Source organism: Streptomyces sp. NPDC005202 (assembly GCF_040608235.1).
Taxonomy (GTDB): Bacteria; Actinomycetota; Actinomycetes; order Streptomycetales; family Streptomycetaceae; genus Streptomyces.
In genome coordinates this window covers 57672-115342 of the sequence record NZ_JBEXHW010000001.1, presented here as the reverse complement: position 1 = coordinate 115342, position 57671 = coordinate 57672, and the positions used below count along the sequence as shown (strand labels likewise).

The 57671-nt window shown below is 71.9% G+C and carries 46 protein-coding genes and 5 pseudogenes (2 of these 51 cut by a window edge); 17 read left to right on the top strand and 34 right to left on the bottom strand.

Annotated features, from left to right (window positions below):
* The 3 genes in view from ABZV31_RS00490 to ABZV31_RS00480 are tightly spaced (each overlapping or abutting the next) and all read left to right on the top strand, a layout consistent with a single transcriptional unit that may run on beyond the window.
* Positions 1–255, top strand: partial view of a dipeptide/oligopeptide/nickel ABC transporter permease/ATP-binding protein gene (locus tag ABZV31_RS00490; protein ID WP_355886136.1) — the 3' end only. 1725 nt of this gene lie to the left of the window's left edge; the window shows 255 of its 1980 coding nt (coding positions 1726–1980); its start codon lies off the left edge, out of view; the stop codon is at positions 253–255.
* Positions 252–1298, top strand: coding sequence for an ABC transporter ATP-binding protein (locus ABZV31_RS00485; protein WP_355886134.1), 1047 nt, complete (start codon positions 252–254; stop codon positions 1296–1298). The genes ABZV31_RS00490 and ABZV31_RS00485 overlap by 4 nt, the downstream gene beginning before the upstream one ends.
* A complete protein-coding gene (locus tag ABZV31_RS00480) occupies positions 1295–2230 on the top strand; it encodes a dihydrodipicolinate synthase family protein (protein WP_355886131.1) in 936 nt (311 codons plus the stop codon). The genes ABZV31_RS00485 and ABZV31_RS00480 overlap by 4 nt, the downstream gene beginning before the upstream one ends.
* Here ABZV31_RS00480 and ABZV31_RS00475 read toward each other — a convergent pair.
* From ABZV31_RS00475 to leuA, 3 genes are all read right to left on the bottom strand, one after another.
* On the bottom strand, positions 2148–3470 hold the full coding sequence (locus ABZV31_RS00475) for a sialidase family protein (RefSeq protein WP_355887519.1): 1323 nt from the start codon (positions 3468–3470) through the stop codon (positions 2148–2150). The genes ABZV31_RS00480 and ABZV31_RS00475 overlap by 83 nt on opposite strands.
* Positions 3471–3658: 188 nt before the next feature.
* Complete coding sequence (locus tag ABZV31_RS00470) at positions 3659–4354, bottom strand: TerB family tellurite resistance protein (protein WP_355886128.1); 696 nt, start codon at positions 4352–4354, stop codon at positions 3659–3661.
* 185 nt (positions 4355–4539) lie between these two features.
* Entirely contained in the window at positions 4540–6261 is a 1722-nt protein-coding gene (leuA, locus tag ABZV31_RS00465; RefSeq protein ID WP_355886126.1) for a 2-isopropylmalate synthase, read from the bottom strand.
* 358 nt (positions 6262–6619) lie between these two features.
* Between leuA and ABZV31_RS00460 the strand changes: the two genes are divergently transcribed.
* The 4 genes from ABZV31_RS00460 to ABZV31_RS00445 all read left to right on the top strand — a co-directional run bounded on the left by ABZV31_RS00460 (position 6620) and on the right by ABZV31_RS00445 (position 10663).
* Entirely contained in the window at positions 6620–7690 is a 1071-nt protein-coding gene (locus tag ABZV31_RS00460) for a M4 family metallopeptidase (protein WP_355886123.1), read from the top strand.
* Positions 7691–7711: 21 nt separating this feature from the next.
* Positions 7712–7978: a protealysin inhibitor emfourin gene (locus ABZV31_RS00455; RefSeq protein ID WP_355886121.1), complete on the top strand. Its 267-nt coding sequence runs from the start codon at positions 7712–7714 to the stop codon at positions 7976–7978.
* An 89-nt stretch (positions 7979–8067) separates the two neighbouring features.
* Entirely contained in the window at positions 8068–9372 is a 1305-nt protein-coding gene (locus ABZV31_RS00450; RefSeq protein WP_355886119.1) for a GH1 family beta-glucosidase, read from the top strand.
* A gap of 199 nt (positions 9373–9571) precedes the next feature.
* Positions 9572–10663 (top strand): hypothetical protein, encoded by a 1092-nt coding sequence (locus tag ABZV31_RS00445; RefSeq protein ID WP_355886117.1) that lies wholly within the window; start codon positions 9572–9574, stop codon positions 10661–10663.
* Here ABZV31_RS00445 and era read toward each other — a convergent pair.
* The gene (gene era, locus ABZV31_RS00440; protein ID WP_355886116.1) at positions 10545–11498 is read right to left on the bottom strand and encodes a GTPase Era; all 954 of its coding nucleotides are present in this window, start codon (positions 11496–11498) and stop codon (positions 10545–10547) included. The two genes, ABZV31_RS00445 and era, sit on opposite strands and share 119 nt — an antisense overlap.
* A gap of 173 nt (positions 11499–11671) precedes the next feature.
* Between era and ABZV31_RS00435 the strand changes: the two genes are divergently transcribed.
* Both ABZV31_RS00435 and ABZV31_RS00430 read left to right on the top strand, forming a co-directional pair.
* On the top strand, positions 11672–12985 hold the full coding sequence (locus tag ABZV31_RS00435) for an ammonium transporter (protein ID WP_355886113.1): 1314 nt from the start codon (positions 11672–11674) through the stop codon (positions 12983–12985).
* Complete coding sequence (locus ABZV31_RS00430) at positions 12982–13320, top strand: P-II family nitrogen regulator (protein ID WP_355886110.1); 339 nt, start codon at positions 12982–12984, stop codon at positions 13318–13320. Before ABZV31_RS00435 ends, ABZV31_RS00430 begins: the two co-directional genes overlap by 4 nt.
* Positions 13321–13379: 59 nt before the next feature.
* On the opposite strand, the gene ABZV31_RS00425 is transcribed toward ABZV31_RS00430, so the two are convergent.
* The 3 genes from ABZV31_RS00425 to ABZV31_RS00415 form a co-directional block, all read right to left on the bottom strand.
* Positions 13380–13856 (bottom strand): hypothetical protein, encoded by a 477-nt coding sequence (locus ABZV31_RS00425; RefSeq protein WP_355886107.1) that lies wholly within the window; start codon positions 13854–13856, stop codon positions 13380–13382.
* Between the two features lie 205 nt (positions 13857–14061).
* The gene (locus ABZV31_RS00420; RefSeq protein ID WP_355886105.1) at positions 14062–14415 is read right to left on the bottom strand and encodes a cytidine deaminase; all 354 of its coding nucleotides are present in this window, start codon (positions 14413–14415) and stop codon (positions 14062–14064) included.
* On the bottom strand, positions 14393–14716 hold the full coding sequence (locus ABZV31_RS00415) for a hypothetical protein (RefSeq protein ID WP_355887517.1): 324 nt from the start codon (positions 14714–14716) through the stop codon (positions 14393–14395). Before ABZV31_RS00415 ends, ABZV31_RS00420 begins: the two co-directional genes overlap by 23 nt.
* Before the next feature lie 71 nt (positions 14717–14787).
* Between ABZV31_RS00415 and ABZV31_RS00410 the strand changes: the two are divergent.
* Positions 14788–15233 (top strand): annotated as a pseudogene (locus ABZV31_RS00410) (MFS transporter); the annotation flags it as partial.
* On the opposite strand, the gene ABZV31_RS00405 reads toward ABZV31_RS00410, so the two are convergent.
* The 8 genes and pseudogenes from ABZV31_RS00405 to ABZV31_RS00370 all read right to left on the bottom strand — a co-directional run bounded on the left by ABZV31_RS00405 (position 15195) and on the right by ABZV31_RS00370 (position 24512).
* Positions 15195–15554 carry an MmcQ/YjbR family DNA-binding protein gene (locus ABZV31_RS00405; protein WP_355886103.1) on the bottom strand — a complete coding sequence of 120 codons (360 nt, stop codon included), beginning with the start codon at positions 15552–15554 and terminating at the stop codon, positions 15195–15197. The pseudogene ABZV31_RS00410 and the gene ABZV31_RS00405 sit on opposite strands and share 39 nt — an antisense overlap.
* Positions 15551–16861: a hemolysin family protein gene (locus tag ABZV31_RS00400; protein WP_355886100.1), complete on the bottom strand. Its 1311-nt coding sequence runs from the start codon at positions 16859–16861 to the stop codon at positions 15551–15553. The genes ABZV31_RS00405 and ABZV31_RS00400 overlap by 4 nt, the downstream gene beginning before the upstream one ends.
* Complete coding sequence (gene ybeY / locus ABZV31_RS00395) at positions 16858–17355, bottom strand: rRNA maturation RNase YbeY (protein WP_103838288.1); 498 nt, start codon at positions 17353–17355, stop codon at positions 16858–16860. Before ybeY ends, ABZV31_RS00400 begins: the two co-directional genes overlap by 4 nt.
* A 15-nt stretch (positions 17356–17370) precedes the next feature.
* Positions 17371–18441 (bottom strand): PhoH family protein, encoded by a 1071-nt coding sequence (locus ABZV31_RS00390; RefSeq protein WP_355886098.1) that lies wholly within the window; start codon positions 18439–18441, stop codon positions 17371–17373.
* Positions 18442–18655: 214 nt separating this feature from the next.
* Complete coding sequence (locus ABZV31_RS00385; RefSeq protein WP_355886095.1) at positions 18656–20758, bottom strand: glycoside hydrolase family 31 protein; 2103 nt, start codon at positions 20756–20758, stop codon at positions 18656–18658.
* Positions 20759–21049: 291 nt separating this feature from the next.
* On the bottom strand, positions 21050–22150 hold the full coding sequence (locus tag ABZV31_RS00380; RefSeq protein ID WP_355887514.1) for a PfkB family carbohydrate kinase: 1101 nt from the start codon (positions 22148–22150) through the stop codon (positions 21050–21052).
* Between the two features lie 180 nt (positions 22151–22330).
* Positions 22331–23620, bottom strand: coding sequence for a glucarate dehydratase family protein (locus tag ABZV31_RS00375; protein ID WP_355886093.1), 1290 nt, complete (start codon positions 23618–23620; stop codon positions 22331–22333).
* Positions 23617–24512: pseudogene (locus ABZV31_RS00370) on the bottom strand (5-dehydro-4-deoxyglucarate dehydratase). The gene ABZV31_RS00375 and the pseudogene ABZV31_RS00370 overlap by 4 nt, the downstream one beginning before the upstream one ends.
* A gap of 154 nt (positions 24513–24666) precedes the next feature.
* Between ABZV31_RS00370 and ABZV31_RS00365 the strand changes: the two are divergent.
* Together ABZV31_RS00365 and ABZV31_RS00360 are read left to right on the top strand one after the other, a co-directional pair.
* A pseudogene (locus ABZV31_RS00365) lies at positions 24667–25448 on the top strand (IclR family transcriptional regulator).
* Between the two features lie 178 nt (positions 25449–25626).
* A complete protein-coding gene (locus ABZV31_RS00360) occupies positions 25627–26940 on the top strand; it encodes an MFS transporter (RefSeq protein WP_355886090.1) in 1314 nt (437 codons plus the stop codon).
* A gap of 181 nt (positions 26941–27121) precedes the next feature.
* Here the strand turns inward: ABZV31_RS00360 and ABZV31_RS00355 are convergent, their stop codons facing one another.
* The 10 genes from ABZV31_RS00355 to hrcA all read right to left on the bottom strand — a co-directional run bounded on the left by ABZV31_RS00355 (position 27122) and on the right by hrcA (position 38483).
* Complete coding sequence (locus tag ABZV31_RS00355) at positions 27122–28120, bottom strand: adenosine deaminase (protein ID WP_355886087.1); 999 nt, start codon at positions 28118–28120, stop codon at positions 27122–27124.
* A 43-nt stretch (positions 28121–28163) separates the two neighbouring features.
* Positions 28164–29096, bottom strand: a complete 933-nt coding sequence (locus ABZV31_RS00350) for a ribonuclease Z (RefSeq protein ID WP_355886084.1) — start codon at positions 29094–29096, stop codon at positions 28164–28166.
* Positions 29097–29102: 6 nt separating this feature from the next.
* Positions 29103–29456, bottom strand: a complete 354-nt coding sequence (locus ABZV31_RS00345; RefSeq protein WP_355886081.1) for a histidine triad nucleotide-binding protein — start codon at positions 29454–29456, stop codon at positions 29103–29105.
* A gap of 169 nt (positions 29457–29625) precedes the next feature.
* Positions 29626–32871, bottom strand: coding sequence for a S41 family peptidase (locus tag ABZV31_RS00340; RefSeq protein WP_355886078.1), 3246 nt, complete (start codon positions 32869–32871; stop codon positions 29626–29628).
* An 81-nt stretch (positions 32872–32952) separates the two neighbouring features.
* Entirely contained in the window at positions 32953–33528 is a 576-nt protein-coding gene (locus ABZV31_RS00335; protein WP_355886076.1) for a hypothetical protein, read from the bottom strand.
* A 489-nt stretch (positions 33529–34017) separates the two neighbouring features.
* Positions 34018–34410 (bottom strand): VOC family protein, encoded by a 393-nt coding sequence (locus ABZV31_RS00330; RefSeq protein WP_355886073.1) that lies wholly within the window; start codon positions 34408–34410, stop codon positions 34018–34020.
* Between the two features lie 15 nt (positions 34411–34425).
* On the bottom strand, positions 34426–35166 hold the full coding sequence (locus ABZV31_RS00325) for a 16S rRNA (uracil(1498)-N(3))-methyltransferase (RefSeq protein WP_355886070.1): 741 nt from the start codon (positions 35164–35166) through the stop codon (positions 34426–34428).
* A complete protein-coding gene (locus tag ABZV31_RS00320; RefSeq protein ID WP_355886068.1) occupies positions 35163–36251 on the bottom strand; it encodes a nitronate monooxygenase in 1089 nt (362 codons plus the stop codon). Before ABZV31_RS00320 ends, ABZV31_RS00325 begins: the two co-directional genes overlap by 4 nt.
* Positions 36252–36329: 78 nt before the next feature.
* Positions 36330–37466, bottom strand: a complete 1137-nt coding sequence (gene dnaJ / locus ABZV31_RS00315) for a molecular chaperone DnaJ (RefSeq protein WP_355886065.1) — start codon at positions 37464–37466, stop codon at positions 36330–36332.
* Positions 37467–38483 (bottom strand): heat-inducible transcriptional repressor HrcA, encoded by a 1017-nt coding sequence (gene hrcA / locus ABZV31_RS00310; RefSeq protein WP_355886063.1) that lies wholly within the window; start codon positions 38481–38483, stop codon positions 37467–37469.
* 169 nt (positions 38484–38652) lie between these two features.
* Here hrcA and ABZV31_RS00305 point away from each other — a divergent pair, with 169 nt between their 5' ends.
* Together ABZV31_RS00305 and ABZV31_RS00300 are read left to right on the top strand one after the other, a co-directional pair.
* Positions 38653–39378, top strand: coding sequence for an MBL fold metallo-hydrolase (locus tag ABZV31_RS00305; protein ID WP_355886060.1), 726 nt, complete (start codon positions 38653–38655; stop codon positions 39376–39378).
* Positions 39379–39410: 32 nt separating this feature from the next.
* Positions 39411–40214, top strand: coding sequence for a DUF3097 domain-containing protein (locus ABZV31_RS00300; RefSeq protein WP_355886058.1), 804 nt, complete (start codon positions 39411–39413; stop codon positions 40212–40214).
* A gap of 1 nt (position 40215) precedes the next feature.
* Here the strand turns inward: ABZV31_RS00300 and hemW are convergent, their stop codons facing one another.
* Together hemW and ABZV31_RS00290 are read right to left on the bottom strand one after the other, a co-directional pair.
* Positions 40216–41448, bottom strand: coding sequence for a radical SAM family heme chaperone HemW (hemW, locus tag ABZV31_RS00295; RefSeq protein WP_355886056.1), 1233 nt, complete (start codon positions 41446–41448; stop codon positions 40216–40218).
* Between the two features lie 59 nt (positions 41449–41507).
* Positions 41508–43439 (bottom strand): ATP-binding SpoIIE family protein phosphatase, encoded by a 1932-nt coding sequence (locus ABZV31_RS00290; protein WP_355886053.1) that lies wholly within the window; start codon positions 43437–43439, stop codon positions 41508–41510.
* 190 nt (positions 43440–43629) lie between these two features.
* Between ABZV31_RS00290 and ABZV31_RS00285 the strand changes: the two are divergent.
* A pseudogene (locus tag ABZV31_RS00285) lies at positions 43630–46411 on the top strand (response regulator).
* 12 nt (positions 46412–46423) lie between these two features.
* Positions 46424–46919: pseudogene (locus ABZV31_RS00280) on the top strand (response regulator); the annotation flags it as partial.
* Between the two features lie 143 nt (positions 46920–47062).
* On the opposite strand, the gene ABZV31_RS00275 reads toward ABZV31_RS00280, so the two are convergent.
* Complete coding sequence (locus ABZV31_RS00275; protein ID WP_355886050.1) at positions 47063–48937, bottom strand: AMP-dependent synthetase/ligase; 1875 nt, start codon at positions 48935–48937, stop codon at positions 47063–47065.
* 261 nt (positions 48938–49198) lie between these two features.
* Complete coding sequence (gene lepA / locus ABZV31_RS00270) at positions 49199–51073, bottom strand: translation elongation factor 4 (protein WP_355886047.1); 1875 nt, start codon at positions 51071–51073, stop codon at positions 49199–49201.
* A 258-nt stretch (positions 51074–51331) separates the two neighbouring features.
* Here lepA and rpsT point away from each other — a divergent pair, with 258 nt between their 5' ends.
* Positions 51332–51598, top strand: a complete 267-nt coding sequence (gene rpsT, locus ABZV31_RS00265; protein ID WP_355886044.1) for a 30S ribosomal protein S20 — start codon at positions 51332–51334, stop codon at positions 51596–51598.
* A 362-nt stretch (positions 51599–51960) separates the two neighbouring features.
* Here rpsT and holA read toward each other — a convergent pair whose 3' ends face one another.
* The 5 genes from holA to ABZV31_RS00240 all read right to left on the bottom strand — a co-directional run.
* Complete coding sequence (gene holA / locus ABZV31_RS00260; RefSeq protein WP_355886042.1) at positions 51961–52950, bottom strand: DNA polymerase III subunit delta; 990 nt, start codon at positions 52948–52950, stop codon at positions 51961–51963.
* Positions 52951–53145: 195 nt separating this feature from the next.
* A complete protein-coding gene (locus tag ABZV31_RS00255; protein WP_355887512.1) occupies positions 53146–53391 on the bottom strand; it encodes a hypothetical protein in 246 nt (81 codons plus the stop codon).
* Positions 53392–53424: 33 nt separating this feature from the next.
* Positions 53425–54264: an arylamine N-acetyltransferase gene (locus ABZV31_RS00250; protein WP_355886040.1), complete on the bottom strand. Its 840-nt coding sequence runs from the start codon at positions 54262–54264 to the stop codon at positions 53425–53427.
* 4 nt (positions 54265–54268) lie between these two features.
* Positions 54269–56788 (bottom strand): ComEC/Rec2 family competence protein, encoded by a 2520-nt coding sequence (locus ABZV31_RS00245; protein WP_355887509.1) that lies wholly within the window; start codon positions 56786–56788, stop codon positions 54269–54271.
* A 95-nt stretch (positions 56789–56883) separates the two neighbouring features.
* Positions 56884–57671, bottom strand: partial view of a ComEA family DNA-binding protein gene (locus ABZV31_RS00240; protein WP_355886037.1) — the 3' portion only. 421 nt of this gene lie beyond the right edge of the window; the window shows 788 of its 1209 coding nt (coding positions 422–1209); its start codon lies off the right edge, out of view; its stop codon occupies positions 56884–56886.

Genomic DNA, 57671 nt, shown 5'->3' with positions numbered 1-57671 from the left:
CACCACTACACGCGCGGGCTGCTCGGCAGCGTGCTGTCGCTCGAGTCGGCGGCCGCCCGGATGACGCAGATCAAGGGGGTCGTGCCCTCGCCCGCGGACTTCCCGGCCGGGTGCCGGTTCGCCGACCGGTGTCCGCTGGCGAGCGAGATCTGCCGGAGCACCGCCCCCGCCCTGCTGGGCAGCCGTACGCACACGGCCGCCTGCCACCACCCGGCCGTCGACCTGGTGACCACGGAGAGCGAGGCCGTCAAGTGACCGTACCCGTCTCAGCCGCCGGCGCGAGTCCGCTCGTCGAGCTGTCCGGCGCGCACGTCGTCCACAGGGCCCGCAGCGGCGGCCTGTTCACCCGGGACAGGGTGTACGCCCTGACCGGTGCCGACCTCGCCGTGGCGCCGGGCGAGACCGTGGGTGTGGTCGGCGAATCGGGCTGCGGCAAATCGACGCTGGCGAAGGTGCTGGTGGGCGTGCAGAGACCGACCTTCGGCACGGTGCTCTTCAAGGGCCGCGACCTGTGGGCGATACCGGCCGCCGAACGCCGGGCGGCCGTCGGCCGCAGCACCGGCATGATCTTTCAGGACCCGTCGACGGCCCTGAACCGGCGGCTCACCGTCCGGCAGATCCTGCGCGACCCCCTCGACGTGCACAGGAGCGGTACACCCGCCCAACGGGAGGACCGGGTACGCGAGTTGATGACCCTCGTCGGCCTGCCCCGGGCCCTCGCCGACGGCCTGCCCGGCCAGCTCTCCGGCGGCCAGCGGCAGCGGGTCGCCATCGCCCGCGCCCTGGCCCTCGACCCCGACCTGGTGGTCGCCGACGAGCCGACGAGCGCCCTGGACGTGTCCGTACGGGCCCAGATCCTCAATCTCCTGCTGGACCTGAAGGAGCGCCTGGGCCTGGCCCTGGTCTTCGTCTCGCACGACATCCAGACAGTACGGCGGATGAGCGACCGCGTGATCACCATGTACCTGGGCCGGATCGTCGAGGAGGCGCCGGCCGACCGGATCACCGACCGCGCCCGGCACCCGTACACCCGCGCCCTGTTCTCCGCCACCCCGGGCCTGCTGGACCCGATCGACCCCATTCCGCTGGTCGGGCCGGTGCCCTCGGCGACGCGGCCGCCGAGCGGGTGCCCGTTCCGGACGCGCTGCTGGAAAGCGGACGACGTCTGCGCTTCGGTTGTACCCGACTTCTCGGCCGCGTCGACCCCGGGACACCTCTACCGGTGCCACCATCCTGTGGAGGAGGACCTGTCGACCCGCGACCTCGTACGCCAGAGCCGTCCAAGGGAGCCTTCATGACCTTCCCCGCCCCGCTGACCGGTGTCGTCCCGCCCGTCTGCACCCCCCTGACGCCGGAACGCGAGCTGGACGTTCCCTCGCTCCTCAGGCTCGTCGACCACTTGGTGGAGGGCGGCGTGCACGGCCTGTTCGTGCTCGGCTCGACGTCGGAGGCCGCATACCTGACGGACCGGCAGCGCAGGCTCGTCGTGGAGACGGTGGTCGCCCACCTGGGCGGTCAGCTTCCCGTGCTGGCCGGGGCGATCGACATGACGACGCCCCGCGTCCTCGACCACGTCGCCTCCGTCACGTCGGCGGGCGCGCAGGCGGTCGTCGTCACCGCCCCCTTCTACACCCGCACCCACCCGGCGGAGATCGCCCGCCACTACCGCCAAGTCGCCGCCGCCTGCCCGGTCCCGGTGCTCGCCTACGACATCCCCGTCTCCGTGCACAGCAAGCTCCCCGCCGGCCTGGTCCTGGAACTCGCCGCCGACAGGGTACTGGCCGGGCTGAAGGACTCCAGCGGAGACCTGGGCGGCTTCCGGGAGGTCGTCACCGGGGCCCGGACCCGCCCCGACACCACCGGCTTCAGCGTGCTCACCGGCTCCGAGCTGGTCGTCGACGCCGCCCTCGCGCTGGGCGCCGACGGAGCGGTGCCCGGCCTGGCCAACGTCGACCCGCACGGCTACGTCCGCCTCTACCGCCTGTGCCGGGCGGGCGACTGGGACGGCGCCCGGGCCGAACAGGAACGCCTGTGCGCCCTGTTCGGCATGGTGGGCGTCGGCGACCCCGCACGGATGGGGGGCAGCTCCTCGGCGCTGGGCGCGTTCAAGGCGGCGCTGCACCTGCGGGGCGTCATCGACTGCCCGGTCACGGCGGAGCCGCAGGTCCCGCTGTCGCCGGAGGAGGTGGAGCGGGTGGGGAAGTTCCTGGCCGGGGCCGGGCTGCTCTAGAGGGTCGCGTCCAGAGGTCGCCTCTGGAGGTCACGCCCAGAGGTCGCGTCCAGAGCTCGTCCGCCGGCAGCCGCCGGAACCCGATCGTCTCGTACGGTCCCCTCACCCCGGTCTCGTAGAGGATGCCGACGGTGTGGTGGTTCACCGGTACGAGGTCGGAGTAGGCGGCCGGCTGCTGGGACAGCGTGAGCGCCCTGTCGAAGGTCTGCCCGCCGTCCGTGCTGCGCCAGACCGCCATGGCCCTGCGGGCGGTGGGCACGGACGGCGCGGAGAACAGCAGTGGGGCGCCGGGGCCGCGCAGTTGCAGGACGCTTCCCTCGACCACCGGCACGTCGTTCAGGGTGGGCTGCACCGCGTAGGGGCGGTCGAGGGTCTCGCCGCCGTCGCCGGAGTAGCTGTCGAGGCGGTTGCCGGGGCTGGTGCCGTTCTGGTCGCGGGAGCCGACGTAGAGACGGCCGTCGGGGAGCTGGGCGGCGGTGGACTCGTTGGCGTTGTCCACGCCGTCGTAGGTGTCGTCGACGTAGCCGAGGTGCCAGATACGGCCGCCGTCGTCGCTGTAGATCGCATGGGCGCCGTAGTAACTGGCCTCCTGGCCGGTGTCGGAGGACCCGGCGGGCGGGGCGGCCGAGTGGTCGGCCGGGACGACCAGCCGGCCCGCGTGCGGGCCCCGGGTGAGCGCGACGGCGTGCCCGGGCCCGGTGGCGTACCACCGCCAGTCCTCCGGCTTCACCTCGTCGGTGATGTCGCGCGGCGCCGTGAAGTGACGCCCGTCGTCCCGGCTGCGCTGCACGAACACCCGCCGGCTCTGCCCGGGCGTGACCTCGCCGCGCATGATCTGCGCCTCGGTCACCCCGCCGCCGTTGTAGGAGGTCACCAGCACGACCGCGCCGCTGCGCGGATCGACCACGGGCGCCGGGTTGCCCCGGGTGTCCCCGTCGCCCGCGGCGGCGACCTCGAGCGGGCCCCAGGTGCAGCCGCCGTCGGTGGACCGCCTGAGGACGACGTCGATGTGCCCGGTGTCCCCAGCACCGTCGTGCCGCCCCTCGGCGAAGGCGAGCACGGTGCCCCTGCGGGTGGTGATCGCGGCGGGGATGCGGTACGTGTCGTAGCCGCCCTCGCCCGAGACGTACGGGACGGAGGAGGTGCAGCCCGGCCCGGCGGAAGCGGAGGCGGGGGTCGTGGTGACGGTGAGCGGGGTGAGGAGCACCGCGGCGACGAGGAGGATGCGGTTCGGACTCAGGGGGTCATTCCTCTCCCTCGAAGGGTGGGCGGGCCGGTTTGGTCCCACGGTCCCCGCTGTCACCGGTGTCGATTCGTACGCCGCGGTGACGGGTGCGGTCGTGACGGCGGCGCGCCGACGGGCACCGCGGACGCGTCGGCGGTCAAGACGGCGTCGCGCCGCCACCGGCAGTCGGGTCACGCCGACGGTCACGACGGCGTCCGTGCCGCCGCCAGCAACCGGGTCACGTCGTCCGTGCAGATGGTCAGGGCCGCCCCGACCGTGGTGAGGGCGTCGCGCTCGGCGGGGGTGTAGGGGCCGTCGGCCAGGGCGATGCGGGCGGCCTGGAGGAGGATCGATTCGCGGCCGACGGGGGCGAGGTGCGGGGCCAGCGGGTCGAGGGCCTCGTGGAGCTCTATGGCCAGGCCCGTGCTGCACGGCTGGTCGTAGACCCGCCCGGTGTCCGCGGCCAGCGCCTCGACCAGGGCGGCCAGCTGCTCCTCGGTGCAGTCGTCGAAGCCGGCCGCGCGGACCGTGGCCGCGGCGGTCTCCAGGGACGTACGGGAGCAGGTGCCGCCCGCCGCCAGTACCGCCAGGGCGACGGTGTGCACGGCGTCGCGGAGCATCGCGGAGAAGCGGGTGGTGGTCGGGTGGTCGAGGACGTCGGTGCCGAAGTGGTGGCGGCAGGCGGCGCACTCGACGACCGGCCCGGTCACCCCGCGCGGCAGCAGCGGCACGCCGAGGACGGTGAAGCGCCGGCGGCCGCTGAGGCGCTGGTAGTTGCGGTCGCCGCCGCAGCCGGGGCAGAAGAACTCGCCGTCGCCGACGGCCGTCCACGCGGTCCGGGTGCCCAGTATGCGCGCACGTCGGGCAGCACGGCCGTTTCGTCCCCGTCCAGGCAGCACGTCGCACCTCCGTAACCGCCGCGGCACCATCGCCGCGCTGGCGTGATGTTAGCCACATCGGTGAGGCGTCGTCAGTACCCCGGACGAGACCTTTCCGTGACCTGCGCGGGCTCTTGGCCGGTATACGACGGGGTCCCGCCCGCCGGAAGTCGGCGGACGGGACCCGAAACGGCCGGTCAGAGGGGTCAGCGAGCCGCCCGGTTGACCGCCGAGACGACCGCCTTCAGCGATGCACGTGTCGTGTTCGCATCGATACCGATCCCCCACAGGACCTTGTCCTCGATGGCACATTCGATGTAGGAGGCGGCCTGCGCGGAGGCACCCTCGCTCATCGTGTGCTCCTGGTAGTCCAGCAGGCGTACGTCGATGCCGATGGAGTGCAGGGCGTCGAAGAAGGCCGAGATCGGACCGTTGCCGGAGCCGGTCAGGACGGTGTCCTCGCCGTCGACCGTGGCCTCGACGGTGAGGGTGTCCACGCCGTCGGTGTCGGTGGTCGACTGGCCCGTCTTCACCTGGATGCGGCCCCAGGGGTTGTCGGGGTTCGGCAGGTACTCGTCCTGGAAGACCTCCCAGATGTCCTTCGGCGTGACCTCGCCGCCCTCGGCGTCCGTCTTCGCCTGGATGATCTTCGAGAACTCGATCTGCATCCGGCGCGGCAGCTCCAGCTTGTGCTCGTTCTTCAGGACGTACGCGACACCGCCCTTGCCGGACTGCGAGTTGACGCGGATGACGGCCTCGTAGGACCGGCCGACGTCCTTGGGGTCGATCGGCAGGTACGGCACCGCCCACTCGAGGTCGTCGACCGTGACGCCCTTGGCCTTGGCGTCGGCCTCCATGGCGTCGAAGCCCTTCTTGATGGCGTCCTGATGGGAGCCGGAGAAGGACGTGTAGACCAGGTCGCCCACGTACGGGTGGCGCGGGTGGACCTCCATCTGGTTGCAGTACTCCCACGTACGACGGATCTCGTCGATGTCGGAGAAGTCGATCTGCGGGTCGACGCCCTGGGAGAACAGGTTCATGCCCAGGGTGACCAGGTCGACGTTTCCGGTGCGCTCGCCCTGGCCGAACAGGCAGCCCTCGACGCGGTCGGCGCCGGCCATCAGCGCCAGTTCGGCGGCGGCGACGGCCGTACCGCGGTCGTTGTGCGGGTGGGCGGACAGGCAGACGAACTCGCGCCGCGACAGGTTGCGGTGCATCCACTCGAAGCGGTCGGCGTGCGTGGACGGGGTCGAACGCTCCACCGTGGCGGGCAGGTTGAGGATGATTTCGCGGTCCGGGCCGGGCTGCCAGACGTCCATCACCGACTCGCAGACCTCCAGCGCGAAGTCCAGCTCGGTGTCGGTGAAGATCTCGGGGCTGTACTGGTAGCCGAACTCGGTCTCCGGGCCCAGCAGCTTCTCGGCGTACTCCATCACCAGGCGGGTGCCGTCGACGGCGATCTGCTTGATGTCGTCCTTGGAGCCGCGGAAGACCACCCGGCGGAAGACCGGGGCGGTGGCGTTGTACAGGTGGACGGTGGCGCGCTTGGCGCCCTTGAGGGACTCCACCGTCCGCTCGATCAGGTCCTCGCGGGCCTGCGTCAGGACGGAGATCGTCACGTCGTCCGGGATCGCGCCCTCTTCCTCGATGATCGAGCGCACGAAGTCGTAGTCGGTCTGACCGGAGGCCGGGAAGCCGACCTCGATCTCCTTGTAGCCCATCCTGACCAGCAGGTCGAACATCGCGCGCTTGCGGGCGGGCGACATCGGGTCGATCAGGGCCTGGTTGCCGTCCCGCAGGTCGGTGGAGAGCCAGCGGGGGGCGACGGTGATCCGGTTGTTCGGCCAGGTGCGGTCCGGGATGTCGACCTGCTCGTACTGGCCGTACTTGTGGATGGGCATGGAACTGGGCTGCTGGCGGTTCGCCATGATTGCGTGGGCTCCTCGTAAAGTCCGCGGGTCCGCGGGTCCGGAAGGACGGCCGACGGCGCAACGCCAAACTCCGCGGGGAGGGGGTCGGCCTCGACTACAGGCCCTCGCCGCGGCAGCTAAGGAGAAGCAGCCCGAAACGCATGATGCTCCGCAGCCTAGCCGAGCCGCGCCGGATGTGCGGGCCCGTTCCAGTATGCGAAACCAGAGGGACAAACAGGACAAAAAGTGCTGCATATCACGCCGCACTCCCCTCCGTATCACTTCCCCACGGAACAATGGTCCCCTTGCCCCGATATTTCACCAATCATGGTTGCGGGTAGTGACAGTGGCATAACTCAGTGCAAGGGTGCCGGGCATGACCACCAACGGGGGCTTCAAGCCCGTTTTCTGCACGATCGTGCCGCCCCACGTCCTCGACCGCCTCGCGCGGCAGGACGACCCCGCGCTCGCCGGTCCCGCTCGCCGCACCCTGGAGCGCGACGCCTACGAGCGCACCCACCGCCGCCTGACCACGGTCATCGGTGCCCCGAGCGTCGCCCCGCCCGCGGCCGCCGAGCCCGGGAAGCCGCACCGCACCATCAACGACGTCCGGCACGGCACGGACCTGCCCGGCAAGAAGGTCCGCGGCGAGGGCGACAAGGAGAGCAAGGACGCCACGGTCAACCGCGCCTACGACGGCCTCGGCGCCACCTTCGAGCTGTACCTGAAGGCGTACGAGCGCGACTCGATCGACGGCAGCGGTCTGCCGCTGGACGCCAGCGTCCACTACGACGAGCAGTACAACAACGCCTTCTGGAACGGCGAGCAGATGGTGTTCGGCGACGGCGACGGCGAGATCTTCCTCGACTTCACCATCCCGATCGACGTCATCGGCCACGAGCTGACCCACGGCGTCACCCAGTACACCGCCAACCTGACCTACTTCGGTCAGTCCGGCGCCCTCAACGAGTCGGTCTCCGACGTCTTCGGCTCGCTGATCAAGCAGTACACGCTCGGCCAGACCGCCGCCGAGGCCGACTGGCTGATCGGCGCCGGGCTGCTCGCCCCGCGCGTGACCGGCAAGGCGCTGCGCTCGATGAAGGAGCCGGGCACGGCGTACGACGACGACGTCCTCGGCAAGGACCCGCAGCCGGCGACGATGGACGACTACGTCCGCACCGGCCGTGACAACGGCGGTGTACACATCAACTCCGGCATCCCCAACCACGCCTTCTACCTGGCCGCCACCGCCCTCGGCGGACACGCCTGGGAACGGGCCGGGCAGGTCTGGTACGACGTTCTGACGAGCGGCCGCCTGAAGCAGGACGCGCTGTTCGCGGACTTCGCCACGCTCACCGTCTCCGCGGCGCGGTCGCGATACGGCGACGGCGAGGAGCTGGAGGCCGTGCGGAAGGCCTGGGAGCGGGTCGGGGTGCGCACGCTGTAGTTCCGTACTAGACAGGGACCCATGCGTATTCAGGTGAGGCGCACAGGCGGTTTCGCGGGCATCGAGCGCCGTGCCGAGGTGGACACCTCGGGGCGGCCCGACGCGCACGAGTGGCAGGCCCTGGCCGAGAAGGCGCTGGCCGCCGGCCAGGGCACGCCGCCGATCGGGGTTCCGGACGGCTTCAGCTACGAGATCACGGTGGACGGGAAGACCGTGTACGCAGCGGATCCCCGGCTCACCGAGGAGCAGCGGAAGCTGATCTCGAAGGTGCTGAAGGAGGGGGCGTGAGCCGTCCCCGTGGCTCGCCCGGAGCGGGGTAACCACCAGTTCCCGCCCGGGCGTTGACTTCTGTTACCGGCGGTACGGATGATCCGCGCATGGCGACGAACCCGATACCTCAGTTCCCGGCCGGCTTCCTGTGGGGCGTGTCGACCTCGGCCCATCAGATCGAGGGGGCGGCTCACGAGCGCGCGGCGTCCGTGTGGGACGCGTTCACGGCCGAGCCGGGACGGGTGAAGGACGGCTCGACCGCGGCGGTGGCCTGCGACCACTACCACCGCTACCGCGAGGACGTGGCGCTTCTGGCCGACCTGGGCGTGGACGCGTACCGCTTCTCGATCTCCTGGCCGCGGGTGAACTCCCCCGGCGGCCTCGACTTCTACGACCGTCTGGTGGACGAGCTGTGCGCGGCGGGCGTACGGCCGGTTCCGACGCTGTTCCACTGGGATCTGCCGGTGGAGCTGGACTGGCTGGACCGGGACACGGCGTCGCGTTTCGCCGAGTACGTGTCGGTGACCGTCGGCCGCCTCGGCGACCGCGTGACCAAGTGGATCACCCTCAACGAGCCTGCGGAACACACCCTGTTGGGCCATGCGCTGGGCGTGCATGCGCCCGGAAAGCAGCTGTTGTTCGACGCGCTGCCGGTCGCCCACCACCAGCTGCTGGCGCACGGTCTGGCGGTGCGGGCGCTGCGCGCGGCCGGCGCCACGGACATCGGGATCGCCAACTCGCACGGTCCGACGTGGCCGGCGTCCCGCGAACCGGCCGACGTGGAGGCTGCGAAGTTCTACGACGTCCTGTTGAACCGCCTGTTCGCGGAGCCACTGATCCTCGGCCAGTACCCCGAAGGAATCGGCGGGTTGATGCCGGGGGACGTCGAGTCCGACCTGAAAATCATTGCCGAGCCGATCGACTGGTACGGCATCAACTACTACGCCCCGGCCCGGGTGGGGGCCCCGCAGGGCACGGAGACCGAGTTCGGCGGCATCACGATGCCCGCGGAACTCCCCTTCTCCGTACGGGAGATCGAGGGCCGCCCCCTCACCGACTTCGGCTGGCCCGTGGTGCCGGAGGGGCTGACGGAGCTGCTCACCGGCTTCCGGAAGCGGTACGGCGACCGGCTCCCGCCCGTCGTCATCACCGAGAACGGCTGCTCCTACGAAGGCCTCGACGACCAGGACCGGATCGCCTACCTCGACGGCCACATCCGGGCGCTGCACCGTGCGATGGAGGCAGGCGTGGACGTGCGCGGCTACTTCGTGTGGTCGCTGCTGGACAACTTCGAGTGGGCCGAAGGGTACGCGCGCCGGTTCGGGCTGGTGCACGTAGACCGCACGACGCTGGAGAGGACACCCAAGGCGTCGTACCGCTGGTTCCGGGATGTCCTGCGGGCCCGGAGATGACGACGGCCGTTGGGCCGGATCCGCGGAGTCGAGTGACGACAAAGCTCCGGTGCCGCGGCCGGTCCACACGGTGGAGTACTGCGGCCGGTGGCCGAGCTCCCGCCGGATGCGGTCCGTGGAGACAAGACCGCCAACTGCACCACGGATTCCACGAGTTGAGAGAAGATGATCCGCGGACGCGGCACGAGTGGGGGAGGGCATGATGCGCGACGGCCGGGGGCTGGTACTGGTGTGCGCCTGCTATCTGCTGATCGTCTACATCACCAACCGGGGCCTGATCGCCGCCCCGCGCTACCGCCTGCTCCAGGCGCGTCTGCGCGACTGCCGGGCCATAGCCGGGATCGTGGCCGCGGGCTGCGCCGACAAGTCCCCGGAGCAGGCGGTCGTCACCGCGGTCACGACCCGGCTGGAGGACCTGGAGCGCGGCGGCACCGTGGTCTGGCGGCTGACGTCCCACTTCGGAGTGATCGTCATCCCGCTGTCGAAACTCGCCGCCGCCTGGCGGGTCCTGCACGCCGCGGAACGCCGGCTCCTCGGCGTCGAGCCCCCGACGGAGGTCCTCGCCCAGCGGCAGTCGCTCCTGCTCCGGCTCGCCGCCTCCTCCGACCCCGGTGACGCCGAGCTGGCCGCGAAGCTCGGCGCGGAGTCCGCGGCCGATCCGGACACGCGCGAGGGCCGGGCCCTGCTGCTCGCCGCGGCCCAGCGCGTCCACGACCTCGAGGACAGCGCGTCGGAACGCGACTACGAGCAGCAGCGCATCGCGCTGTGGCTGGCGCTGATCGGCCTCGGTTCGATCCTGCTGATCGGCGCGGTGCTGGACCACCGGCAGACGATGCTCCTCGGCGCGCTGGGCGGCTTCCTGTCCCCGGTCATCGGGGTGTTGCGCTCGCAGCGGCCGTCGTCCTGGGGCGTGCTGGTGCTCGCGCCGGTCGGCGGTGCGCTCGCCGCCGTCGGCGGCCTGCTGCTGGTCCGCATGCTCGCCGATCCTGAACCTCCTCGGGCAGGTGTTCCTGGAGAACTCCTGGGGCGCCCCGGAACGCCCGATCGCCCTGGCCATCGCCCTGCTGTTCGGCTTCTCCGGCACCCTGTTCTCCCGCCTGGCCCTCACAGCCACCGGCCAACTGGCCGCGTCCGCACCGCCCCCACCCCGCGCGGCCTGACCCCCCGAAACCTCAGAAGCCCAGCCTGCGCAGCTGCTTCGGGTCCCGCTGCCAGTCCTTGGCCACCTTCACGTGGAGGTCCAAAAAGACCGGCGTTCCGAGGAGGGCCTCGATCTGTTTGCGGGACTTGATGCCGACCTCCTTCAGGCGCTTGCCCTTGGGGCCGATGATGATGCCCTTCTGGCTGGGGCGTTCGATGAAGACATTGGCGTGGATGTCCAGCAGCGGCTTGTCCGCCGGGCGGTCCTCGCGGGGGAGCATCTCCTCGACCACCACCGCGATCGAGTGGGGGAGTTCGTCGCGGACGCCTTCCAGCGCCGCCTCCCGGATCAGCTCGGCCACCATGACCTGCTCGGGCTCGTCCGTCAGGTCGCCCTCGGGGTACAGCGCCGGGCCCTCGGGCAGCAGCGGGATCAGGAGGTCGGCCAGCAGGTCCACCTGCTTGTTCGCGGTCGCCGAGACCGGCACGATCTCGGCCCAGGTGATCCCCAGCTCCTTGCCCAGCTGGTCGATCGCGATCAGCTGCTCGGCCAGGGACTTGGAGTCCACCAGGTCCGTCTTCGTGACGATCGCGACCTTCGGGGTCTTCTTGATCCCCGCCAGTTCCTTCGCGATGAAGCGGTCGCCCGGGCCGATCTTCTGGTCGGCGGGGAGACAGAAGCCGATCACGTCGACTTCCGCCCACGTCGTCCGTACGACGTCGTTGAGCCGCTCGCCCAGCAGTGTGCGCGGCTTGTGCAGTCCCGGTGTGTCGACCAGGATCAGCTGGGCGTCCGGACGGTGCACGATGCCCCGCACGGTGTGCCGCGTGGTCTGCGGCCGGTTCGAAGTGATCGCCACCTTCTGCCCGACCAGAGCGTTCGTGAGGGTGGACTTGCCCGCGTTGGGACGGCCCACGAAGCAGGCGAAGCCGGCGCGGTGGACGGTATCGGCCGGCTGCTCGGATGACTGGGTACGAACGCTCATGGCGCCCATTCTCCCTGATCGCCAAAGCCCCTCCGCACGGCCGGCCCCAGCCCCTGCCCGGTGAGGCTCCGGAAACCCCCACGCAATACGAAACGTCACGGAAACACACCCGTACGCAACCGGAAACGCACGCCGGTGACCCTCTGACGAGCCCCCACACCGTTGGAGAGACCGTGACCCTGGCCGCGTCCCACCTCGACACCGGCGACACCGCCTGGCTGCTCGCCGCGACCGCCCTCGTCCTGCTGATGACCCCGGGCCTCGCCCTGTTCTACGGCGGCATGGTGCGCACGAAGAGCGTCCTCAACATGCTGATGATGAGCTTCGTGTCGATCGCCCTGGTCACCGTGGTGTGGCTGGCCTGTGGCTACTCCCTCGCCTTCGGCGACGACATCGCGGGCGGCCTCATCGGCGGCCTGAAGCACGCCGGCATGGCGGGCCTCGGCCCGGGCAGCGTCCACGGCACCGTCCCCACCCTCCTCTTCGCCACCTTCCAGCTCACCTTCGCGATCATCACCGCCGCGCTGATCAGCGGCGCGATCGCCGACCGGGCGAAGTTCGGGGCGTGGCTGGTCTTCGTGCCCGTCTGGGTACTGCTGGTATACGTTCCCGTCACCCACTGGGTGTGGGGCCCCGGCGGCTGGATCCTGGACAGGCTCGGTGCCCTGGACTTCGCGGGCGGCCTGCCGGTCGAGATCACCTCCGGCGCCTCCGGCCTGGCCCTCTGCCTGGTCCTCGGCCCGCGCCTGGGCTTCAAGAAGGACGCGATGCGCCCGCACAACCTGCCGATGGTGATGCTGGGCGCCGGTCTGCTCTGGTTCGGCTGGTTCGGCTTCAACGCGGGCTCGGCCCTCGGCGCGAGCGGCCTCGCGGCCGCCGCCTTCCTCAACACCCTCGCCGCCGGCTGCACCGGTCTGCTCGGCTGGCTCTTCGTCGAGCAGAGGCGCGACGGCCACCCGACGACGCTGGGCGCCGCGTCGGGCGCGGTCGCGGGCCTCGTCGCGATCACCCCGTCCTGCGGCACGGTCTCCCTGCTCGGGGCGCTGGTCGTCGGCCTCGCCGCCGGCGTCGTCTGCTCGTACGCGGTCGGCTGGAAGTTCAGGCTGAACTACGACGACTCGCTCGACGTCGTCGGCGTTCACCTGGTCGGCGGCATCATCGGCACCCTGCTCATCGGTCTCTTCGCGGTCAAGGAGATGACCGGCGGGACGGAGGGCCTCCTCTACGGCGGCGGGCTCGCCCCGCTGGGCAAGCAGCTGCTGGCCGTGGTGGTCGTGGCGGTGTACGCCTTCGCCATGACGTACGGCATCGGCAAGCTGATCGACAGAACGACGGGCTTCCGCGCGAGTGAGGAGCAGGAGCACACCGGCCTGGACCTTACGGTGCACGCCGAGACCGCTTACGATCACGGGGTCCTGGGGCACGGCGCCCCGGTCGGCTCGTCCTCCGTCGTCTCCCCCGCCCAGAAGGTCAAGACCCAGGCATGAAGCTCATCACCGCGATCATCAAGCCGTACCGCCTCGACGAGGTCAAGACCGCGCTCCAGGAGCTCGGCGTGCGCGGTCTGACCGTGACCGAGGCGAGCGGCTACGGCCGCCAGCGCGGCCACACCGAGGTCTACCGCGGCGCAGAGTACCAGGTCGACCTCGTGCCGAAGGTCCGTATCGACGTCGTCGTCGAGGACGCCGACGCGGAGGCCGTCATCGACGCGGTCGTGAAGGCCGCACAGACCGGGAAGATCGGCGACGGCAAGGTGTGGGCGGTGCCCGTCGAGACGGTCGTGCGGGTCCGGACGGGCGAGCGCGGACCGGACGCCCTGTAGGCATCCGGCCCGCACGGCCCTCAGTCGAAACGAGCCTCCGAGACGGCCTCGGCCGAACCTCAGTCGAACACGAACGGGCCCGGTGACTGCGGCCCGGTCGCCGTGCACGTGATGGTGATCCCGAAGACCGTCATCTGCAGCGAGCCGCCGTATGCCTCCAGTCTGTCGCCGGAGGCCACGGTGCCGTCGAGCGGGCCGACCGTGACGGTGTCCCCGGCGGCCATGGCCGGGTTCTTCGTGCCGGTGAAGACGGTGGTGCCGCCGCCGGCCTTCACCAGGGTGAGCGTGGACTGGATCGAGTCCTGCGCCAGGGCGATCGGCGCGGTGATCGCGGAGGAGTTGACGGTGAGGGTGGCGGCGGCGCCGTCCTGCGTCGCCGTGAGCGTGGCCTCGCCGCCGCCGAAACTTCCGCAGTCGGCGATGATCGCCGCCGACTGGGGGCTGACGGCGACGGCGGTGGGCGCGAGGGCGAGCCCGGCGACCGCGAGGGCCCCGACCGCCAGTGCCGCACCTGATCCGATTCGCATGCCTTTCATGGGCTTTGGCTCCCTTCCCGTGTCTGGGAATGCCATGTGGGGAGGGACGGGAGATGCGCGCCGACGGTCCGTGCAGCGGGCAGGTGGGTGCGGGCACACTGCGCTGCGCGGAATCTGACGGTCCGTCGGAACCTACGGTTCCATTGATGCGCGAGGGGCGGGGGACGGCAAGGCTGAATTCCGGCCTACGTGAGCAGCAGTGCCCTCAGCCGGCCGAAACCCTCAGCCGCACGACACCGTCGAGCCCGGCCAGCAGTACCGGCGTCTCAGGCCCGCCCAAATCCCGTACGGCAGCCCGGTCCTCGGCCGATACCGCCTCGGCCTCGCTCACGACCGCCGCCGCCTCCAGCGACTTCGCCCCGGACGCCACCGCCATCGCCACCGCCGTCTGCAACGCACTCAGCTTCAGCGAGTCGAGGGCAACGGTCCCGGCGACATACGTACGTCCCGTCTCGTCCCGCACGGCCGCGCCCTCCGGCACTCCGTTGCGGGCCCGGGCCGCGCGGGCCAGGGTGACGATCTTGCGGTCCTCGGGGTCAAGCGCGTTGCTGTCGGTCATGCCCCGAGCATACGGAGAACCGCCCCGCTAACCCCGCAACGGGGTACATCGCCCCGCGCCGTCCCTCCGGCGAGGCCGCCACTCCAGCTTCGCCGCGGTGTTCGCCCAGGTGCCGGCGCGGCCCGACCTGACGATCGTGCTGCACACGCCGCTGGACGAGGATCTGGCCTGCGTCCTCGATGTTTCGCCGCTCCCACAGCTCGGTGAACTCCGGGCTCGCGCCCTTCACTTCGGCCGGCACCGCCTGGAACCCCTCGTCGAAGGGGCAGGCGGAGCACGCGGCCCGGAACTGCGCGACGATCGTGCGCGCGTTGCGTACCCAGCTCTTGCTGCGGGACCGGTACAGGCGGGTCGGTGAAGAAGTCGACGACGCAGTTCATCGGCCGCTTCGGCGCCCGCCACTCCCTGGTCGGCTCCCTCACCGGCCAGGGAGCGCTCATTGCCGCGCTGCTCGGCCTGAACGCCCACACCTGGTCGGTGTGGCTCGCCGCGGCCGCCGTCTCGCCGGCGAGCATGTGCCACCTGGGCGCGATCATCTCCTACGGGCTGACGGTCACCTCCGGTGTCCCCGACGACGAACAGGGCCTGGCCACCGGCCTGGTCACCTCCACTCAGCGGGTGGGCGTCACCGTCGGCATCGCGCTCCTGGGCGTCCTGGCCACGCGACATCCTCCGACCTGCTGTCGGGCGTCCACACGGTGATGGCGCTGGACGCGGTGATCGTCCTGGCGGCGGCGGTGCTGGTCGGCCCGGGGCTGCGCGGCCGCCGGACGGCCGTCTCAGGGGCGGTCGAGGCGGAGGCGGTCGGCTCGCGGTAGACCGGCCACCACCAGGTCGTACGAGTCCTCGATGAGCTCCCGGACCAGGCGGTCCGGGAGCTCGCCGTCGACGACGACCGTGTTCCAGTGGCGTTTGTTCATGTGGTAGCCGGGGACGATCAGGCCCTCGTACTCGGTGCGCAGGCGGATCGCGTCCTCCGGGTCGCACTTCAGGTTGACCTTCAGCGGGCGGGCATCGAGGTTCGACAGGGCGAAGAGCCTGCCGTGGACCTTGAAGACGGAGGTCTCCGGGTTGAAGGGGAAGTCCTCCACCGCCGCGTTGAACGACAGGCAGAACGCGCGCAACTCGTGCGGGGTCACTCCGGCTTCTTCTCCCCGTCGCCCTTGGGCTCGGCCCGGCCCACCGGCTCCACCAGCACGGTCACGATCTTGTTCCGACGGCCGGCCGCGGCCTCTGCGGTCAGGCGCAGCTCCCGGCCGTCGGGGAGTTCGACCACGGACGACGCCCCGGCGATGGGCACGCGGCCCAGGGCCTTGGCGAGGAGTCCGCCGACCGTCTCGACGTCCTCGTCGTCGTAGGCCTCGAAGCCGTACAGCTCGCCGAGGTCGGTGACGTCGAGGCGGGCGGTGACGCGGTAGCGGTCGTCGCCGAGCTCCTCCACGGGCGGAAGTTCGCGGTCGTACTCGTCGGTGATCTCGCCGACGATCTCCTCGAGGATGTCCTCGATGGTCACGATGCCGGCCGTGCCGCCGTACTCGTCGATGACGACGGCGACGTGGTTGCGTTCCTTCTGCATCTCGCGCAGCAGGTCGCCGGCGTTCTTGGTGTCCGGCACGAAGACCGCCGGGCGCATGGCGGTGGACACCAGCTCGTTCTCCGCGTCACGGCTGATGTGCGTCTTGCGGGCCAGGTCCTTCAGGTACACGATCCCGACGATGTCGTCCTCGCTCTCGCCGGTCACCGGGATGCGCGAGAAGCCGGAGCGCAGAGCGAGAGTGAGGGCCTGGCGGATCGTCTTGTAGCGCTCGATCACCACCAGGTCGGTGCGCGGGACCATGACCTCGCGGACGAGAGTGTCGCCGAGTTCGAAGACCGAGTGCACCATGCGGCGCTCCTCGTCCTCGATCAGCGACTCCTGCTCGGCGAGGTCGACCATCGCGCGCAGCTCCGCCTCGGAGGCGAAGGGGCCGCGGCGGAAGCCCTTGCCGGGGGTCAGCGCGTTGCCGATGAGGATCAGCAGAGAGGGGATCGGGCCCATGATCCTCGCCAGCGGCAGCAGGACGTACGCCGCCGCGGTGGCCGTGTTCAGCGGGTGCTGGCGGCCGATGGTGCGCGGGGAGACGCCGACGGCGACGTACGACACCAGGACCATGACCGCGATCGCGACCAGAAGGGCCTCGGCCGTGCCGGCGAACTCCTCCAGGCAGGCGTACGTGACCAGCGCGGCCGCCGCCATCTCGCAGGTGACGCGGACCAGCAGCGCCACGTTGAGGTAGCGGGTCGGGTCGGCGGCGACCTGGGCGAGCTTGGCGCTGCCCCGGCGGCCGGACTTCACGGCCTCCTCGGCGCGGAAGCTGGAGACGCGCGCGAGGCCCGCCTCCGCGCAGGCGGCGAGCCAGGCGACGACGACCAGCGCGATCGCGCCGACGACGATCTGCGGACTCATGACACGGTCGGGGCAGGGGACGGGCCGGTCAGGCCCCTCTCCGCGCGCCAGCCGTCCACGATGGCTGCCTGAAGACCGAACATCTCGGCCTTCTCGTCGGGCTCCTCGTGGTCGTACCCGAGAAGGTGCAGCACGCCATGGACGGTGAGCAGCTGGAGCTCCTCGTCCATGGAGTGCTGCGTCGGGGCCTCGGCGCCCTGCTTCGCGGCGACCTCGGGGCACAGCACGATGTCGCCGAGGAGGCCCTGCGGGGGCTCGTCGTCGTCCTTCGACGGCGGACGCAGCTCGTCCATCGGGAAGGACATGACGTCCGTCGGCCCCGGCAGGTCCATCCACTGCACGTGCAGCTGCTCCATGGCGTCGGCGTCCACGACGATCACCGAGAGCTCGGAGAGCGGGTGGATGCGCATCCGCGCGAGTGCGTAGCGGGCGATGTCGAGGATCGCCTGCTCGTCGACCTCGGTTCCGGACTCGTTGTTGACGTCGATCGACATGGTGTTGCCGTGTCTCTACTTCCCCTTGTGCCCGGACCTGCCCCGGCCGCCCTTGTGCGTGCCGTTCTCGGTGCCGTGCTTGCTGTCGTACTTCTCGTACGCGTCGACGATACGGCCGACGAGCTTGTGCCGTACGACGTCGTGGGACGTCAGGCGCGAGAAGTGGACGTCCTCGACACCTTCCAGGATCTCCTGGACCTGGCGCAGACCGGACTTGGTTCCATCCGGCAGGTCCACCTGGGTCACGTCACCCGTGATCACGATCTTCGAGTCGAAGCCGAGGCGGGTGAGGAACATCTTCATCTGCTCGGGGCTCGTGTTCTGGGCCTCGTCCAGGATGATGAAGGCGTCGTTGAGCGACCTGCCGCGCATGTACGCCAGCGGCGCGACCTCGATCGTCCCCGCCGCCATCAGCCGGGGAATCGAGTCCGGATCCAGCATGTCGTGCAGCGCGTCGTACAGCGGGCGCAGGTACGGGTCGATCTTCTCGTAGAGGGTGCCGGGCAGGAAGCCCAGGCGCTCTCCCGCCTCGACCGCCGGCCGGGTCAGGATGATGCGGTTGACCTGCTTGGACTGCAGGGCCTGCACCGCCTTGGCCATGGCGAGGTAGGTCTTGCCGGTGCCGGCGGGGCCGATGCCGAAGACGATCGTGTGCTTGTCGATCGCGTCGACGTACCGCTTCTGGTTGAGCGTCTTGGGGCGGATCGTCCGGCCCCGGGAGGACAGGATGTTCTGCGTCAGTACCTCGGCCGGGGTCTCCGGTCCGTCGCCCTCGCCGTTCTCGCTCGCCCGGAGCATGGCGATAGAGCGTTCCACTGCGTCCTCCGTCATCGGCTGTCCGGTGCGGAGCACCAGCATCATCTCTGCGAACAGGCGCTGGATCAGGGCGACGTCCGCCGGGTCGCCGACCGCGCTGATCTCGTTGCCCCGGACGTGGATGTCGGCCCCCGGGAAGGCCCTCTCGATCACGCGCAGAAGGGAGTCGCCGGAACCCAGCACGGTCACCATGGGGTGCTGGGCGGGGACGGTGAACTGTGCTCTCGCCTGCCCCTGCGCGGGGGTGCTGGCTGTGGGTGTCTGAGTCATGGGCCGGCGCTGTAGGCCTGCGGTTCCTCCTCGTCACGGCCGCGTAGCTGAGGGCGGCCTCGCGCTCTCCAGGGTACGACGCTGGGGTGACAAGGCCGAAGGGCTTTTCGGGGCCGGGGTTCTTCGTGTGCCGCCGAGTGCCGCCTCTACGAGCAGGGGGCGCCCCCCGGCGGGCTGGGTGGCGGGCCCGTCCTGGAGGACGGGCCCGTCGTCGTCAGTCGTCGCCGCGCAGGGCCCGCAGGGCCTTGGCCGCGCCCTTCGCCCGGAGGTTCACGAAGGCGGGGGTGACGCCCAGGGGGGTGTCGTAGCCCGTGACGGTCTTCGGGCCGTGGCTCACCGTGCCGTGCTGGACGTCGTACCAGACGCCCGGCGGGAGGTGCACGGTCCGGCTCGCGCCGTCGGTGAGCTGCGGGGCGGCGAGGACCGCGGGGCCGAGCAGCCACTCGTCGGTGACGGTGTAGGCTGCCTTGTCCTGCGGGAAGTCGAAGAACAGCGGCCGCATGATCGGGTCGCCGGTCTTCAGCGTCTGCTGCACCTGGTCCCGGATGTAGGGCGCAAGGCGTTCGTGCTGCGCGATCGCCTTGCGGTAGAGGTCGATGGTCTCCTGGTCGTACGTCACCTTCCTGCCGGTCGTCACGTCGATGGTGTCGACGGGTGACGTGGAGGAGTACATGAGCGGCATCAGCGACGCGGACTGCGCCCAGCGCACCAGCACCTGCTTGCCGGGGGCGGGCTGGGCGCTGGAGCCGCCGATCATGTCCGTGGTGACGAACGGGTAGCCGATCGTGGAGATGGCCAGGTTCTGGGTGACGGAGGCGCGCAGCGAGTCCCACCCGGTGCCCTTGTCCACCTGCCGGGTGACGAAGCCGGCGCGGTGGGCGGTGGCGTCCCAGTGGACGCGGATGCCGACGCCCTGGAGGTCGAACTCGTCGGCGAGCTCGGCGCCCAGCCGCTGGTAGTCGGTGGGCTGGTAGCCCTCGTGCGGGGCGCACCTGTCGTCGAAGAAGCGGGTGTCGAACTTCAGCCCGTCGACGCCGTAGTCGCTCATCAGGGTCCTGAGCCGGCCGACGTACCAGGCCCTGGCGTCCGGGTTGGCGAGGTCGACGATCCCGGCGGTCCCGTTCCACCAGGTGACCCTGCACGGCTGGGCGGTGTCGGCCTTGTCCCTGAGCAGGTAGCCGTGGTCGGCGGCGTACTGGTACTGGTCGGAGTCCAGGTTGATCCACAGCGTCACCCAGAGCCCGAAGTCGAAGCCGAGGTCGTGGATCTTCTGCGCCATGGCCCTGGGGTCCGGGTAGGCCTTCGCGTCGAAGGTCATGTTCCCGTAGTGGGACTCCCATTTGTCGTCGAGCTGAAGCGTGTGCCCGGTCAGGCCGGCCGCGTGCAGGTCCTGGGCGTAGTCGAGGAGCTTCGCCTGGTCGACGTGGGTGTAGAACTGCGCCCAGGAGTTCCACACCGGCTTCGCGTACTGCTCGTACGTGGCGTCGCTCTGGGCCGGCTTGCCCACGATGCCGACGTAGTCGCGGTAGACCTCCAGCGGCGTGGACTCCACGAAGACGGTCGCCCGGTACGGGTCCGCGGACTCGATGTCGAAGCGGCCGAGGCCGTCCTTGCCCTCGTTGATCGCCACGTCCATGACGTGCCCGGTGTCGACGTGGAGCCCGGCCGCGCTCGACGTGTACCAGAAGGGGTCGATCATGTAGTACGAGGCCGGGCCGAAGGACGGGTGCACGACCTCGCCGCTGTCGAGCGGCCAGGGCTGGTCGGTGCCGGGGCCGCCCCGGGAGGTTACGGCCTCGCCGTGCCCGTACCAGTGCCCGGCGGACTTCAGGTCGTAGGCGAGACCGAGCCGGTCGGGGTGGGCGCCCTTGACCTGCCAGTCGAGGTGGTAGCGGTCGGCGGAGGGGGTGATGCGGGCCTCGACGGTGGCGCCGGCGGCGGTGGTGTCGGCGGTGAGGGTGAGGACGCCGTCCTTCCAGGACCAGGCGGTGACCTTGGTGGCGTGCTGCGGGCCGCCGCCGGTGCGGAAGCGCAGGGCACCGGTGTCGCCGCCCGCGGTGGCCAGGACGGTGGTGCCCAAGCGGCGGGTGGTGAAAGCCAGTTGAGTGGTCGTCACCTGGAGCGTGTAGCCGGGGGCGTTGCCGCTCGGCGGGACGGTCAGGGTGAGTCCGTCGGCGGAGGAGGTGACCTCGGGGGCGCGGGCGGCGGGGGCGGCCTGCGCCGGTGCCTGCGCCTGTGCGGTGAGGCCGACGGGGAGGGCGAGGGTGAGGGAGAAGGCGGCGAACAGCACTCTGAGTCTGCGTGATCGTCTACGCACGACGCATGTCCTTCGACGGAGGGGGCCTGAGCGGGGCGATGCAGGGTGTCCGTGCCAGTCCGTGCAAAAATGTGCTTGATTTTGCTGATAATTGAGCAGGAAACGTCACCTGTCAATGGCGGGTTCCGGTGGAAAACCTGGCGTGGGGCGTTTGCGGGCAGGAGACAACCACGTGAAGGCGCACCGAACTTGGGCCCGGCCGGCGGTGCGCCGTTCAGGCCGGTATGTGCATACGGGGGCGAGCCCCCGGCGGGGTCGGCGGGTTCGGGGGCGCGGCCCCGCGTCGGCCGGTCACGCCGACCTGCGGAACCCGATGGTCGGCACGGCCCTCCGACGCGGCCACGACGCGACGCCGGCCTCCGGCACCAGGTCCTCCAGGAACGCGTAGCGCCTCAGGGCCGCCGGGTCCTGGCCGTCCACCGACTGGACCCTGCGCCACCAGGCCGCGATCTCGAACCAGCCGGGGGCCGAAAGGGAGCCGCCGAACTCCTGCACGGAGAGGGCGGCGGTGAGGCCCGCGAAGGCGAGGCGGTCGGCCAGCGGCCAGCCGGCCAGGGTGCCGGTGACGAAGCCGGCGACGAAGACGTCGCCCGCGCCCGTGGGATCGAGCGCCTCGACCTCGATCGCGGGGACCTCGGCGCTCTCCCCCGTGCGCCGGTCGACCGCGTAGGCGCCGTCCGCGCCCAAAGTGACCACCGCGAGCGGTACGTGCGCGGTGAGCGCGTGCGCGGCGGCGCGCGGGCAGTCGGCGCCCGTGTAGCGCATCGCCTCCTCGGCGTTCGGCAGGAAGGCCTCGCAGTGCTCCAGGTCGGCCAGCCCCGCCAGGTCCCAGGCGCCGGTGTCGTCCCAGCCGACGTCCGCGAAGATGCGCGTACCCTTCCGGGCGGCCTCCGCGATCCAGGGGGCGCGCCTGCCCGGCGTCAGGGACGCCACGGCGGCACGCGCGCGGGGCGGGCAGTCCGGCGCGGGCGCGTCCGGGGGCGGCTCGTGGCCGTGGGAGACCATCGTGCGCTCGCCCTCGTACGCCATCGAGACGGTGACCGGCGAGTGCCAGCCGGGCACGGTTCGCGACGGGGAGAGGTCGATGCCCTCGCCCTGTTCCAGCGCGTCCCAGCAGTACTCGCCGTAGTGGTCGTCGCCGAAGGCCGCCGCGAGCGACGTCCTCAGGCCGAGGCGGGCCAGCGCGGTCGCCATGTTCGCCACGCCGCCGGGGCTCGACCCCATCCCGCGCGCCCAGGACTCGGTCCCGCGCACCGGGGCGGAGTCGAGCCCGGTGAAGATGATGTCGAGGAAGACGGTGCCCGTGAGGTAGACGTCCCAGGGCGGGTCGTCCGGGGTGCGCAGGGCGGCCAGGGGGTCGACCTGGGCGTGGCCGTGCGGGATTCCGACAATGTACTCCGGTCCCTCTCCTGCGGACGCGTTGGACGCGGTCACGGTGCGCTCCCTGACGTGGTGCGGATCTGGCCAGTGTGCACCAGACCACCGACAACACGTCGGCGGTCACGCCGGAGCGACCGGTCACATCAGGCAGCGGCGGACCCCGGGGCCGTCCGGAAACCGGCCATCACCCGCCTACCAGCGAGGCACCGCGGGCGTGACCCACTCGGGGTCGGCGATGCGCATCGCGGCCGCGTCGTCGCGGTCCCTGAGCGAGCCGTCGTTCTCGGCCCACCGGCGGTGCAGGCGGGCCAGCTTGTCGCGGTCGAGTTCGACGCCGAGGCCGGGGCCGTCCGGGACGGTGACCTTGCCGCCGTCGAAGGTGAGGCGTTCGGTCAGGACGTCCTCCGACTGCCAGGGGTAGTGGCTGTCGCAGGCGTGGTGGAGGTTCGGGACGGTGGCCGCCACGTGGGTCATCGCGGCCAGGCTGATCCCCAGGTGGGTGTTGGAGTGCATCGACACGCCGACGCCGAAGGTGCGGCACATGGCCGCCAGGTGCTGGGTGTTGCGCAGACCGCCCCAGTAGTGGTGGTCGGAGAGCACCACCTGGACGGCGTCCTTGGTGAAGGCCTCCTTGATCTCGTCGAAGGTCGTCACGCACATGTTGGTGGCCAACGGCACATCGGTCCGCGCCGCCACCTCGGCCATGGCGGGCGTGCCCAGCGCGGGGTCCTCCAGGTACTCGAGGACGTCCCCCAGTTCCTGAGCCACCTTCACCGACGTCTCCACCGACCAGGCGCCGTTGGGGTCCAGGCGCAGCGGGTGCCCGGGGAAGGCCTCCGCCAGGGCGCGTACGGCGGCGATCTCCTCGTCCGGCGGGAAGACCCCGCCCTTGAGCTTGAAGGAGGTGAAGCCGTACCGCTCCGTGAACCTCCGCGCCTGCTCGACGACCCCGGCCGGGTCGAGGGCGGCACCCCAGTCGTCCGGTTCGCACGCCACGCCCTCAGGGTGGTCGGCCCACTTGTAGAAGAGGTAGGCGCTGTACTCGACGGCGTCCCGCACCTTGCCGCCCAGCAGCGCGTGCACGGGCAGGCCGAGCGCCTTGCCGAGGGCGTCGAGGCAGGCGACCTCGAAGGCGGAGACGACGGACAGCCGCAGCTTGTCGGCGGTCTGGACGCCGCGCAGCCCGCCGACGTCGACGGCGCCGTCGATACGGGAGGCGTCCACAGCGACGTCGAGCGTGAACAGGCCGTTGAGATCGGAGACCTGGCGGCCGACCAGCCGGTCGGCGATGGGGCGGGCCAACTCCAGGTACTTGGTGTCGCCGTACGTCTCGCCGACCCCGGTGACCCCGTCGGCCGTCACCACCTCCACGATCAGGCGCGGCGTGTACGGCTGGTGGACGCCCTGCGTGTTCAGCAGCGGCGGGTCGGCGACCAGGATCGGCGTCAGGCGTACCTCGGCGATGGTGAGGTCGCGGGTCACAGGGCGGCTCCTACGAGATCGAGTCCGGCGGTCAGCAGGGTGGTGAGGTCGGCCAGGTCGCCGGGCGAGGGGTCGGTGAGCGGGGCGCGCACGGGGCCGACGGGGTGGCCGCGCAGCCGGGCCGCCGCCTTCACCAGGGACACGGCGTATCCGGGCACCCGGTCGCGCAGTTCGACGAACGGGACGTAGAAGTCGCGCAGCAGTTTGTCGACCGTACCGCGGTCGCCGTCCCGCAGGGCCGCGAAGAAGGCGTTCGCGATCTCGGGTGCGAAGGCGTGGACGGCGGAGGAGTAGGCGGGGACGCCGACGGCGGCGTAGGCGCGGGCCTGGATCTCGGCGGTGGCGGCGCCGTTGAAGAACAGGAAGCCCTCGGGGGCGGCGAGGGTGAGGCGCTGGAGGCGGTCGAGGTCGCTGTGGCCGTCCTTGAGGCCGATGACGCCGGGGATCCGCGTGATGCGCCGGAACGCCTCGACGTCGTAGGCGACCTGGCCGCGCTGGTAGGTGATGAGCGGCAGGCGGGTGCGGGCCGCGAGGTGCTCCAGCTGGGCGACCAGTCCGTCCTGGGGGCGGCGACGAGGTAGTGCGGCAGGACGAGGAGGGCGTCGGCGCCGGTCTCCTCGGCGATGCGGGCGAACCGGACGGCCTGCGCCCAGCCGTAACCGACGCCGGCCACGACCGGCACACGGCCCGCCGCCTCCTCGACGGCGATCGCGACGACGCGGCGGTACTCGTCCTGGTCCAGCGAGAAGAACTCGCCGGTGCCGCAGGCCGGGAAGACGGCGCCGGGGGCGGCGGCCAGCCGGTCCGCCACATGGGCGCGGAAGCCGTCCGGGTCGAGGGAGCCGTCGTCGTGGAAGGCGGTCAGCGGGAAGGACAGCACGCCGTTCGCCATCCCGTCGCGCAGCCGCCGGGCCACGTCCTCCGTGTCCGTCTCGGGGCTCACGCGCTCATCTCCCTATAGAGACATTATCTATGTATGAAGACAGAGGTTAGATAGGTGAACGGCATGCGTCAACGGTGCGGCCCGGCCCGACTACGATCGGCACATGCCGGACACAGGGGGCGTTCGCGAGGTGAAGTCCGCGGCGCGCACGGTCGAGCTGCTGGAACTGCTCGCGGCGCGCGGCGACCGCCCGGCGCGGCTGCAGGAGCTCGCCGAGGCACTCGACGTGCCGCGCAGTTCGATGTACGCGCTGCTGCAGACCCTGGTCTCCCGCGGCTGGGTCCGGACCGACGTCACCGGCTCGCTCTACGGCATCGGCATCCACGCCCTGCTCACCGGCACGAGCTACCTCGACTCCGACCCGCGCGTGCGCGTCGTACGGCCCTACCTCGACGAGGCCTCGCAGGCGCTGGGCGAGACGATCCACATGGGGCGGCTGGACGGGCGGAACGTGGCCTACCTGGCGACGCGGGAGTCGCACGAATACCTGCGCACGATCAGCCGGGTCGGGCGGCGGCTGCCGGCCCATGCGGGCGCGCTGGGCAAGGCGCTGCTGGCGGAGCGCCCCGACGAGGAGCTGCCCGAGGGCCCGTACGAGGCGCTCACCCCCAACTCCACACGAGCCGCGAGTCGTTGGCGGCCGACCTGGCCGCGGTACGGGCACGCGGGTACTCGGTCGACCGCGAGGAGGGCGTGCTCGGGATCGTCGGCTTCGGGTTCGCGCTGCGGTACGACACCCCGGCACAGGACGCGATCAGTTGCTCGGTGCCGGTGGCCCGGCTGACGGCGGAGCACGAGGAGCGGATCGTTGCGGTGATGCGGGAGGTCAGGGCCAGGATCGAGGCGGCGGCACCGGGGGCGGGGGGCGCGCCGCGCTGGCGCTGAGCGCTCTCGTCTACCCGGTCTTCGGGGGCACAAACGCAACGTGTGCCACATCACACCCCCCGGCCTCCCTCGCCCCACCCCTCGCTTGATACAAATTGCCCGCGCGTTCCCGTCCGTCGACGGTCGGCGCCCCATCCCCCTTTCTGAGCCGCTCCTTTCGCATGCCCCGGGAACGCCCGTGTCCGCCCCTCGCACCCTCCCCTGGCCCCTCGTCGCCCTGTTCACGGCCGGGTACCTCGCCTCCTACCTGCTGCCGACGACCGTCGGCCGGCTGGACGCGGGGCTGCCGCTGTCCGCGACGCAGGCGGGAGCCGTCGGCAGCGCACTGCTGCTGAGTTCGGCCTCGGCCGGGTTTCTGCTGGCGATGAGCATCCCCCCTGGTCGAGCGAAGTCGAGAGCCTCGGGGAGGGTGGAGCGGATCGGGGCGCGGACCCTCGCCCGCGCCGGGCTCGCGCTCGCTGTCCTCGGCTACGGCGGGGCCGCGCTGACCGACGCCGTCCCGGCGGTCGTCGCCGGTCTGGTCGTCGGCGGGTTCGGATCCGGTACGGTCACCACGGTCGCCGCCACCGGAATCGCCGCCCAGCGCGACCCGCACCGCATCTCCGCCCTCGGGCTGCTCGGCGTCTCCGCGCTCGCGGGCGCGATCTACCTGACGGTGCCTCACCTCGGTGCGGGGCACGGCCTGCCACCGGCCGCGATCGCACTCACCGCGCTCGCCGTGTGGCCGCTCACCGGCCGTCTCCCGCTCCGTACGGCCGCCGCCCGCACGTCCGTTCAGGACGCCTCTCGGCTCCCCCACGTGCGCTCCGGGCTCGTGCTCGCCGCCGGCATGCTCTGCTGGTCCCTCGCCCAGAACTCCCTGTGGGGCGTCAGCGGCCGCATCGGCCTCACCCAGGCGCACCTCGGCGAGGCCACCGTCGGCGCGGTGTTCGCGGCGGCGCTCGGCGCCGGGCTGCTGGGAGTGATCGGGGCGGGCGCCCTCGGACCGCGCCTGGGCCGGGCGCTGCCGATCGGCGCGGGCACGGCGCTCATCGCGGCCTGCATCGCGCTCAGCGCCTCGGCGACCGACCTGACGACCTTTGCGACGGGCGAGATCGCCTGGAACACGCTCTACCCGATCGTCCTGTCCTACGTGATCGGCCTCGCCGCCTCCCTCGACCCGCGCGGCCGCTGGACGGTGCTCGTCGGCTCGGCGTCGTCCCTGGGCACGGCCGCGGGACCGCTGACCGGCAGCGTGCTGTCCGCGCAGGCCGGCTTCCCGGTCATGGGGGCGGTCCTCGCCGTGGGTCTGCTGGTGATCGCGCTGCCGCTGACCGCGGTGGCCCTGCGCACCGGCGGGCGCCCGCTGCGCGGCGGGACGCGCCTCGACGCCCCGGAGCAGCCGGTCGTGGAGATCCCGGTGAACGCCCGGGCCGCCTCTGCCCGGCGGGCCTACGGCACGGCGGGACCCCAGCAGACGGCGGCCGCCGCACCGGGGCCCGGGACCGATTAGGGCCTGTCTGACACTGCGCGTCGGATCAGCCCGCGGCGTCTGGTGCCGTGCATCGCAAGGCGGAGGGTCGCCCGCGTACTGGGGGTACGCGGGCGTGCCCGACAACGCAGCGAGGTGCGGTGCCAGTCGTTGCGGGCCCGGCGGGAAATGTCAGACAGGTCCCAGCTCAGACAGGTCCCAGCTAGGGCTGCGGGAACTCGTAGGCCTCCACCTCGGCGAGGTAGCGCTGCCGCCGCTCCTCGTCGTGCTCCAGGAAGGAGGCGACGAAGGAGTTGCGGGCCAGTTCGCGCAGGCGGTCCTCGCTCAGGCCCAGGGTGTGGCGTACGGCGTCGAAGGTGTCGCCGACGTAGCCGCCGAAGTACGCGGGGTCGTCGGAGTTGACCGTGCACAGCAGGCCGGCGTCCAGCATGGCGGGCAGCGGGTGGTCGGCGAGGGTGTCGACCGTGCGGAGCCGGACGTTCGACAGGGGGCACAGGGTCAGCGGGATCCGGTCGCGGACGAGACGCTCGACCAGCGCGGGGTCCTCCATGCAGCGCAGACCGTGGTCGACGCGCTCGACGCCGAGCACGTCGAGGGCCTCGGTGATGTACTCCGGCGGCCCCTCCTCACCCGCGTGCGCCACGCGCCGCAGGCCGAGGGCGGCGGCGGCCTCGTACACCTCGCGGAACTTCACCGGCGGGTGGCCGACCTCGGCCGAGTCCAGGCCGACACCCACGATCCGGTCGAGGTACGGCTTGGCCCCCAGAAGGGTCTCCATCGCCGACTCGGCGGACTCGTCCCGCAGGAAGCACAGGATCAGCTGGGTGGAGACGCCGTGGTTCTCCTCGCTGCGGCCGAGCGCCCGCCACAGTCCCTCGACGACCGTGCCCATGTCCACCCCGCGCGCCAGGTGCGCCTGCAGGTCGAAGAAGATCTCCGCGTGCCGCACGCCCTGCGCGGCGGCTCGGGCCAGGTAGGCGTTGGCGAGGTCCTCGAAGTCCCGCTCGGTGCGCAGGACGGCCATGAGCTCGTAGTACAGGTTGAGGAAGGACTGGAGGTCCTCGAACCGGTAGGCCCTGCGGAGCTCGTCGGTATCCGCGTAGGGCAGCGACACGCCATTGCGCGCGGCCAGCTCGAACGCCAGCTCGGGCTCGAGGGTGCCTTCGATGTGGAGGTGCAGTTCAGCTTTCGGCAGGGGCATCGAAGCATCGTAGGCATGCGGCGGACGATCCGGAACGCGGGGTTCAGCGCCGCTTCGGCACCGGCACCCTCACCAGGTCGCGCGCCACGGTCAGCTCCCCCTCGAAGCCCGCCGCCCGCGCCTGCCGCTCGAACTCTCCCCCGCACTCCGTCCGGGAGGTGCCCCCGGGCTCGGCGTAGCGCTGGCTGAAGTGGGTGAGGACCAGATGCCGTACGCCGGCCTCCTGCGCCACCCGAGCCGCCTGACCAGCCGTCAGGTGACCGTGCTCGACGGCGAGTTCCTCGTCCTCGTCCAGGAAGGTCGACTCGATGACGAGCAGGTCGCAGCCCTCGGCCAGGGCGTGCACCCCGTCGCACAGCCGCGTGTCCATGACGAACGCGAACCGCTGTCCGCGCCGCACCTCGCTCACCGCCTCCAGCGGGACGCCCCCGAGGGATCCCTCCCGCTGGATGCGGCCCACGTCCGGGCCCTTGATCCCGTGCGCGGCGAGCCGTTCGGGCAGCATGCGGCGCCCGTCGGGCTCGACGAGGCGGTAGCCGTAGGACTCCACGGGATGGGAGAGCCGGCGCGCCTGGAGGGTGTATGCGGGGGTCACCGCGAGGTCGCCGTCGGTGTCGACCGGCGCCTCGGTCAGCTGCACGGTCTCCCGGTACGCGGTGGCGTACCGCAGACGGTCGAAGAAGCGCTTGCCGGAGCGCGGGTAGTGCGCGGTGATCTCGTGCGGCACCTGGTCCAGGTTGATCCGCTGGACCACCCCGGCCAGGCCCAGCGAGTGGTCGCCGTGGAAGTGCGTGATGCAGATCCGGTTCAGGTCGTGCGCCGCGACCCCGGCGCGCAGCATCTGGCGCTGCGTGCCCTCGCCGGGGTCGAACAGGATGCCCTCGCCGTCCCAGCGCAGCAGGTAGCCGTTGTGGTTGCGGTGCCGGGTCGGGACCTGGCTGGCGGTGCCGAGGACCACCAGTTCACGTACGGACACGGCGGCTTACCCGGGCGGCCACTGCAGGCCGCGGCCGCCGAGCACGTGGGCGTGGGCGTGCCAGACGGTCTGGCCGGCGCCGGTGCCGGTGTTGAAGACGATGCGGTAGCTCTCCAGCTTGTCCCCGTCGGCGACGGCCTGGGTCTCGCGCAGGACGTCCGCGGCGAGGGCCGGATCGCCGGCGGCGAGCGTGGCGGCGTCCCGGTAGTGCGCCTTGGGGACCACCAGGACGTGGGTGGGCGCCTGGGGGTTTATGTCACGGAAGGCGACGGTCGTCTCCGTCTCACGCACGATCGTCGCCGGCACGTGCCCTGCGACGATCTTGCAGAACAGGCAGTCGTCCTGCGGCTCCCCTGCCATGCGAGTACTCCTCATGCCGGTGATCTCTTGGGGGCATCGTATCGAGCCGGTGCACTGTGCAGCGCCGGTGACCAACCAGCCCGTCCAGGGGTCCCCTGCTCGAAAAGCCCGGGGGCGACCGAGGACGTTCAGGCCGAAGCGGGGGTGCGGGGCGGCAGCCCCTGGACGGTCACGGCAGCGACGGCGGCGTCCTGGCGGGCGCTTCCTCAAGGGCGGCCAACGCCAGCCTGATCGCCTCGTCCAGCTGCACGTCCCTCCCGGCCGCATGATCCTGCGGGCGCTGCACCACTTCCACGTCGGGATCGACGCCGTGGTTCTCCACGCCCCACGCGTAACCCTCCAGCCAGAATGCGTACTTCGGCTGCGTGATCAGCGTGCCGTCGACCAGGTGGTAGCGGCTGTCGATGCCGATGACGCCGCCCCAGGTGCGGGTGCCGACCACCGGGCCGATGCCGAGCGCCTTGATCGCCGCGTTGACGATGTCGCCGTCGGAGCCGGAGAACTCGTTGGCGACGGCCACGACGGGACCGCGGGGCGCGTCCATCGGGTAGCTGTACGGCCGCATGCCGCGCGGCACGCCCCAGCCGACGATCCGCCGGGCCAGCTTCTCCACGACGAGCTGGGAGGTGTGGCCGCCGCGGTTCTCGCGCACGTCGACGACGAGGCCCTCGCGGCCCACCTCGACGCGCAGGTCCCGGTGGATCTGCGCCCAGCCGGGCGCCTGCATGTCCGGCACGTGCAGATAGCCGAGCCGGTCGCCGGACTTCTCGTGGACGTACGCGCGCCGGTCGGCCACCCACGCGTGGTAGCGCAGGGGCTCCTCGTCCGCGACCGGCACGACCACCGCGTGCCGCACCTCGCCGCCGCCGGACGGCAGGACGGTCAGCTCGACCGGCTTTCCGGCCGTACCGACCAGGAGCGGGCCGGGGCCCGTCACCGGGTCGACCGGCTGCCCGCCGACCGCGACGATCGCGTCACCGGCGCGCACCGCGACGCCGGGCGCGGCGAGCGGGCTGCGCGCCTCCGGGTCGGAGGTCTCCGAGGGCAGGATGCGGTCGATGCGCCACCAGCCGTCCTCGTGGCGGGAGATGTCGGCGCCGAGCAGGCCCTGCCGGGCGCCGTGGCCGTGTCCGCCGTGGGGCACGACGTAGGCGTGCGAGGTGCCGAGCTCGCCGTGCACCTCCCACAGCAGATCGACCAGGTCGTCGTGGGTGGCGATGCGGTCCAGGACGGGCCGGTAGCGGTCGAGGACACCGTCCCAGTCGACCCCGTTCATGTCCGGCCGCCAGAAGTGGTCCCGCATGATTCGGCCGGTCTCCTCGTACATCTGCCGCCACTCGGCGGCCGGGTCGACGGTCTGCCGGACCCGGCCGAGGTCGACGGTGATGTTCGAGTCGCTGTCGTCGTCGCCGGAGGCGCGCCGGTCGCTGGGAACGACCTTCAGCTTGCCGTCGGTCCACAGCAGGATGCGCTTGCCGTCACCGCTGACCTCGAAGTGGTCGGCGTCGGCGGCGAGGTGCTCGATGCGCTGCTGGGCGAGGTCGTAGCGCTCCAGCTCGGTCTTCGGATCCGGGTCGTCGGGCGTGGCGCGGGAGGCGCCGAGGACGCCGCGCACCGGGTGCCGCAGCCACAGCACGCCGTCCTTGGCGGCGCGCAGGTTGGAGTAGCGGGCCGCCTCGACCGGGAAGGGCACGATGCGGTCGGCGAGGCCCTCGAGGTCGATCCGGGTGGCCGGGGTGCCCTCGCTGTCGGGCGTCTCCTCCCTGTCGGGGGTTTCGAAGGGGCGGCCGTGCCGCTGCGGGCCGAACGGGGAGGGTGTGGTCGCCGCCAGGGTGATCAGGTGCGGGCGGGAGCCCTCCACGAACGCCAGGTCGAAGACGTGCTCGTCGTAGACCGGGTCGAAGGAGCGGTTCGACAGGAAGGCAAGGTGCTTGCCGTCGAGGGTGAACGCCGGCGCGTAGTCCTGGAAGCGCAGCGGGGTCGCCTCGGTGACCGACAGGTCGGTGGTGTTGGCGAGCCGGAGCTGGCTGAGCGGGCGCGGGCCGGGGTGCGACCAGGCGAGCCAGGCGGAGTCGGGCGAGAAGGCGAGGTCGCTGACGTCCCCGTCCTCGCTGCGGTCGACCTCGCGCACCTCGCCGGTCTCCCGCTCGACGAGCAGCAGCCGCCCGTCGTGCGAGGCGACGGCGGCGACGGTGCCGTCGGGTGCCATGGCGAGCTCAAGGACGCGGCCGAGCTGCCCGGCGGCGAGCCGCCGCGGGGTGGCGCCGACGGCGACGCCGGTGGCTGGCGCGAACTCCAGGGCGTCGTCGCCCTCGGCGTCCGTCACCCACACCACCCACTCCTCGCCGTCCGCGCGGAAGGTGCGCGGCAGCCGGGCCCGTACGCCGGGCTGCGCGGCGAGCGCGCGGGCGGGACCGGAGCGGTGGGTGACCCAGTGGACGGCGCCGCGCACGGCGACCGCGCTGCCGCGGGCGGTGTGGTCGGGGGCGGCGGAGCCGAACCAGCGGGAAGCGTTCACCGGGTACGGCTGCAAGTCCACGCGCGGCCCGCCGAGCCGGACGTCCAGCCGGCGCGGCTCGGCGCCGTCGAGGTCGTCCAGCAGCCACAGTTCACCGGCACTGGAGTAGACGACGCGGGTGCCGTCGGTGGCGGCGTGGCGGGCGTAGAAGCCTCCCCCACTCTCGGCTTCGCTCGAGCGGGAGGTACCCCCATGGGGGGTGTGCCGGCGCAGGTCGGAGCCGTCGGCGAGGGAGGAGTACAGCGCGCCGGTGCCCTCGTGGTCGGAGAGGAACGCGATCCTCCCCGTCCCCACCCACAGCGGGTACTCGATGTTGCCGTCCAGCTCCTCGTGGAGCCGTACGAACTCGCCGTCGTCCTGGCGGTCGATCCACAGCTTGCCCGCCGTGCCGCCCCGGTACCGCTTCCACCAGGCCGCCTCACGTCCCATGGGCGCGGACAGCAGCACGGTGTGCGGGCCGTGGGCCACGTCCCCGACAGGTCCGTACGGCAGGGTGGTGGCCGGTCCGCCGTCGAGCGGGACGGCACGCGCCCAGGTGCGGCGCAGGCTCGCCTGGCCGTGGGTGCTGATGGCGAGCACGTCGCCGTCCGGGGTCCAGCCGCACACCCGGGTCTTCCAACTGCCCCAGTGCGTCAGGCGCTTGGCGGGCCCGCCGTCGATCGGGGCGATGTGCACCTCGGGCGCGCCGTCGCGGGTGGAGGTCCAGGCGACGGTCGTGCCGTCGGGCGAGATGCGGGGGTGGTGCACCGGTACGTTGTCGGCGCTGACCCGCCAGGCCCGTCCGCCGTCCAGGGGCGCGAGCCACACGTCGTCCTCGGCGGTGAAGGCGACCAGCTCGCCGTGCAGATGCGGAAACCGGAGATACGCAGACGATGCAGGCAATGCTGACTGAGTCACCCGATCACCCTACGCAGCGGCGGCACCCGCGGACAGGGGTTTGGATCACTTCCTGCCCACGTCACGGCCGGAGTTGCGGCCTCACTTGCCCTCGACGGGCCAGCAGGTGGGATCCCCCTTGCACCAGATCGTCCTCGTGACGGTCACCGTGACCGTCGGGCCGGGCTGCCCGTGGGTGGGCCGGTACGTGACGGGCGGGGTGTACGTGGGGCCGGTGGTGGCGCTGCAGTCGCCGAGCCCGTGGACGTGGAACCACACCTTGCCGCCCACCTTGGCGGTCAGATCCCCGCGCACGCAGGCGCCGTCGACGGCCCGGGTGACCTTCCCGGTGACGGTGATGTCCCGCCCGTCGTTCGTCTGCCCCCGGCAGTCGACGGAGGCGACGGTCGTCTCGGACGCCGACGGCGTCGACTTCCCGGGCGTGTACGCCTTGTTGCCGCTTCCGTAGGTGGCCGTGCAGCTGAGCCAGCGCACGGACGCGTGCTGCCGGTTCAGTTCCGCGGTCGCGGTCCTGTCGGTCGTGTAGGCCACCGACGCGGAGCTCAGCCCGCCGGGGTCACACGCGACGGCCCCGCCCGCGGCGGCCACCGCGAGCCCCGCCGCGGCCATCACCCGCCGCCCGCGTGCCCGCCGCCGAATCCGCCTCCATACCCCCATGCACGGCAGACTGCCACCGACGCGCCCCGCGCGGTAGAGCGCATACGGCCACGGCACGCTCCCCCGCATCGCCACCGGGTGCCGGTCACGTCACGCCCACGGCCGGTGCGTTCACCGACGCCGGCGCGGACCGCCTACCGTGGACGGATGCGCGACGACCGCAGGCTCAGACGACTCGTCGTGGACGAGGCCACCACCTACCTGTGGTCGGTCCGCCACCGGCACCGTGACGCGGTCGGCGACGCCTGCCGGGAGGTGCTCACCCTGTACCGCGACGGGATCCGCACCCGCATCGTCTTCCGCGCGGGTGAGGGGCGGTACGTCGCCGACGGGTACTGGTACTCGGGATGCCTGACCGATGGACGGGGGAATCTACTGAACCTGCGCGAACCCGGTGTCGTACGCGCCCTCGTCGACGAGGCCCGGCGCCGCGGGCTGCTGCACGGGGCCGTGGACGTGGACGGCTGGAGCTGTTCGAGACGGTCGCCGTCAGCCGCGCAGCAGCAGCCACTCCTGAAGTTCGACGAGGTTCCCCTCCGGGTCCTTGAGGTGGGCGACGCGCATGCGGTCGGTCATGGAGGCCGGCCCGTGCAGGAGGGTCGCGCCGCGGGCGGTGATCTCGGCGCAGTAGGCGTCGAGGTCGTCCACGCGCAGCACCACCAGCGAGCGGTGCCCGGTCGCCTCGTCGCCCAGTTCGCCCAGCACCTCGGCCATCATCGCCCGGTCCTGCAGGGCGATGCCCGCGGAGCCCGTGGCGGGGCTGAACTTCTCGTACGGTCCCTGCGTCGCCCCCGACTGCGGCTTGAGTCCGAGCACCTCCGCGTAGAAGCGGTAACAGGCGGCGAAGTCGGTGACGAGCAGCCGGACTTGGGCGAGTTCCACAGTTCCCCCCACAGGTCAGGACCAGCGGCCGGTACGGCCCAGGAGCAGGGCCGCCGCCGCGGTCCCGGCGGTCGATGTACGCAGCACGGTACGCCCCAGCCGGTACGGCCTCGCCCCCGCCTCCTCGAACAGCGCCAGCTCCTCCGGGGACACGCCGCCCTCCGGGCCGACGACCAGCACGATCTCGCCCCCGGTGGGGAGTTCGGCGGTGGCCAGGGGTTCGTCGCCGCTCTCGTGGAGCACGGCGGCGAAGTCGGCTTTGGCGAGAAGTGCGGCAACCTGCTTGGTCGTCGCCGCGTCCGCGACCTCCGGGAAGCGGACCCGCCGGGACTGTTTGCCGGCCTCACGGGCCGTCGACCGCCACTTGCCGAGCGCCTTCAGCCCGCGGTCGCCCTTCCACTGCGTGATGCAGCGGGAGGCGGACCACGGCACGATCGCGTCGACGCCGACCTCGGTCATGGTCTCGACGGCGAGCTCACCGCGGTCGCCCTTGGGGAGCGCCTGGACGACGGTGATACGGGGGGACTCCGGGGGTTCCTCGACCAGGGACTTGAGGTCCGTCACCACCAGGCGGTCCTTGCCCTCGGCGGCCTTCACCACGCCCTCGATCCAGCGGCCGCGCCCGTCCGTGAGCACCACGTCCTCGCCGGGCCGCAGCCGCTTCACCGAGACCGCGTGCCGTCCCTCGGCGCCGTCGAGCACGAACTCCGGCCCGATGCCGTCGAGTTGGTCGACGACGAACACCGGGGCCGTCACCGCACCTCACCCCCCGACGCGGGGAAGGCCGACAACGCTGTCCTGGCGGCCTCGAGTTCGGCGGCCAGTACCTCCACCAACTGCCCCGCGGGCAGCTCACGCGCCATCCGGTGGCCCTGCCCCGCCCACAGCGCCATGCCCTGCGCGTCGCCCGCCTCGGCTGCCGCCTTGCGCAGCGGGGAGGTCAGGTGGTGGATCTCGGGGTAGGCGGCGGGCGCGTACGGGCCGTGCTCGCGCAGGAAGCGGTTGACCAGGCCGCGGGCCGGCCGCCCGGAGAACGCCCGCGTCAACTCCGTACGGGCGAACAGGGGATCGGTCAGCGCCTGCTTGTGCAGGGCGTGCGCGCCGGACTCGGGCGTGCCGAGGAACGCCGTGCCGAGCTGGGCGGCGCTCGCGCCCGCGGCGAGCACGGCGGCGATCTGGCTGCCGCGCATGATGCCGCCGGCGGCGACGACGGGGATGCTCACCGCCTCGTGGACCTGGGCGACGAGCGCGAGCACGCCGATGCCGGAGCCGTCGTTCTCCGGCAGGTCGCGGTGGGTGCCCTGGTGGCCGCCGGCCTCCACGCCCTGCGCGATCACCGCGTCGGCCCCCGCCCGCTGCACGGCGAGCGCCTCCTCGGCGGTGGTCGCGGTGACGAGGACGAAGGTGCCGGCCCACTGCAGGGAGTCCACGACCTCGCGGGCGGGGACGCCGAAGTGGAAGGAGACCACCGGCACCGGGTTGTCCAGGAGCACGGCGAGTTTGGCGTCGTAGCCGTCGTCGCGTCCGCTGTCCGGGTCGCCGAGCTCGGTCTCGTACCAGGCGGCCTCGCCGGCCAGCTGGTGGGCGTAGAGGTCCACGGCGCCGCACTCGGCGTATTCGGGCTGCGGCATGAACAGGTTCACGCCGAAGGGGCGGCCGGTCAGCCCGCGCAGCTGCTTGATCTCCTGGTACATGCCGTCCGCCGTCTTGTACCCGGCGGCGAGGAAGCCCAGCCCGCCCGCCTCGGACACGGCGGCGGCGAGCTGCGGTACGGAGACGCCGCCCGCCATGGGGGCCTGCACGATCGGATACGGGAAGAGATCGGTCAGCGCGGAGGACATGACCGCATGTTGTCACGTCCTGTGAACAAGTCCGAATCCGGCCGTCCCCCTGGCCGGGCCAAGGGGACGAGGGTCGGATCAGCGCCCGTTGAACGCGTCCTTCAGCCTGGAGAACAGCCCCTGCTGGCCCGGCTGGAACTGGCCCTGCGGGCGTTCCTCGCCGCGGAGTTTGGCCAGCTCGCGCAGCAGACGCTCCTGCTCGAGGTCGAGCTTGGTCGGGGTCTGCACCTCGACGTGGACGATGAGGTCGCCCCGGCCGCCGCCGCGCAGGTGCGTGACACCGCGGCCGTGCAGCGGGATCGACTGGCCGGACTGGGTGCCCGGGCGGATGTCGACCTCCTCCAGGCCGTCGAGGGTCTCCAGCGGCACCTTGGTGCCGAGGGCCGCCGCGGTCATCGGGATGGTGACCGTGCAGTGCAGGTCGTCGCCACGCCGCTGGAACGTCGGGTGCGGCAGCTCGTGGATCTCGACGTACAGGTCACCGGCGGGACCGCCGCCGGGGCCGACCTCGCCCTCGCCCGCGAGCTGGATGCGGGTGCCGTTGTCGACACCGGCCGGGATCTTCACGGTCAGGGTCCGCCGGGCGCGGACGCGGCCGTCGCCGGCGCACTCCGGGCACGGGGTGGGCACCACGGTGCCGAAGCCCTGGCACTGGGGGCACGGGCGGGAGGTCATGACCTGGCCCAGGAAGGACCGGGTGACCTGCGACACCTCGCCGCGGCCGCGGCACATGTCACATGTCTGGGCCGTCGTCCCCGGTGCCGCGCCCTCACCGTTGCAGGTGTTGCACACGACCGCCGTGTCGACCTGGATGTCCTTCGTCGTGCCGAAGGCCGCCTCGTCCAGCTCGACCTCGATCCGGATCATCGCGTCCTGGCCCCGGCGCGTGCGCGAGCGCGGCCCGCGCTGCGACGCCGTGCCGAAGAACGCGTCCATGATGTCGGAGAAGTTCCCGAAGGCACCGGCCCCGAAGCCGCCCGCCCCGGCACCGCCCGACTGTGAGAGCGGGTCGCCACCGAGGTCGTAGACCTGCTTCTTCTGCGGGTCCGACAGCACCTCGTAGGCGGCGTTGATCTCCTTGAACCGCTCCTGGGTCTTCGGATCGGGGTTGACGTCCGGATGCAGCTCGCGCGCGAGCCGCCGGAAGGCCTTCTTGATCTCTTCCTGCGACGCGTCGCGGCGCACGCCGAGTACGGCGTAGTAGTCCGTGGCCACTTACGACTCCGCCAGGATCTGTCCGACGTACCGTGCCACTGCGCGTACCGCTCCCATCGTTCCCGGGTAGTCCATGCGGGTCGGTCCGACCACGCCGAGCTTGGCGACTGCCTCGCCGCCCGAACCGTAGCCGACCGACACGATGGACGTGGAGTTGAGTCCTTCGTAGGCGTTCTCGTGACCGATGCGCACGGTCATGCCCGGATCCTTCGTCTCGCCGAGCAGCTTCAGGAGCACGACCTGCTCCTCCAGCGCCTCCAGAACGGGGCGGATGGTGAGGGGGAAGTCGTGGGCGAAGCGGGTCAGATTGGCGGTGCCGCCGATCATCAGCCGCTCCTCGTTCTCCTCGACGAGCGTCTCCAGCAGGGTGGACAGCACCGTCGACACCGTGCCCCGGTCCTCGACGTCGAAGCCCTCCGGCAGGTCCTCCACCAGCTGCGGCACGTCCGTGAAGCGGCGGCCGGCGACCCGGCTGTTCAGCCGCGCCCGCAGGTCCGCCAGGGACGTCTCCCCGAAGGGGGCCGGGCAGTCGATCATCCGCTGCTCGACCCGGCCGGTGTCCGTGATCAGCACGAGCATCACGCGCGCGGGCGCGAGCGACAGCAGCTCCACGTGCCGCACGGTCGAGCGGGTCAGCGACGGGTACTGCACGACGGCGACCTGCCGGGTCAGCTGCGCGAGCAGCCGGACCGTCCGGGCCACCACGTCGTCGAGGTCGACGGCGCCGTCGAGGAAGTTCTGGATGGCGCGCCGCTCGGGCGCGCTCATCGGCTTGACCTCGGCCAGCTTGTCGACGAAGAGGCGGTAGCCCTTGTCGGTGGGGATGCGCCCGGCGCTGGTGTGCGGCTGGGCGATGTAGCCCTCGTCCTCCAGGGCCGCCATGTCGTTGCGGACCGTGGCCGGCGAGACGCCGAGGTTGTGCCGCTCGGTGAGGGCCTTGGAGCCGACCGGCTCCTCGGTGCCGACATAGTCCTGGACGATGGCGCGCAGCACCTGAAGCCTTCGTTCACTGAGCATCGCGCACACCTCCAGAACGCGTTCCTCGGCTCCTCGCCTGGCACTCGGCGCATACGAGTGCCAGCTTTACCCGGCCCAGTGTACGGCCGTCGGGTACGCCCCCGGCAAGGCCGGTCCCGCGACGGCCTGCGACATCGCGCCGGGGATGCTGTACCGCTAGCGTCGCCGCATGACGGTGACTTGGGAAGGGCTGGGGTGGGAGCAACTGGCACCCGGGGTGGGGCGGTGTCGGCTTCCGGTGTGGGACTGCACGGCGGGGCTGGTCGTCGGGGAGGGCTCCGCGCTGCTGATCGACGCGGGGTCGAGTCTGGCCGAGGGCGCGCGGTTGCGGGCGCAGGCGCAGGAGCTCGCCGGCCGCCGTGTGACGCTTCTCGCGCTCACGCACCCCCACTTCGACCACGTCTTCGGGGCGGCGGCGTTCGCGGGCGCGGAGATCTTCGCCGCGGCGGGCGCGGAGGAGGTGTTCGTCCAGGATCGGGAGGGGCTGCGCGCGGACGCGGTGCGCAACGGACTGGGTACCGGGGCGGCCCAGGAGGCGGCGGACGCCCTCGCACGTCCCCGCCATCAGGTCCGGGAGCGGTGGACCCTCGACCTGGGCGGCTGCCGCGAGGTCCTGCTGGTGAACGTGGGCCCGGGACACACCGCGCACGACCTCGCGGTCGTGGTGCCGGGCGAAATTCCGGTGGTGTTCTGCGGCGATCTGGTCGAGGAGTCCGGCGAACCCCAGGCGGGCCCGGACGCCGTACCGTCCCGGTGGCCCGCCGCCCTCGACCGGCTGCTCGGCCTGGGCGGCGAGGACGCGCTGTACGTGCCCGGCCACGGAGCGGTGGTGGACGCGGAGTTCGTCCGGGCGCAGCGGGACGCCCTGGCGGCACGTTTCGGCGTGTCGCGCTGATCGGGTGCGGGGTTCTCCATATCGTCACTCGAATGCGCCAGTACTCGCCCGACCTGACCCCGCCGTGGAAGAAGCCCGGTTCCGTCCCTGAGGTCCCGGCGGAGCCGGGGCTGGTGGTCGAGGAGCCGGGAACCGGGTTCTGCGGCGCGGTGATCCGCTGCGAGGCCGGCACGGTCACGCTGGAGGACCGCTTCGGCAGGCACCGGGTGTTTCCGCTCCAGCCGCGGGGCTTCCTCCTGGAGGGCCGGGTGGTGACGCTGGTGAAGTCTTCTTCGGGGCCGGTACGACCCACCCGTACGGCATCCGGTTCGGTCGCCGTCCCCGGCGCACGCGCGCGCGTGGCCCGCGCCGGGCGCATCTATGTGGAGGGCCGTCACGACGCCGAACTGGTGGAGCGGGTCTGGGGCGACGACCTGCGCGTCGAGGGCGTGGTCGTCGAGTATCTGGAGGGCGTCGACGACCTGCCCGCCATCGTGGCCGACTTCGCCCCCGGCCCGGACGCCCGCCTCGGCGTCCTCGTCGACCACCTGGTGCCGGGCACCAAGGAGTGGCGCATCGCCGAGTCGGTGACCAGCGAACACGCCCTGGTGGTGGGCCATCCGTACATCGACATCTGGGAGGCCGTGAAGCCGTCGTCGCTCGGGATCGCAGGCTGGCCCCGGGTCCCCCGCGGCCAGGACTGGAAGACGGGCGTGTGCCGGGCCCTGGGCTGGCCGGAGAACACCGGCGCCGCCTGGCAGTACATCCTGTCCCGGGTGCGGTCGTACAAGGACCTTCAGCCGGAGCTGCTGGGCAGGGTGGAGCAGCTGATCGATTTCGTGACCGAGCCCGCGTAGCTCAGTCCACGAGGTCCCGCACCACCGCGTCCGCCAGCAGCCGGCCCCTGAGGGTCAGCACCGCCCGGCCCTCCTCGTACGGCTGCTCCTGGAGGAGTCCGTCCGACAGTGCCCGGCGCGCGGCGGCAAGCCCCTGCTCACGGAGCAGCTTCAGCGGCACCCCCTCGCGCAGCCGCAGCTCCAGCAGGATCCGCTCCACCCGGCGGTCCTCGTCCGTGAGGATCTCCCGGCCGGCGCCCGGGGAGCGGCCCGCGGCGAGGGCCGCCGCGTACGCGCCCGGATGCTTCACGTTCCACCAGCGCACGCCGCCCACGTGGCTGTGGGCGCCGGGGCCCGCGCCCCACCAGTCGGCGCCGCGCCAGTAGAGCTCGTTGTGGAGGCAGCGGCCCGACTCGGAGGTGGCCCAGTTGGAGACCTCGTACCAGTCGAAGCCGGCCGCGGACAGGGTCTCCTCCGCGATCAGGTAACGGTCGGCGTGCACGTCGTCGTCCGTCATCGGGATCTCACCGCGGCGGATGCGGCGGGCGAGCTGTGTGCCCTCCTCGACGATCAGGGCGTAGGCGGAGATGTGGTCCGGCCCGGCGCCCAGGGCCGCGTCCAGCGAGGCCCGCCAGTCGTCGTCCGACTCTCCGGGGGTGCCGTAGATCAGGTCGAGGTTGACGTGCTCGAACCCGGCCGCCCGCGCCTGAGCCACGCACTCCTCGGGGCGGCCCGGCGTGTGCGTGCGGTCGAGGATCCTCAGCACGTGCTGCTTGGCGCTCTGCATGCCGAAGGAGATCCGGTTGAAGCCGCCCTGCCGGAGGGTGGCCAGGTAGGCCGGGTCGACCGACTCCGGGTTCGCCTCCGTGGTGACCTCCGCGTCGGCCGCGAGGCCGAACTCGTCGCGGATCGCCCGCACCATCCGTACCAGGTCGTCCGCGGCCAGCAGCGTGGGCGTACCGCCGCCGACGAAGACCGTGCGGACCTCGCGCGGGTCGTCGCCGAGCACCTTGCGGGCGAGGCGGATCTCGTCGACCAGGGTCTCGGCGTAGTTCTCGCGGGAGGCGAGCACCCCGCCGGTGCCGCGCAGCTCGGTGGCGGTGTAGGTGTTGAAATCGCAGTAGCCGCAGCGGGTCGCGCAGTACGGGACGTGCAGGTAGAACCCGAGGGGGCGCTCGGCGGCCCCGGCGAGCGCGGACGCGGGCAGCGCGCCGTCGTCGGGGACGGGCTCGCCGTCGGGGAGTGCGGAAGGCATGCCTTCCATTGTCCAGCACCGGCGCGGAAGCCCTGCTCGGCCGGCCGGCCCCAGAACCGTTACTCCGCCTGCAGCACCAGCAGCGCCAGATCGTCCTCCGGCGGCCACGCCCCGAACTCATGCACCAGTCGCCGGATGCGCTCGGCGATCAGCTCCGCGTCGAGCCCGGCGCAGCCCGCGAGGGCCGTGGCGAGCCCGTCGCCGTCGTCGAACTGGCGGGAGCCGCTGCGGCGCTCGGTCACGCCGTCGGTGACGCACAGCAGGGTGTCGCCGGGCGCGAGCTCGAAGGTCTCACTGGTGTACGTCTCGTCCTCGACGACCCCGAGGAGAGTCTGCGGCTGCGCGACCGTGCGGACGTCGCCGTCCCGGCCGAGGACCAGCGGCAGCGGGTGCCCGGCGGAGGCCAGGGTGCAGCGGACGCCGCCGTCGAAGGGGGCGAGCTCGCCGTAGAGGAGGGACAGGAAGCGGGTCTGGGGGCCGTCGCCGGGGGCGGGGGTCCGGCCGCCGGCGGCGACCAGGACGCGGGCGGCGGCGTCGGCGGCCTCGGTGGCGTCGTCGAGGAGGAGCTGGTTGAGGCGGTCGAGGACGTCGGGGACGCGGTAGCCCTCGCGGGCCAGCAGCCGCAGCCAGGGCCGGGCGAGCCCGATGACGACGGCGGCCTCGGGGCCCTTGCCCTGCACGTCGCCGACGGCGAAGCACCAGCGGCCGTCGCCGGCCGGGAAGAGGTCGTAGAAGTCGCCGCTCGGCCCGCCCTTGTCGCACGGCTCGTAGACGAGCGCGCTGCGCACTCCGGGGATCTCGGCGACGGCGCCGGGCAGCAGCCCGCGCTGGAGCACGGCGCTGATCGTGGCCTGGCGGGCGTACTGCCGGGCCGCGCCGATGGCAAGCGCCACCCGGCGGCCGAGGTCCTCGACGAGCCCGGTGACCTCGTCGGGGAAGCGCAGCAGCCCGGCCCGCCCGATGACCAGCGTGCCCAGCGGGCGGCCGCCCGCGATCAGGCGGTAGGCGAGCGCCGCGCCGTCCGCCGCGCGCGCACCGAGCGCCGCGCCGGGCCACGGGTAGGGGTCGGGCCCGGACTGTGACGCGTCGGGCGGGCGCGGCGGGTCCTTCTCCAGGGCCCGGCGCAGCTCCTCGATGCGGTTCTCACTGCCGTGCCAGACGCGGGCGAGCCGCGGCCCGGCCGCGCCGGTCCCGTCGCTCCAGCCTCCCCCACTCCCGGCTCCGCTCGAGCGGGGGGACCCCCACCGCACCATCGACTCGTCCTCCAGCCACACCGCGCACCAGTCGGCCAGCCGCGGCACGATCAGCTGCCCGGTGAGCGCGGCGACCAGGTCCTCGTCGAGCTGCCCGGCGAGCAGGTCGGAGGCCTCGGCGAGGAAGGACAGGGCACCGCGGCCCAGCCACTCCCGGTCCCGCTCGGCGCGCTGCGGCTCGGGCGCGAGGATCTCGGCGACACTGAGGCCGCGCTCCATGGCGCGCCCCCCGGCATACGCCTCTGTCCCGTCGGCCGACGAACTCCCCTCGGCGGGCAGTCGCGCCCACACCGTCTTGGCGCCGGTCCGGTAGGTGATGCCCCAGGCCTCGGAGAGCGCGGCGACGAGGCGCAGGCCGCGGCCGTACTCCGGGGTCTCGTACGCCGGCTCGCCGCCGTTGTCCCGTGGGGCGCGGGACGGGTGGTGGTCGGAGACCTCGACGACGAACGCGCCGGTGTCCTGCTCCAGCCGGCAGGTCAGCTCCACGTCGGTGCCCGCGTGCACGACGGCGTTGGTGACCAGTTCGCTGACGACGACCATGGCGTCGTCGGCCAGGCGGTCGGTGGTGACGAGCCCGAGCTCCGTCCACTCCCTGAACGCGGCGCACACCAGAGCGCGGCCGGAGCCCGGCGCGAGGGGACCTCCGGGCAGCGTCGCGCACGCCTGCGCGCGCGCCCCCGCGCCGGCACGGGAAACGGTCTCCCCACGCTCCTCCCATTGCGTCGGAATGGCCCCCATGTACAGCTCCCCGAGCAGTCGGACGAATTGGCCTCGGTCGATGCGGACAGAGTGACAGACTGGCCGCGCCCATAAGCGCCGAGTTACCGAAGTGGGCCGCCATGAGTGAGAACAGTGCACCGCGAGTGCTCGAAGACGGACAGAAACCGGAACAAGTCCGAGCATCGAACTGCGCCCTCTGCTCGCCGCCATGACCGCCGCTCGGGACGGCGACCTCACGAAGGTGCCGGAGACTGGCCACGGGATCGTGGCCGAACTCACCGCCGTCTTCAACCAGATCTGGGACCGCAGCGTGCACTTCGCCTCGGAGATGCAGCGCGTCAAGCGGGAGCTGGTACGGCACGGGCGGCTCGACGAGCGGGTCTCGGCGAGCCCGGGGCAGGGCGCGTGGACGTCCCGCGTCAACGACGTGAACCAGGTGCTCGACGCCCTGGTGGCCCCGGCCGCGAACGCTACGCGCGTGCTGGACGCGGTGGCCGGCGGCGATCTGACCCAGCGCGTCGATCTGCACGACGGCAGCCGCCAGTTGCGCGGGGACCTGCGGCGGCTCGGGCGGGCCGTGAACAGGATGGTCGACCAGCTGTCGCTGTTCACGGGCGGACGGTCGAGGCGACCGGCGAGCTGCTGGAGCTGAAGCTCACCGTGAACACGATGGTCGACCAGCTGTCCGCCTTCGCCGACGAGGTCACGCGCGTGGCCCGCGAGGTCGGATCCGAGGGCCAACTCGGCGGCCAGGCCCGGGTCGAGGGCGTCTACGGCACCTGGAAGCGCCTGACGACCAACGTGAACGAGCTCGCGCTGAACCTGACCACCAGGTCCGCGCGATCGCCGAGGTGGCCTCCGCCGTGGCGCAGGGCGACATGTCCCGCTCCATCACCGTGGAGGCGCGCGGCGAGGTCGCCGAGCTGAAGGGCAACATCAACCTGATGGTGGCCAACCTGCGCGAGACGACCCGCGCGAAGGACTGGAGTCCAACCTGGCTCGCCTGGCCGCCCTGATGCAGGGCCACCGCGACCTGATGGAGGTCGCCGACCTGATCCTGCGCGAGCTGACCCCGCTGGTGAACGCGCAGTACGGCGCGTTCTACCTGGCCGACCCGGACGAGGACAGCGCGGCCCTGCGCACCACCGCGCCCATCAAGGGAGTGGCGTTCATCGCCGGATACGGCGCGGCGCAGGGCGCGATCGTCGAAACCGGCGGGCTTCCGGTGCACGGCCTGGTGGCGCAGGCGGTCCGGGAGAAGAAGCGGATCCTGGTGGAGCAGGCCCCGCCCGACTACATCAAGATCAACAGCGGGCTCGGGGAAGCGGCGCCCACCACGATCGTCATCATCCCGATCCTGTTCGAGGACAAGCTCCTCGGCGTGATCGAGCTGGCCTCCTTCTCCCGCTTCTCCGACGTCCACCTGGCGTTCTTCGACCAGTTCGTGAACACCATCGGCGTCGCGATCAACACGATCATCGCCAACTCCCGCACGGAGTCACTGCTCGGCGAGTCCCAGCGCCTGGCCATGCAGCTCCAGGAGCGCTCGGACGAACTGCAGAAGCAGCAGGCGGAGTTGCAGCGATCGAACGCGGAACTGGAGGAGAAGGCGGCCCTGCTGGCGACCAGCTCGCAGTACAAGTCGGAGTTCCTGGCGAACATGTCGCACGAGCTGCGCACGCCCCTGAACTCCCTGCTGATCCTGGCCCGCCTGCTGTCCGACAACCCCGACGGCCATCTCTCCGACCAGGAGGTGCAGTTCGCGACGACGATCCACCGCTCCGGCTCGGACCTGCTCCAGCTGATCAACGACATCCTGGACCTGTCGAAGATCGAGGCGGGCCGGATGGACGTACGCCCGAAGAAGCTGCCGCTGATCAAGCTGCTCCACTACGTCCACGCCACCTTCCGCCCCTAGCGGCCCGAAGCGGTGAACTTGATCGCGTTGGACAGCAGGTTGCGCAGGATCTGCTGCAGCCGTCCGCGACAGCGACGAGGTGATCGCCTTCGCCGTCTCCGACACGGGCATCGGCATCGCGCCGGAGAAACTCCCGGTCATCTTCGAGGCGTTCCAGCAGGCCGACGGCACCACCAACCGCAAGTACGGCGGCACCGGCCTCGGCCTGTCCATCAGCCGGGAGCTCGCGGGGCTGCTCGGCGGCCGCATCGTCGCCGAGAGCGAGCTCGGCAAGGGGTCCACCTTCACGCTGTACGTCCCCGTCGTCAGCCCCGGTCACACCGCGACCGGCCCGGCCGTCGAGGACCGTGTGCTGCCGGTGCCCGCGCAGCCGGCCGACGAGCCCTTCCCCGCGACCCAGGACACGGACGACTCGTGGCCCGCGCCCACCAAGCTGGAGGCCTGGAAGTCGGGCCGCGCGGGCCAGGTGCTGCCCGGGCGGCGGGTGCTGATCGTGGACGACGACATCCGCAACGTCTTCGCGCTCACCCATGTGCTGGGGCGGGTCGGCATGCCGGTGCTGTACGCGGAGAACGGCCGCGAGGGCATCGAGACGCTGGAGCGCAACCCCGGCGTCGAGCTCGTACTGATGGACATCATGATGCCGGAGATGGACGGCTACGAGACGATCTCCGCCATCCGCCGCGCCCCGCGCTGGGCCGGGCTGCCCATCGTCGCGCTGACCGCGAAGGCGATGCCCGGCGACCGGGAGAAGTCCATCGCCCGCGGCGCCAACGACTACGTACCGAAACCGGTGGACGTCGACCGGCTGCTGACCGTCGTGTGCACACTCCTGGATCCGGACGGCGCGGAGCCGGAGGGGCCTGCCGAGGTCCAGGGGGATGGGGGTACCTCCCTGCTCGAGCGCAGTCGAGAGCTTGGGGGAGCGCAAGGGCCCGAAGGGCCGAGCACGGTCGCTGCCCCGCCGGCGGCGCAGGCGCCTTGGAGGCGGAGCGAGATGGACGAGAGGGAAGGGGGGTCGGGCACGGCATCGGAGGGGAGCGCCGGCGCCGAGGAGGCGACGACCGAGTGAGGCACCGACACCATGAGCGCTGACGACACGGCCGACGAGGGGGCCGCCATACTCCTCGTGGACGACATGCAGGACAACCTGATCGCACTGGAGGCGGTCCTGGGGTCCCTCAACCAGCCGCTGGTGCGGGCGCGTTCGGGCGAGGAGGCGATGAAGGCGCTGCTGCGGCAGCGGTTCGCCCTCGTGCTGCTCGACGTGCGCATGCCGGGCATGGACGGCTTCGAGACGGCCGCGAACATCAAACGGCTCGACCAGACCAAGGACGTGCCGATCATCTTCCTGACCGGCGCGGAGGACGACTCCGGCTACGCCTTCCGCGGGTACGCCACGGGAGCCGCCGACTACCTGACGAAACCGTTCGACCCGTGGGTGCTGCGCGCGAAGGTCTCCGTCTTCCTCGACCTGTACCGCAAGGCCCGGCAGCTTACTGGCGCAGGAGCAGGCCCACTGCGGACAGGTCGCCACCCGGCTGGCGGCGCTGGGAAAGCTGCTGGCCGCCGACACCCCGGACCTGCCGGACGCGCGCCCGCCGACACCCCGGACCTGCCGGACGCGCGCCGGCAGGTCCAGGAGCTCCAGCAGCTGGTGGAGTCGATACGCCGGCAGGGGCGGGGGCACTAGGGCCGGTGGGCCGACGCCCCTGCCGTGCGGTCACGCCTCGCGCGTGCCTGCGTACATCTCGTCGAGCAGGTGCTTGTACTCCCGCTCCACCACCGGCCGCTTCAGCTTCAGGCTCGGGGTGATCTCGCCGTGCTCGACGTCGAGGTCGCGCGGCAGGAGGCGGAACTTCTTGATGGTCTGCCAGCGCTGCAGACCCTGGTTGAGCTGCTTGACGTAGCCGTCGATCATCTCGACGGTGGCGGGCGCGGCGACGACCTCGGCGTACGACTTGCCCTCCAGGCCGTTCTCCTTGGCCCACTCCAGGATCGCCACCTCGTCGAGGGCGATGAGGGCGGTGCAGAAGTTCCGGTCGGCACCGTGCACAAGGATGTTGGAGACGTACGGGCACACCGCCTTGAACTGGCCCTCGACCTCGGCGGGCGCGATGTACTTGCCGCCGGAGGTCTTGATCAGGTCCTTCTTGCGGTCGGTGATGCGCAGGTAGCCGTCGGGCGACAGCTCGCCGATGTCGCCGGTGTGGAACCAGCCGTCCGGCTCCAGCACCTCGGCGGTCTTCTCGGGCAGCTTGTGGTAGCCCTGCATGATGCCGGGGCCGCGCAGCAGGATCTCGCCGTCGTCGGCAATGCGCACCTCGGTGCCGGGCAGCGGCTTGCCGACCGTGCCGGTGCGGTAGGCCTCGCCGGGGTTGACGAAGGAGGCCGCGGAGGACTCGGTGAGGCCGTAGCCCTCCAGGATGTGGATGCCGGCGCCGGCGAAGAAGTAGCCGATCTCCGGGGCGAGGGCGGCACTGCCCGAGACGCAGGCGCGCAGGTTGCCGCCGAAGGCCTCGCGGATCTTGGCGAAGACGAGCGCGTCGGCGACCTTGTGCTTGACACCGAGGCCGAACGGCACGGCGTGGGTGCCGGTGCGCCTGAAGTTGTCCTGGGAGACCTTGGCGTACTCGCGGGCGACCTCGGCGGCCCACTGGAAGATCTTGTACTTGGCGGCGCCGCCGGCCTTCGCCTTGGCCGCGACCCCGTTGTAGACCTTCTCGAAGATGCGGGGGACGGCCGCCATGTACGTCGGCTGCACGACCGGCAGATTCTCGATGATCTTGTCGACGCGGCCATCGACGGCGGTGACGTGCCCCACCTCGATCTGGCCGGAGGTGAGCACCTTGCCGAAGACGTGGGCGAGCGGCAGCCACAGGTACTGCACGTCATCGCCGCTGATCAGCCCGGTCGCGGCGATCGCCTTCGCCATGTACGACCAGTTGTCGTGCGGGAGCCGGACGCCCTTGGGGCGGCCCGTGGTGCCGGAGGTGTAGATCAGCGTCGCGAGCTGGTCCTTGGTGATCGCGCCGACCCGCTCCTTGATCAGCTCAGGGTGCTTCTCCAGGTACGCGGCGCCGCGGCTCTCCAGCTCGGCGAGGGTGAGCACCCAGTCGCTGGTCTCGACGCCGGCCGGGTCGATGACGACGACGTGGTGGAGGTCGGGCAGCTCGGCGCGCTTCTCGACGGCCTTGGCCAGCTGGTCGGCGTTCTCCGCGACGAGGACCTTGCTCTCGGAGTCGGAGAGGATGAAGGCCGACTCGTCGGCGTTGGTCTGTGGGTAGACGGTGGTCGTGGCCGCACCGGCGCACATGATGCCGAGGTCGGCGAGGATCCACTCGATCCGGGTGGAGGAGGCGAGCGCGACCCGCTGCTCGGGCTGTACGCCCAGCTCGATCAACCCGGCCGCGATCGCGTAGACCCGCTCGGCGGCCTGCCCCCAGCTCAGCGACTTCCAGTCGTCCGGGCCCTCACCGGAGGCAGGGGGGACGGGGTAGCGGTAGGCCTCGGCGTCCGGTGTGGCCGCCACGCGCTCCAGGAAGAGGGCCGCCACGGTCGGCGGACGGTTCTCGATCAGGGTCTGTGTGTCGCTCACGACATCCTCCGGGGCCCGCGACAGTGCGGCTGGCTCTCAGTGCGGCTGGGTTTACTCACGGGTTGTTCCCGCTGTTGTTTAACTCGCGAGTAACTATCGAGCAGAGATCAGGGTAGAGCGCGACCGGCCACTGCGTAAGGGGCAGCGGCCTGTCACTTCCTACAGAGAGCGACTGGCCGCATGCACAGGGACCCGCCGCACTTTCGGGCGACGGGCCCCTTTTCCACCCGGTTTGCCGGGGCGACCACGGGTAACCCGCGGTTACTTCTTGGCCTTGCCCGACCCTGCGCTGTCATCACTGGAGAGCACCGCGATGAAGGCCTCCTGCGGAACCTCCACGGAACCCACCATCTTCATCCGCTTCTTGCCCTCCTTCTGCTTCTCCAGCAGCTTCCGCTTGCGGGAGATGTCACCGCCGTAGCACTTGGCGAGGACGTCCTTGCGGATGGCGCGGATGGTCTCGCGGGCGATGACCCGGGAGCCGATGGCGGCCTGCACCGGCACCTCGAAGTTCTGCCGCGGGATCAGCTCCTTCAGCTTGGCGACGAGCCGCACGCCGTACGCGTACGCCTGGTCCTTGTGTGTGATCGCCGAGAAGGCGTCGACCTTGTCGCCGTGCAGCAGGATGTCCACCTTGACCAGGGAGCTGCTCTGCTCGCCGGTGGGCTCGTAGTCGAGGGAGGCGTAGCCGCGGGTCTTGGACTTCAGCTGGTCGAAGAAGTCGAAGACGATCTCCGCGAGGGGCAGGGTGTAACGGATCTCTACCCGGTCCTCGGAGAGGTAGTCCATGCCGAGCATGGTGCCGCGGCGGGTCTGGCACAGCTCCATGATCGCGCCGATGAACTCGGAAGGCGCGAGGATCGTGGCCCGCACCACCGGCTCGTACACCTCGGCGATCTTCCCCTCGGGGAACTCGCTCGGATTGGTGACGGTGTGCTCGGTGCCGTCCTCCATGATCACGCGGTAGACCACGTTGGGCGCGGTGGCGATCAGGTCCAGCCCGAACTCGCGCTCCAGTCGCTCGCGGATCACGTCGAGGTGCAGCAGGCCGAGGAAGCCGACGCGGAAGCCGAAGCCGAGGGCGGCGGAGGTCTCCGGCTCGTAGACGAGCGCGGCGTCGTTGAGCTGCAGCTTGTCGAGGGCGTCGCGCAGCTCGGGGTAGTCGGAGCCGTCCAGCGGATACAGGCCGGAGAAGACCATGGGCTTGGGGTCCTTGTAGCCGCCCAGCGGCTCCACGGCGCCCTTGGCCTGGCTGGTGATGGTGTCACCGACCTTGGACTGGCGGACGTCCTTCACACCGGTGATGAGGTAGCCCACCTCGCCGACGCCGAGCCCGTCGGCGGGCAGCATCTCCGGCGAGTTGGTGCCGATCTCCAGCAGCTCGTGCGTGGCGTCGGTGGACATCATCCGGATCCGCTCGCGCTTGTTGAGCTGCCCGTCGACGACACGGACGTACGTCACGACGCCACGGTAGGAGTCGTACACGGAGTCGAAGATCATGGCGCGCGCGGGAGCGTCCTTGACGCCGACCGGGGCCGGGATCTGCTCGACGACCTTGTCCAGGAGCGCCTCGACGCCCAGGCCGGTCTTGGCGGAGACCTTCAGCACGTCGCCGGGGTCGCACCCGATGAGGTTGGCGAGCTCCTCGGCGAACTTCTCGGGCTGCGCGGCCGGGAGGTCGATCTTGTTCAGTACGGGGATGATCGTGAGGTCGTTCTCCATCGCCAGGTAGAGGTTGGCGAGGGTCTGGGCCTCGATACCCTGAGCGGCGTCGACGAGGAGGATGGTCCCCTCGCACGCGGCGAGCGACCGCGAGACCTCGTACGTGAAGTCGACGTGACCCGGCGTGTCGATCATGTTGAGGATGTGCGTCCTGCCCTGGTCGGGGCCCGTGGTCGGGGCCCAGGGCAGACGCACGGCCTGGGACTTGATCGTGATGCCGCGCTCGCGCTCGATGTCCATGCGGTCGAGGTACTGAGCGCGCATCTGCCGCTGCTCGACCACGCCGGTCAGCTGGAGCATCCGGTCGGCGAGCGTGGACTTGCCGTGGTCGATGTGCGCGATGATGCAGAAATTGCGGATCAGAGCCGGGTCGGTACGGCTCGGCTCGGGCACATGGCTAGGGGTCGCGGGCACGCAGGGTCCTGATTCTTGAGGCGTCCGCATACGTGTGCTTGTCCGTCTGCGGTCTCGGGTCGGATCGATACGTAGTCTCCATGGTCCCATGGCTGGGGAGCGGGTACCGGTTTGGGCCACTCGAAGGGCCACTGGTAGTCTGAGTGGCTGTGTCTCATGCCCTCTCAGCAGGAGGCACATCTTCAAGAAATCACCGGCACGTGAGGCGGGCCGCCAGCGGTCCTTCACTCGCGTGCCTGAATCTGTAGAGGCTCATTCGTGGCGAACATCAAGTCCCAGATCAAGCGGATCAAGACCAACGAGAAGGCTCGGCTGCGGAACAAGGCCGTCAAGTCCTCCCTGAAGACCGCGATCCGCAAGGCCCGTGAGGCTGCTGCCGCGGGTGACGTCGAGAAGGCCGTCGAGCTGCAGCGCGCTGCCGCGCGTCAGCTGGACAAGGCCGTCTCGAAGGGCGTCATCCACAAGAACCAGGCCGCCAACAAGAAGTCGGCGCTGGCTTCCAAGGTCGCGTCCCTCAAGGGCTGAACCACCCTTTGATCTGATCGCCGGAAGGACCCAGGGCGGGCCCTCTCTCATCCGCTCCCGACCGGCACCCCGAGCTTCGTACGCGGCCTGCGTTCGCCACGCGGGTACGGAGCTCACCAGCGTGCACCGAAGGCCCCGACACCTGCCCCTTTCCCCAGGGGAGGTACCGGGGCCTTCGGCGCGCTGCCGATGATCGCGTCCCGGCCGCCCTTGAAGTCGCCGCCCCGGCCGCCCCTGAATCGCCGTCCCGGCCGCCCTTGAAGTCGCCCGAGAGCGGGGTGGCTGCCAAGCATGTCATGTGGTGCGTGCAGTCGGCGGGCGCCACCGGATCACGGGACCCGGCGAGGAGGGTGCACCGCCCGCTACGCGCGCCCCCGGGACCGCGCCGCCCGGGCGATCGTCACGACCGCCTTCTCCAGCGCGTACTCGGGATCGTCCCCGCCGCCCTTGACCCCCGCATCCGCCTCGGCCACCGCCCGCAGCGCGACGGCCACCCCGTCGGGCGTCCATCCCCGCATCTGCTGCCGCACCCGGTCGATCTTCCACGGCGGCATCCCCAGCTCCCGCGCCAGGTCGGCCGGCCGCCCCCCGCGAGCGGACGACAGCTTCCCGATCGCCCGCACGCCCTGGGCCAGCGCACTGGTGATCATCACCGGCGCCACGCCCGTCGCGAGCGACCACCTCAGCGCCTCCAGCGCCTCCGCCGCCCGCCCCTCCACGGCCCGGTCGGCGACCGTGAAGCTCGACGCCTCGGCCCGTCCGGTGTAGTACCGCCCGACGACGGCGTCGTCGATCGTCCCCTCGACGTCGGCGACCAACTGCGCCACCGCCGACGCCAGCTCCCGCAGATCGCTCCCGATCGCGTCGACCAGCGCCTGGCACGCCTCGGGCGTGGCGGATCGCCCGAGCCCGCGGAACTCGCCCCGTACGAAGGCGAGCCGGTCGGCCGGCTTTGTCATCTTCGGGCAGGCCACCTCCCGCGCCCCCGCCTTGCGCGCGGCGTCCAGCAGCCCCTTGCCCTTGGCCCCGCCCGCGTGCAGCAGAACAAGCGTGATCTCCTCGGCGGGCGCCCCGAGATACGCCTTCACGTCCTTGATCGTGTCGGCCGACAGGTCCTGCGCATCGCGTACGACCACGACCTTGCGCTCCGCGAAGAGCGACGGGCTGGTCAGCTCGGCGAGCGTACCGGGCTGCACCTGGTCCGGGGTCAGATCCCGTACGTCCGTGTCGGCGTCGGCGGCCTTGGCCGCGGACACCACCTCCTGCACGGCACGGTCGAGCAGAAGGTCCTCCTGCCCCACGGCAAGCGTCACCGGGGCGAGAGGGTCGTCATTCGCAGTCTTCCTGGCCATCGGGACAAGCATCCCACGCGCCACTGACAACGCAGGCGGAATGCGGTGGGCCCACGGTCAGCCCCCGCCCGGGCATCTGCGGGCGGGCGAGCGCTGCGGTGCCGGGCGCCCCGGCAGCACCGCCCTGCGCGGTCCGGCGCGGGCACCCCGGCGCCGGAAGCACGGCTGCACGAAAGCCGCCCCCGCCCCGCAGGGTCACGGCTCCTCGCGCCAGCCGTGCCACGCCCCCACAAACTCATCCAGCTCCCCGGGATCGAGCCGCTCCTGCTCGTCCCGAAGCACCACAAGCCACTGCGCATCCTCCGCATCGTCCTCCCCGGCAAGGGCGTCGCGGACGATCCGCGGCTCCTCGTCCATCCCGAACCGCTCCCCGAGCGCCTCCACCACCTCCTCCGCGGCATCGCGGTCGGGCAGCACCAGCACATGTCTCACATCACTCACGGAGCCATTTTCCGGCACCTCGACCGACACGATTCAGCTGCTCCGGTCCGGGCCCCGCACAGCCGGGACGGAGGCAAGCCTGATGCCGAACCGGTCCCGGTACACGGCGAGTACCTCCTCGTCCGAGGTCAGGTCCCGCACCTCACGCGTCCCGTCGACGCCCGTCGTGGTGAGCGTGCGGCCGCTGAGGGTGATCCGGCCTCCGTCCTCCGTGAGCCGGGAGCACACCAGGGAACGCGTGAAGTGCGAGGCCGGCGAGGTGCTGTGCCACCAGGCCCCGGCCACGAAGTCGCCGAGGACACGGGGCCGCACCTCCAGCCGGTACTGGGGCTTCCCGTCCCGGACGACGTCCAGGTCGGCGGCCTCCACCGCCGGGGCCGGCCCCCGCACCCCGGCAGCGTCCGGGCCCGCCTCCACGATCCTGAACGTGCCACCGGGCTCGGCCTGTTCACCCCGTTCCCCGAACGCCAGCGGAGAGTGACTGAACGCCCCGAAGCCCACGTCGGCCAGCCAGTCGCCCCCGTCCACCGTCCGCACCCGCAGCGCGAGATGGTCGTACGGAATCCCGAGCCGCCCCTCCTCTCCGTACACCCGCGCCGCTAGCAACGTGACGTCGAACCCCAGCGCGGCGAGCAGCGCCCCGAACGCCCCGTTCAGTTCGTAGCAGAACCCGCCCCTGTGCGCGCCCACCACCTTGTCCAGCAACCGCTTCTCCTCCAGCACGATCTCCTCACCGACGTGGACCGACAGGTTCTCGAACGGCACGGTCTGCAGATGGCGCACCTGCAGTTCCCGCAGGACGTCGACGGTGGGCCACGCCGGGCGCTCGACTCCCAGGCGGCGGAGATAGGCATCAACCTGTGCGGCATTCATGCCCTCAGTCTCGCGCCACGCGCAACCGCATGCCCGCCCCGGTGACCGCGAGCGCCCCGTCCCGGTCCGTCCGCAGCACCACCGCACCCTCCGCCCGCAGCGCCTGGACGGTGCTGGGAGCCGGATGCCCGTACGGGTTGTCCGCGCCGCAGGAGATCAGCGCCAGCCGCGGGGCCACCACACGTATGAGGTCCGGGTCCTGATGGGCCGAGCCGTGGTGGGCGACCTTCAGCACGTCCACGCCCACCAGCTGCGCGACCGCCGGCGACCGCAACAGCGCCTGCTGGGCCGGGGGTTCGAGGTCGCCGAGCAGCAGCAGCCGCAGTCCGGCCGACCGGACGAGCAGCGTCACGCTGGCGTCGTTGGGCCCGTCCGGGTTCGGTGCCGGACGCGGTGGCGGCCACAGCACCTGCCAGGACAGCGTGCCGGTGCGCCGCTGCTCCCCGGCGACGGCGCGGGTGAGGGGGATGTGCCGTTCGGCTGCCTCCTTCCGTACGAACTCCGCTTGGTCCGCGGGCTCTTCGTACCCCGTTGTCTCGATCGCGCCCACCGAACGTCCGCGCAGCACGCCCGGCAGCCCCGTCACGTGGTCGGCGTGGAAGTGGGTCAGCACGACCAGCGGAATCCTGGTGATGCCGAGCGCGCGCAGACAGTGGTCGACCAGCGTCGGATCGGGCCCGGCGTCCACGACCACGCCGCTGCCCCCGCCCGCCGCGAGCACCGTCGCGTCGCCCTGCCCCACGTCACACATCGCGAACCGCCAGCCCGGCGGCGGCCAGCCTGTGATCACCCTGGTCAGCGGGGGCGGCTGCACCACCACCAGCAGGAGCAGCACCCCGCAGACACCGCACAGCCAGGGGTGCCTCAGCAGCCGCCGACCCACCAGTACGGCCGCCGCCGTGACGAGGGCCAGCAGCAGCGCCCCCGTCCAGCTGCCCGGCCAGTCCACTCCTCCTCCGGGCAGCGCCGCCCCGGTCCGGGCCACGTCCGCGATCCAGCCCGTGGGCCAACTCGCGCACCAGGCAAGCATCTTCGCCACCGGCATCGCGACCGGCGCCGTCGCCAGTGCCGCGAAGCCCAGCACCGTGGCGGGCGCGACGGCGACTTCCGCGAGCAGGTTGCACGGCACCGCCACCAGGCTCACCCGCGCCGACAGTACGGCGACGACCGGCGCGCACAGTGCCTGCGCCGCAGCCGCCGCGGCCAGCGCCTCGGCCAGGCGTGCGGGCACCCGGCGCCGGTGCAGCGCGGCGCTCCAGCGGGGCGCGAGTGTGAGCAGGGCGCCGGTGGCCAGCACGGACAGCAGGAAGCCGTAACTGCGGGCCAGCCACGGGTCGTAGAGCACCAGCAGCAGCACGGCCGTTGCAAGGGCGGGGATGAGCGATCTGCGGCGGCCGGTCGCGAGGCCGAGCAGCGCGACGGCTCCGCAGGCCGCGGCCCGCAGCACGCTCGGATCCGGCCGGCACACGACGACGAACCCCAGGGTGAGCACTCCGCCCAGCAGCGCGGTCGTCCGCAGGGGGATGCCGAGCCTTGGTGCGAGGCCGCGGCGCTCGATGTGCTGGGCCAGCCCGGGCGGGCCGATGAGCAGGGCGAGGAGGATCGTGAGGTTGCTCCCGGAGACGGCCAGGGTGTGTGCGAGGTCCGTCTCCTTGAACGACTCGTCCAGCTCGGGCGTGATCCGCGAGGTGTCCCCGACGACCAGCCCCGGCAGCAGCGCCCGGGCGTCCGCCGGCAGCCCGTCGGTCGCCGTGCGCAGCCCGGCCCGCAGTCGGCCCGCCAGCCGCTGCGGCCCGGACGGCTCCCCCACCACCTCCGGCGCCGCCCGGTCCCGGACCCGCAGCACCGCCGCGATCCGGTCGCCGCCCGCCAACGGGGGCGCCAGCCGCGCGGTCACCCGCAGCCGCGTGGACGGCAGCAACCTCAGCCAGGGCGAGCGCTCCGGCCCGTCCCTGCTGCGGCGCGCTTCTCCTGACACGCCCTCGGGAGGAGGCGCCGCCTGCGGGCCGGCGTCGACGAGCATCAGCACCGGGGTCCGCGTCACCACGGCCGCCGCCCCGCCCACCCGCTCGACGCGCCGCACCTCGGCGTCGACCTGCACGGAGGCCGGCGCCATGTGATCGCCTCTGACCCGGGGCCGGGTGAGACGGGGATCGGAGGTCACCTCCACCTCGGCGGTCACGGTGGCGAACTGCCGCGCCAGCCCGGGCACCGGCCCACGCCGTAGATCCGCCCCGTGCAGCCCGGCGGAGGCGGCGGCCGCGGCGGCACCGAGCAGCACGGCGGCAACGGAGGCACACGCCCAGGCGCGCCGGGCGAGCGCTCCACGTCGCCGTACCAGCAGCAGTACTGCGGCCACGGCCAGGCAAGCGACCGTGAAGCCGGTGATCCATTCCGGCGCAGCGTCCAGCGCCGACGCCGCCGTCGCCCAGGCTGCGAGCGCGGGAGGGACGAGTCGTAGGTCTGTCGGTCCTTCCTGTCGGGGGTGGGCGGCTCCCAGCCGCTTCCCGGAGGCGGCGTGCACAGTGGCGCGGGCGTCGGGGTGCTCCGCGGGTGCGGGGCGGTCCCGGGCCACCCGGTCCGCAGCCGTCTGCCCGCGCGGGTCGTCGGGGGCGTACCTCATGGCCGTACGAGGTTCCGCAGATCGGCGAAGCGGCGGTCCCCGATGCCGTTGACCTCACGCAGCTCGTCCACCGAGCGGAAGCTGCCGTGCTGCGTGCGGTAGTCGACGATGTGCTGGGCCAGTACGGGGCCGACGCCGGGCAGGGTCTCCAGCTGGTCCGCCGTGGCCGTGTTGAGGGAGACCGGGGCCGAGGGAGCCCCCGCCGCGCCCGAGCCGGCCGCGCCCCCGGCGGCCGTACCGCCCGGGGCGGCCCCTGTCACGGGAGCCGGACCGCCGACGAGCACCTGTTCGCCGTCCACGAGGAGGCGCGCCCGGTTGAGGCCGTCGGTGTTGGTGCCCGGCCGCACCCCGCCCGCCGCCCGCAGCGCGTCGGCGACCCGCGAACCCGCCGGAAGGCGGTGGATCCCTGGGTGGCGGACCTTGCCGCCGACGTCCACCACGATCTCCGGGCCGGCCGACGCCCTGGCGCCCGGCGGAGCGGCCGAGGCACCGGATGCGGCGCCCCTGCCCTCTCCCCGGGCCCCGTAGGGAGCCACGGCCCGTACCACCTCCGGCGCCCGCACCGACTGGGTGCGGCCGGTCCAGAAGTGCTGCACGGCGAAGACGGCGGCGACGACGAGAAGGACCGCGAGCGCGATCACGTTCCTGGGCTCCAGAGCGCACCGCGTCTGCAACCACAGCGGCATCCGCTCGCGCAGCGCCGGCCCGGCCCGATCCCGCCAGGCGGGTGCCCCACCGGGAGCAACCGGACCGGCATCGACTGCGGCAGCCAGGCTCGGGACGT

What these genes read in the sequence shown, in the direction of transcription:
- ABZV31_RS00335 (WP_355886076.1), bottom strand. Translation starts at nt 33,528, where the DNA reads ATGGGGGTATGGAGGCGGATTCGGCGGCGGGCACGCGGGCGGCGGGTG.
- era (WP_355886116.1), bottom strand. Translation starts at nt 11,498, where the DNA reads ATGAGCGTTCGTACCCAGTCATCCGAGCAGCCGGCCGATACCGTCCAC.
- ABZV31_RS00450 (WP_355886119.1), top strand. Translation starts at nt 8,068, where the DNA reads ATGGCGACGAACCCGATACCTCAGTTCCCGGCCGGCTTCCTGTGGGGC.
- hemW (WP_355886056.1), bottom strand. Translation starts at nt 41,448, where the DNA reads ATGCCTTCCGCACTCCCCGACGGCGAGCCCGTCCCCGACGACGGCGCG.
- ABZV31_RS00320 (WP_355886068.1), bottom strand. Translation starts at nt 36,251, where the DNA reads ATGTCCTCCGCGCTGACCGATCTCTTCCCGTATCCGATCGTGCAGGCC.
- ABZV31_RS00460 (WP_355886123.1), top strand. Translation starts at nt 6,620, where the DNA reads ATGACCACCAACGGGGGCTTCAAGCCCGTTTTCTGCACGATCGTGCCG.
- ABZV31_RS00390 (WP_355886098.1), bottom strand. Translation starts at nt 18,441, where the DNA reads ATGACTCAGACACCCACAGCCAGCACCCCCGCGCAGGGGCAGGCGAGA.
- leuA (WP_355886126.1), bottom strand. Translation starts at nt 6,261, where the DNA reads ATGGCGAACCGCCAGCAGCCCAGTTCCATGCCCATCCACAAGTACGGC.
- hrcA (WP_355886063.1), bottom strand. Translation starts at nt 38,483, where the DNA reads ATGCTCAGTGAACGAAGGCTTCAGGTGCTGCGCGCCATCGTCCAGGAC.
- ABZV31_RS00445 (WP_355886117.1), top strand. Translation starts at nt 9,572, where the DNA reads ATGATGCGCGACGGCCGGGGGCTGGTACTGGTGTGCGCCTGCTATCTG.
- ABZV31_RS00355 (WP_355886087.1), bottom strand. Translation starts at nt 28,120, where the DNA reads ATGCCCCTGCCGAAAGCTGAACTGCACCTCCACATCGAAGGCACCCTC.
- ABZV31_RS00425 (WP_355886107.1), bottom strand. Translation starts at nt 13,856, where the DNA reads ATGAAAGGCATGCGAATCGGATCAGGTGCGGCACTGGCGGTCGGGGCC.
- ABZV31_RS00400 (WP_355886100.1), bottom strand. Translation starts at nt 16,861, where the DNA reads ATGAGTCCGCAGATCGTCGTCGGCGCGATCGCGCTGGTCGTCGTCGCC.
- ABZV31_RS00300 (WP_355886058.1), top strand. Translation starts at nt 39,411, where the DNA reads ATGCGCCAGTACTCGCCCGACCTGACCCCGCCGTGGAAGAAGCCCGGT.
- ABZV31_RS00290 (WP_355886053.1), bottom strand. Translation starts at nt 43,439, where the DNA reads ATGGGGGCCATTCCGACGCAATGGGAGGAGCGTGGGGAGACCGTTTCC.
- ybeY (WP_103838288.1), bottom strand. Translation starts at nt 17,355, where the DNA reads ATGTCGATCGACGTCAACAACGAGTCCGGAACCGAGGTCGACGAGCAG.
- holA (WP_355886042.1), bottom strand. Translation starts at nt 52,950, where the DNA reads ATGGCCAGGAAGACTGCGAATGACGACCCTCTCGCCCCGGTGACGCTT.
- ABZV31_RS00430 (WP_355886110.1), top strand. Translation starts at nt 12,982, where the DNA reads ATGAAGCTCATCACCGCGATCATCAAGCCGTACCGCCTCGACGAGGTC.
- ABZV31_RS00455 (WP_355886121.1), top strand. Translation starts at nt 7,712, where the DNA reads ATGCGTATTCAGGTGAGGCGCACAGGCGGTTTCGCGGGCATCGAGCGC.
- ABZV31_RS00345 (WP_355886081.1), bottom strand. Translation starts at nt 29,456, where the DNA reads ATGGCAGGGGAGCCGCAGGACGACTGCCTGTTCTGCAAGATCGTCGCA.
- ABZV31_RS00305 (WP_355886060.1), top strand. Translation starts at nt 38,653, where the DNA reads ATGACGGTGACTTGGGAAGGGCTGGGGTGGGAGCAACTGGCACCCGGG.
- ABZV31_RS00420 (WP_355886105.1), bottom strand. Translation starts at nt 14,415, where the DNA reads ATGACCGACAGCAACGCGCTTGACCCCGAGGACCGCAAGATCGTCACC.
- ABZV31_RS00480 (WP_355886131.1), top strand. Translation starts at nt 1,295, where the DNA reads ATGACCTTCCCCGCCCCGCTGACCGGTGTCGTCCCGCCCGTCTGCACC.
- ABZV31_RS00250 (WP_355886040.1), bottom strand. Translation starts at nt 54,264, where the DNA reads ATGAATGCCGCACAGGTTGATGCCTATCTCCGCCGCCTGGGAGTCGAG.